Raw genomic sequence first — 57247 nt, 5'->3', positions numbered from 1 at the left:
CGAAGGCGTCCTGCCAGCTAACCCATTCCTCCCGAACGTACTCGGCCCAATTGTGGGAGCGAGCCTGCTCGCGAAGGCGCCCTGACAACCAACCCATCTCTCCCGGATGTATGCATTCCCCCGTAGGAGCTGCCGAAGGCTGCGATCTTTTGATCCTGCTTGGTTTTTCGCGGTTCTCCACTCGACATGGTCCGTTTGAGGGATGTCCGCTGCGCTGTGCATTGTTTGAATACCGCGGTGGAGGCGAGCACCGCTGGTGCTGCATCCGCCCCGCTGCACGCGCGCCCCGGCGGATGGGGTGACCAGAGGAGAACAATAAAAATGCTCAACCAAGACCTGATTCGCCAGCGTCTGAGCCAACGTGCCCGCGAGTTGGTGCCGATTCTGCGTGAACGTGCCCCGCATGCCGCGCAACTGGGCCAATTGTCTGAAGAGACCCTGCGCGATTTCCACGATGCCGGGTTCTTTCGCATCCTTCAGCCGTCGCGCTGGGAAGGCTATGAGCTGGAGCCCAAGGACTTTTTCGAGGTGCAGATGACCCTCGCCGAGGGCTGCATGTCTTCGGCCTGGGTGCTCGGTGTGGTCGCGATCCATAACTGGCAACTGGCGCTGTTCGATGACCGCGCGGCGCAGGATGTCTGGGGCACCGATTCCAGTGTGCTGATTTCTTCTTCCTATATGCCGGTGGGCAAGGTCGAGCGGGTCGAGGGCGGTTTCAAATTGAGTGGGCGCTGGGGGTTTTCTTCTGGCAGCAAGCATTGCGACTGGGTCTTCCTCGGCGCGCTGGTGCCGCCTGCGGAGGCGGGTGGGGCGCCGGATTACCGGACTTTCCTGCTGCCGCGCAGTGACTACCAGATCCTCGATAACTGGAATGTCATGGGCCTGGAAGCCACCGGTTCCCACGACATTCTGGTGGAAAACGCCTTCGTGCCGGAGTACCGCACGCACCGGGCCTTCGACGGTTTCATGCAGGACAGCCCAGGCAATGCGGTGAACACCGCGCCGCTGTTTCGACTGCCGTTCGGGCAGATTTTTGTGCGCGCGGTGTCGTCGTCGGCCATCGGCGCGCTGCAAGGTGCAGTCGATCAGTTTATCGAGCACAACCGTGCGCGGGTCGGGGTCAACGACGGTCGCAAAATGGTCCAGGACCCGGCCGCGCAATCGGCACTGGCCAACGCTATGGTCTGCGTTGATGAGTGCAAGACCGTGTTGCTGCGCAACTTCGCCCTGATGCTGCAGCGGGCGCAAAACGCCGAACCGTTAAGCATGCCGGAGCGGGTGAAGATGCGTTACGACTCGGCGCTGGTGGCCGACAAATGCGCCAAAGCGGTCGCCGAGCTGATGTTCAACAGCGGCGCCTCGACGATCTTTCGCGGGCATGCAATCAACCGGGCGTTTCGTGACATTCACACCGGTCGCGCCCACGTTGCCAACAACCCGGCCAAGTACGCCTGGAACCTCGGCGGCGTGAGCATGGGCTCGGACAGCAACGACTTTTTTCTCTGACCTTTTGCACCTGAATCAGCTAGTCCGTTTGCGTGATTCGAGCGCCGCTTTGATGGCCGAGCATGGGCCCAAGGCGTAGGTCTCAGGCGCCGACTGCGCATCTATATAGACACAAGGATCAACCATGAAATTTTCCCTGATTTACGAAGCCCAGACGGTGGATTCCAGCCGCGAAGGTGACCGCCGGATTTTCGAAGACACGGTCGAGCAAGCGGTGCTGGCCGACAAGCTTGGTTTCGACACGTTCTGGTGCGTGGAACACACGGCGCTGAGTAACTACTCGCACATGTCCGCGCCGGAAACCATGCTGGCGTTCGTCGCCGGCAAAACCGAGCGCATTGGCATTGGCCACGGCGTGGTCTGCCTGCCACCGGCAATGAACCACCCGGTGAAAGTGGCGGAACGCATTGCCACCCTCGACCTGCTGTCCAAGGGCCGTGTGCACTTTGGCGTTGGCAAGGGCGGCACTCAACAGGAGGCCGGCACCTTCGGTTACGACCTGGCGACGTTGCAACCGCAGATCGACGAGATGATGTACCTGATCCCGAAGATGTTCGTGCAGGACGAAATCGAGCATAACGGCGACTTCGTGCAAATCCCGAAACGACCGATCCATCCCAAGCCTTATCAAGACCCGCACCCGCCGATGTACCTGGCCTGCACTAACACCGAATCGCTGAAAAAGGCTGGTGGTCGCGCCATGGGCGCCTTGGTGCTGGGCTTCGGTGGCCCGGAAGAAATCGCCAAGAAGGTCGAGGTTTATCACGAAGCCTTTGATAGTCGCGATGAGAAGCAGCAGGTGGGTTTCCGTCCCAATCGCCACATCGCCGCGTTGTGCCCGGCGATTGTGCTGGAAGACAACGAAGAAGCGCGCCGTATTGGTATTCGTGGCCAGCGCTACTTCATGGAGTCGTTGGGTTACTGGTATGGCGGAGGCGAACGCCCGGACCCGGAGAAGTGGAAGGACGATACCTTCGTCGATGGCAACGGCCAGAGCGTGATCAAGTCGCGCTTTGCCTCGGAAGAAGTCAGCGTCGATTTCTCCGACCCGACCATGGCCATGATGAACCCCAACCACGCCTACGGCACGGTCGAGGATTGCATCGGTTACGTGCAGCGACTGATCGATGCCGGTGCCGACGAGATTCTGTTCATCTGCCAGATGGGCACCGTGCCGCAGTGGGCGCAGTTGGAGACCTTACGTAATATTGGCGAGAAAGTGATTCCACATTTTCGTAAGGCGTAAAGCTCGACACTCAAGCCATTGAACACCGCATCCCCTCCCTGTGGGAGCGAGCCTACTCGCGAAGGCGGCCTCACATTCAACATCGATGTTGACTGTCATGGCCTCTTCGCGAGCAGGCTCGCTCCCACAAGTTCACCAGCACCCACAATCCCCTGTAGGAGCTGCCGAAGGCTGCGATCTTTTGACCTTGATTCTGGGTGATCCCAAGTCGATCAAGATCAAAAGATCGCAGCCTTCGGCAGCTCCTGCAGGTATCCCTCACTGTCCGTTTTCTTATCCCTGAGCCATCCATTCCCGCTAGTCCCATTGGACGATGTTGGCGCTCCTCGAACCCGCTTGAATAGCCCTACATAAAGTCTCCCCCGGCCATCGCCGAAGGGCGGCTCGGCCTGACAAAAACGAGGAGTGCATCCATGGATATCCGTGGTCTGGGTTACGTCACCCTGTTATCCAGCGACCTGGCACAATGGCGTCAGTATGCAAGCCAGGTGCTGGGCATGATGGTTGTCGGCAACGATGACGATGAGCGCCTGTACCTGAAAATGGACGAGCGCCACTACCGCATCCTGGTGCAGAAAAGCGCCGACAACGGCTTCGGTACCTGCGGCTGGGAAGTGGCGGGCAAAGCGGCCCTCGAACAGGCAGTCGTCGACCTGCAACAGGCCGACGTGCAAGTCACTCGCGGCACCGTGGCCGAAGCCGAGCTGCGTAAAGTCCAGGAACTGGTGCACTTCAGCGACCCGGATGGCAATCGCCACGAACTGTTCTGGGGCCCGTTGCAGGACTTCGCACGCTTCGTTTCACCGGTCGGGGTCAAGGGCTTTGTCACCAGCGAGCTGGGCATGGGCCACGTGGTATTGCCGGCACCGAGCTTTGAGCGTTGCCGGGATTTCTACGAGCAGGTGCTCGGTTTCGGGCTGTCCGACTTGATGAAAGTGCGCTTCACCCCGGACCCGGCTGAGCCGCAAAAGCGCATTCACTTCCTGCACTGCAATAACGGTCGGCACCACTCGCTGGCGATTTTCGAGTGCCCGATGCCCCACGGTTGCGTGCACATGATGGTTGAGGTCAACGCGCTGGACGAAGTCGGTCGAGCGCTGGACCGGGTGCACGCCAACGGCGTGAAGCTGTCGGCCACTCTTGGCCAGCACACCAACGATCAGATGATCTCGTTCTACATCAAAACGCCGTCCGGGTTTGACCTGGAATACGGCTGCGATGGCCTGGTGGTCGACTGGGATCGCCACACCCCGTTTGAAAGCACCGTGGTCAGCCACTGGGGCCACGATTTCAGTGTCGGCCGCCAATGAGGAAGATGACGATGGACAAGCGAATGACCACGGCCGAGATGGTCGGCCAACTGCGTGACGGCATGACCATCGGTATCGGTGGTTGGGGCCCGCGACGTAAACCCATGGCGCTGGTGCGCGAAATTCTGCGCTCGGACCTCAAGGACCTCACCGTGGTCGCCTACGGCGGCGCCGACGTCGGCATGCTCTGTGCTGCCGGCAAGATCAAGAAACTGATCTTCGCCTTCGTCTCCCTGGATTTCATTCCACTGGAACCGTACTTCCGCAAGGCCCGCCAGGAAGCGGCGCTGCAGGTGATGGAAATCGACGAAGGCATGCTGCTGCTCGGCCTGCGAGCGGCGGCGATGAATGTGCCGTTTATTCCGACGTCGGTGGGCCTGGGCACCGATGTGTTGCGCCACAACCGCCAGATCAAGCTGATCGCCTCGCCGTATGCCGATGGCAAGGATTGGGTCGCCATGCCAGCGCTCAAGCTCGATGCGGCGCTGATTCATGTTGATCGCGCCGATGTCCGCGGGGTGTGCCAGATCAGCGGTCCCGATCACTACATGGACGACCTGTTCGTGCGGGCCGCGACCCACAGCTACGTCACCTGCGACGAACTGCTCGACAGCGAGGCTTTCCATGCCGACCCCGGGCACGCGCATCAAGTGTTCTGGGAACGCAACCTGACCACTGCGGTGGCCCACGTGCCGGGCGGGGCGCATCCGTCATCTTGCGCGCCGCTCTACGGTTTCGACGTGGCGCACTTCAAGGCCTACAACGCTTCGGCCCAAGCCGTCGATGGCTGGCAGAACTATGTCCGAGACTACGTCGACTGCACCCACGAACAGTACCTGGACAAGGTCGGCGGCCTGGCTGCGATTCATCAACTGCCGTTGCCGATTTTCTGAGGGAGCCTTGCGATGAGCACTACTACTTACAGCCTCGCCGAACTAATGATTTGCGCTGCCTCCGAGGCCTGGCGCGACGATGGCGAGGTGTTGGCCAGCGGCATCGGCGTGATCCCGCGCCTCGCCGCGTCACTGGCCATGCTCAGCAGCAATCCGCAGCTGCTGATGACCGACTCCGAAGCCTACATGGTCGCCGAACCGGTGCCCTTGGGCGCGCGCAACGGCTATCAGCCCAAGCGCGATAGCTGGATGGGATTCTCGCGGATTTTCGACAACGTCTGGGGTGGCAAGCGCCATGCGTTGGTCGGTCCGACCCAGATCGACCGTTTCGGCCAGGCCAATATTTCGTGCATCGGTGACTACGCCAAACCCAAGGCGCAGATGCTCGGGGTGCGCGGTTTTCCCGGTAACTCGATCAGCCACGCCAATTCCTTTTGCGTGCCCAGCCACAACCGTCGGGTGTTCGTCGAAGGCGAGGTCGATATGGTCGCTTCGGTCGGCTACAACCCGGCGCGTCTGGCGCGAGGCTGGTCGCTGGACGACATTGATATCCGCCTGATCATCACTGACCTCTGCGTGCTGGATTTCCAAGGTCCGCTACGGCAAATGCGCATTCGCTCGCTGCACCCCGGCGTCACCGTGGCTGAAGTCCAGGACAACACCGGATTCGAATTGCATGTGCCGCCAGACTGCCCGACCACGGCCGCACCGACTGCCGGGCAACTGCAACTGATCCAGCGTCTGGACCCGCACAACCTGCGCGCCACTCAGCTCAAAGACAACCCGCCAGGCCAACGCTGAGCGCCCCCGGTTTTGGAGAAAAGTGATGGCTGAACATAACGACAAGAACGAGGCCGAGGTGGTGCTCTACGAAGTGCGCGGTGCGGTGGCCCTGGTCACCATGAACCGCCCGGAGTACCACAACGCGCAGAACTCGCAGATGACCTACGCGCTGGACGCGGCGTTTCGCCGGGCCTGTGATGACGATGAGGTGAAAGTCATCGTGCTGCGTGGCGCTGGCAAGCATTTTTCCGCCGGGCACGACATCGGCACGCCGGGCCGCGATGTGCATCAGACGTTTGACCGCGCGAGCCTTTGGTACGACCACACCAACAAACCGGGTGGCGAATTTCTCTATGCCCGGGAGCAGGAAGTCTATCTGGGCATGTGCCGGCGCTGGCGCGAAATGCCCAAGCCGACCATCGCGATGGTTCAGGGCGCGTGCATCGCCGGCGGGTTGATGCTGGCCTGGGTCTGCGACCTGATCGTCGCCAGTGAGGATTCTTACTTCGCCGATCCAGTGGTGCGCATGGGCATTCCCGGCGTCGAGTATTTCGCCCATGTGCATGAGTTGAATCCGCGCATTGCCAAGGAATTTCTGTTCCTTGGTGAGCGTATGCCGGCGGCGCGCGCCTACCAGATGGGCATGCTCAATCGGGTGGTTGCCCGGGACGCACTGGAGCAGGAAACCCTCGATATCGCCGGGCGCATCGCACAGATGCCGCGCCTCGGTCTGCAACTGAGCAAACAAGCGGTCAACAACGCTGAAGACCTGATGGGCAAGCGCGCGACCATGGACATGGTGTTCGGTCTGCACCACTTCGCCCATGCCCACAATGAACTGGTGTCCGGGGACCGTCTCGGCGGTTATGACGCCAAGGCCATGGCCAGTTCGCAACGCCCATCGGGTGGGGCATGAACATGGCCATTTCGCTGAATACCCGTTTGACCGAGTTGCTCGGCTGCCGCTATCCGATTATCCAGACCGCCATGGGCTGGGTCGCCGACCCGAAACTGGTGGCGGCGACGGGCAATGCCGGTGGCTTCGGTTTTCTCGCCGGGGCGACCATCGAACCGCAACGAATGGAGGCGGCAATCCTCGAAACCCGGCGCCTGACCGACCAGCCGTTCGGGGTCAATTTTCATATGTACCAGGCCAACGCCGGCGACATCGTCGAGTTGGTCTTGCGCCACAAGGTGCGGGCGGTCAGTTACAGCCGTTCGCCCGGCAAGCAGATGATCAGCCGTTTGAAGGACGCAGGCGTGGTGTGCATTCCCACCGTCGGTGCGTTAAAGCACGCGCAGAAAGCGGTGGAAATGGGCGCCGACGCGGTGACCGTACAGGGCGGTGAGGGTGGCGGGCATACCGGCTCGGTGCCGACTTCATTGTTGCTCGATCAAGTGGTCAATGCGGTCTCGGTGCCGGTGGTGGCGGCGGGTGGTTTCAAGGATGGCAACGGTCTGGTGTCGGCCCTGGCCTACGGCGCCGAGGGCATTGCCATGGGCACGCGTTTTCTGATGTGCGCCGACAGCCCGGTGCCGCAGGCGACGTTGGCCCGATACCTGGCGGTCAATGACCCGGCGACGATCATCATCAGTCGCGCCATCGACGGCATGCCGCAACGGATGATCCGCAACGAATTGCTCAACCAGCTCGAAGCCAGTGGCGGTCTCAAACGTTGGTTGCTGGCGGTACAGAGTGGCCTCGCTTACCGCCGTCACAGCGGTATGAGCTTGATTCAACTGCTGGCCAGTGCACTGAAGATGCGTGGCAGCGGTGAGCTGACGGCCGCGCAAAGCCTGATGGCCGCCAACGCGCCGATGGTGATCCAGAAAGCCATGGTCGACGGTCAACCGGCGGTCGGCGTGCTGCCCGCCGGGCAGATCGCGGCCTCCATCGACAGCTTGCCCAGCTGCGCCCAATTGATTGAGCAGATCGTGCGCGACGCCGAAACGCGTCTGGGCGAACTGTGTCGCCGTGTGTCGTGAAGGGGAAAGGCATGAAACCATTTAGCGTCAGCATCGATAACGGCATTGCCGAGCTGGTGTTCAACCAGCCACCGGTCAACGCCTTCAACTGCCAGGGCTGGGCCGATATCGCCAGCGAGATCGAATGCCTCGGTCGCGACAGCACGGTGCGAGTCATCGTGATTCGTGCCGAAGGTCGCGGCTTTTGCGCCGGGGTTGACATCAAGGAACTGGCCGCCGATGGCAACCTGATTGTCGCGGTGAACAAGGGCAACTACGACAGTTTCAAGGCGATCCACCGCAACCCGAAACCGGTGATCGTTGCGGTGCACGGCTTCGTACTGGGCGGCGGTATCGGCATCTGTGGCGCTGCCGACATCCTGGTGGCGTCCGAGTGCGCCACCTTCGGCGTGCCCGAAGTGGATCGTGGTGCGATGGGCGGCGGCGCGCATTTGCAGCGGCTGTTCCCGGTGCAGAAGGTGCGGCACATGTACTTCACCGGCGAGATGATCGACGCCACCGAGGCCTGGCGCCTCGGAGCGGTGGAGCGCGTGGTCAAGCGCGAGGATTTGCGTGAGGCCGCGCTGCAGATCGCCCGCGCCATCGCCGCCAAGAGCCCGGCGATGATCAGCCTGGCCAAGGAAGCGCTGAACGGCATCGAAGACGGCCATCTGGAAGACAAATACCGCTGGGAGCAGGGCTTCACGCTTGAAGCCTATCGCTCACTGGACTCTCAGGAAGCACGCGACTCGTTCGTCGAGAAACGCGATGCCCGATTCAACGGCTAAGGGCACTCTCATGGACCTGACTTATACACCAGCCCAGCAGGCCTTTCGCGCCGAAGCGCGAACCTGGCTGGCGGCCAATGTACCGCGCGCTGCGCTGCAATCGTTCGACACCGAGCAAGGCTTTGCCGAGCACCGAGCCTGGGAAGCCCGGCTCAACGAGGGCCGCTGGGGCATGGTGACCTGGCCGACCGAACTCGGCGGGCGCGGTTGCGACCTGATCGAGTGGCTGATTTTCGAAGAGGAATACTACCGCTCCGGCGCCCCGGCACGGGTCAATCAGAACGGCATCTTCCTGCTCGGCCCGACGCTGATGGAATACGGCAGCGAGGCGCAGAAAGCGCGTTTTCTGCCGCGCATGGCCACGGGTGAAGACATTTGGGCCCAGGCCTGGTCCGAGCCGGGTGCCGGTTCCGACATGGCGGCGATTCGCTCGAAGGCCGAACGGGTGGGCGACCACTACGTGATCAACGGCCAGAAAACCTGGTCGACCCGGGCCGTTTGGGCCGATTGGGTGTTTGGCATTTTTCGCACCGACCCGCACTCGCAACGCCACCAAGGCCTGACCTTTATCCTGCTACCGCTCGACAGTCCGGGAATCACCGTACGGCCAATTCCACAACTCAATGGTTTGCCGGGTTTCGCCGAAATCTTTTTCGACGACGTCAAGGTCCCGGTGGAAAACGCCTTGGGCGGCGAGGGCATGGGTTGGCATGTGGCGATGTCCACCGCCGGTTTCGAACGTGGATTACTGCTGCGCTCACCGGCACGTTTTCAGGAAACCGCCCGGCGCCTGGTGCAGCTTTACCAGGCCAACCGCGAGCAGGCCGACCGCGATCCGGCGATTGGCGAAGCGGTGATGCGCGCCTGGCTGGACGCCGAGGCTTACACCTTGAGCACCTACATGACCGCCTCGCAATTGGTGCAGGGCGGCAAGATCGGCGCGGAATCCTCGACCAATAAAATCTTCTGGTCGGAGCTCGATCAGCGCATGCACGACACTGCCATGAGCATTCTCGGCCTGCGCAGCGAGCTGCTGCCCGAAGCGCCGGCCGCCGGCGATGTCGGCCATTGGCTGGAAGGTTTTCTGTTTGCCCAGGCCGGGCCGATCTACGCCGGCACCAACGAGATACAACGCAACATCATCGCCGAACGCATGCTCGGCATGCCGCGTGCCTGAGGAATCGACCATGGACTTTAGTTTCAGCCGCGACCAGTTGCTGTTTCAGGACAATGTCAGAAGTTTTCTGATCAACGAAGTCACCCCGGAACGCCTTCGCGAACTTTGGCTCAGCGACAGTGGGCGCAGCGATCAATTGTGGGCGCAATTGGTGGCGCTGGGCCTGACCGCGCTGACCGTGCCCGAGGCGCATGACGGGATGGGCATGAATGAGCTGGATTTCATTCTGCTGGCTCAGGAATGCGGTTATGCCGGTTTGCCCGAACCGCTGGTGGACACAATGCTGATCGGCGTGCCAATGCTCGCTGCCCTGGATGAAAGCCATGCGGCGCTCAAGCATCTGTGGCTGTCGCGTGTTGCCGAAGGTCGCGCCCGGTTGGCGGTTGCCGAGCCGGGCAACCCGCTGGTCAGCGATGCCCACGTCGCCGATCTGCTGTTGCTGGCTCATGGCGATGAGGTGCATGCGGTTGAGCGTGACGCCGTGCGACTGACCCGCAACGTGTCAGTCGATCCCAGTCGCCAGCTGTTTCAGGTCGACTGGACGCCGACGAGCGCCACCTGCGTGGCTACCGGTGAGCGGGGCCGGCGCTTGTGGGCCGCGGCCTTCAACCGTGGTGCATTGGGCACTGCTGCGCAATTGCTTGGGCTGGCCAAACGCATGGTCGACCTCGCGGTGGATTACACCTTTGAACGCAAGCAGTTCGGCAAACCGGTCGGTTCGTTTCAGGCGGTCAAGCATTTGATGGCCAACGTCGCGGTGCAGATCGAGTTCGCCAAAGGGCCGCTGTATCGCGCGGCGTATGCGCTGGCCGAGCAACAACCGGGGCAGGACGTGCTGGTGTCGCACGCCAAACTGGCGACGGCGGAAGCGGCCCTGCTCGCCGCGAAAAACACGATCCAGGCCCACGGCGCCATGGGTTACACCTGGGAGGTCGACCTGCATCTGTTCATGAAACGGGCCTGGGCGCTGGACAAGGTCTGGGGCGATCGCGGCCGGCACAAGGGGCGAATCCGAACGGCGCTGTTCGAGGCTGACCACGCCCTGGGTGCCGGCAACACTTTCTGATGGCAATGCGAGGCAGTCCAGCTGAAAAGACACTGTGGGAGCGAGCCTGCTCGCGAATGGGCCATCTGGTCAGATTTGATGATTACTGCCCCGTCGCTTTCGCGAGCTGGCTCGCTCCCACAGGGATTTCGGCACCGTTACTGACTGGCATTGGCCAATGTGCCTGACTTCAACTTACCCCGAGATAGACCATGCCTGAAGCCTATATTGTCGATGCCCTGCGCACGCCCACCGGCCGGCGCAAGGGTGGATTGAGTCAAATTCACGCCGCCGATCTGGGCGCCCATGTATTGCGCGCGCTGGTCGAGCGCAACGACATTCCCGATGACCATTACGACGATGTGATCTTTGGTTGTGTCGACACCATCGGCCCGCTGGCCGGGGACATCGCCCGCACCAGTTGGCTGGCCGCCGGGCTGTCGCAGTCGGTGCCCGGCACCACCATCGACCGCCAGTGTGGTTCGTCACAGCAAGCGGTGCACTTTGCTGCGCAAGCGGTGATGAGCGGCACCCAGGATGTGGTCGTTGCCGGTGGCGTGCAAACCATGACCCAGATTCCGATTTCCTCGGCGATGATCGCCGCTGAACCCCTGGGTTTCAGTGACCCGTTCAGCGGCTCCGAGGGGTGGGTCCGGCGCTACGGCGCGCAACCGCCGACGCAGTTCCGTTCGGCGCAGATGATTGCCGAGAAGTGGGGGTTGTCCCGCGCGCAACTGGAAGCTTATGCCCTGGAGTCCCATCAACGCGCCTTGCGGGCTATTGAAGAGGGGCGATTCAACCGTGAAATCGTGCCACTGGCCGGGGTCCTGCACGACGAAACGCCGCGCCAGACCAGCCTGGAAAAAATGGCCGAGCTGGAGTGCCTGTTTGGCTGTGACCGGGTGACGGCGGCGGTGTCCAGCCAGACCTGCGATGCGGCCAGCGCCATGCTGATCGTCTCGGAGAAAGCACTCAGGCGTTACGGGCTGACGCCGCGTGCGCGTATCCATCACCTGAGCGTGCGTGCCGAAGACCCGATCTGGATGCTCACCGCGCCGATCCCGGCGACCGCTTATGCGCTCAAACGCGCCGGCATGCAGTTGGACGACATCGATCGCGTGGAAATCAACGAAGCCTTCGCGTCGGTGGCCATGGCGTGGCTCAAGGAAACCGGCTATCCGCACGATCAGACCAACGTCAACGGCGGCGCGATTGCCCTCGGCCATCCGTTGGGCGCCACCGGCACCCGATTGATGTGCAGCCTGCTGCATGAACTGGAACGCAGCGGTGGACGCTTCGGTTTGCAGACCATGTGCGAAGGCGGCGGCCAGGCCAACGTGACGATTATCGAACGCTTGTAAGCGATGCAGTTGAGGGGAACAGCAACATGAAAATCTGTGAGAACCGCGTAGTGATCATCACCGGCGCTGGCGGTGGCTTGGGCCGGGCCTACGCACTGGCCTTCGCTGCCGAGGGCGCAAAAGTGGTGGTCAACGATATCAATCGTGAAGCGGCATTGGCCGTGGTCGGTGAAATTCTGGGGCAGGGCGGCAGTGCTGTGGCCAACAGTGATGACATCACCCGCTATGACGCTGCGGCGTTGATCGTGCGCCAGGCGATTGAAACCTTCGGTGGGCTGAACGTGGTGGTCAATAACGCCGGCATCTGCCGCGACCGCATGTTCGCCAGCCTCACCGAAGCCGATTGGGACGCCGTCGTCGCGGTGCACCTCAAGGGCCACTTCTGTATTGCCAGCCACGCGACGCGCTATTGGCGTGAACAGGCCAAGGGCGGCGCGGTCGTGAACGCGCGGATCATCAACACCAGTTCCGGCGCCGGTTTGCAGGGTTCCATCGGCCAGTCCAACTATGCGGCGGCCAAGGGCGGCATTGCTGCGTTGACCCTGGTTCAGGCAGCGGAGCTGGGGCGTTACGGGATCACCGTCAACGCCTTGGCCCCGGCCGCGCGCACTGGCATGACCGAGCAAGTGTTCGCCGAGACGATGAAAAAACCTCAAGAGGGTTTCGATTACTTCGCCCCGGAAAACGTTGCGCCGCTGGTGGTCTGGCTCGGGTCTGAAGCATCCGGGGACGTAACCGGGCAGATGTTTGAAGTCGAGGGCGGCAAGTTATCGATAGCCGACGGCTGGCGTCGCGGCCCGCAACTGGACCGCGAAGGCCGTTGGGCGGTCGGCGAGATGGCGCAAGCGGTTGCGCAACTGATGGCGCAAGCCGTTCCAGCCGCGAAGGTCTACGGCAGCTGAAAAAGACCCGTCGCAGGAGGGGCGCGCATGGCTATAATCGGCCGACGTTTCCCTCCTGTTACCACACGAGACTGCCATGACCATTTCCCTGTACGCCGCTTCCGTCCCGGTTTTTCAACAAATGCTCAACGCCCTGAGCGATGTGCTGAACAAGGCTGAAGCCCACGCCACCGCGAAAAACATCGACCCGAACGCGTTCCTGCAAGCCCGCCTGTACCCGGACATGTTCCCGCTGGTGCGTCAGGTGCAGATCGCCGTTGATTTCGCCAAGGGCGTTTCTTCGCGTCTGGCCGAGATCGAAGTGCCGAAGTACGACGACACCGAAACCACCTTCGCCGAGCTGCAAGCGCTGATCACCAAGGTTCTGGCCTACATCGGCGAAATCAAGCCTGAGCAGATCGACGGCAAGGAAGGCATCGAGATCATCACCCGTCCAGGCACGCCGAAAGAGAAGCGCTTCAGCGGCCAGGCTTACCTGCTGAGCTACGGCTTGCCGCAGTTCTTCTTCCACGTCACCACCACCTACGCTTTGCTGCGTCACAACGGTGTGGAAGTGGGCAAGCGCGATTACATGGGCGCGTTCTAAACCGTCCGGCAATAAAAAAGCCCCCGCAGCCTAAGGTTGCGGGGGCTTTTTCATGGGCAAGCATTTTTCAATTACACCGCAGATCCTGTGGGAGCGGGCTTGCTCGCGAAGGCGGCGGCACATTCAACATCAATGTGCCTGACACACGCCTTCGCGAGCAAGCCCGCTCCCACAGGGGGAGGCGTGTTATGCCAGGCTTTTCTGTTCTTCACCCATGCAAGCGGCAGCGGTGAACAACACATCCGTGGACGAATTCAACGCCGTCTCCGCCGAATCCTGCAACACACCAATAATGAAACCAACGGCCACCACCTGCATGGCGATTTCACTCGGAATGCCAAACAGGCTGCACGCCAGCGGAATCAACAGCAACGAACCGCCCGCCACACCGGAAGCGCCACACGCGCAAATCGCCGCCACGACGCTGAGCAAAATCGCCGTCGGAATGTCCACGGCAATCCCCAGCGTATGCACGGCGGCCAGGGTCAATACGGTGATGGTGATCGCCGCGCCCGCCATGTTGATGGTCGCGCCGAGCGGGATCGACACCGAATACGTATCTTCATGCAGGCCCAGGCGCTTGCTCAATTCCAGATTGACCGGAATGTTCGCCGCTGAACTGCGGGTGAAAAACGCGGTGATGCCGCTTTCACGCAGGCACATCAGCACCAGCGGATACGGGTTACGGCGCAGTTTCCAGAACACGATGACCGGGTTCATCACCAGCGCCACGAACAGCATGCAGCCCAGCAAAACCGCCAACAGATGCGCATAGCCGATCAACGCACCGAAGCCCGAGGTGGCGAGGGTTGAAGCCACCAGGCCGAAAATCCCCAGCGGCGCAAAACGGATCACCAGGCGCACGATCAAGGTCACGCCATTGGACAGGTCACCCAGCACTTCGCGGGTGGAATCGCCGGCATGGCGGATGGCAACACCCATGCCGATCGCCCACGCCAGAATGCCGATGAAATTGGCGTTCATCAGCGCGCTGACCGGGTTATCGACCACGCTCAGCAGCAGGCTTTGCAGCACTTCGCTGATCCCGCCCGGAGCGGTGATCGCGACATCGTGGGTTGATAACACCAGGCTCGACGGAAACAGCGTGCTGGCCACCACCGCGACCACGGCGGCGGCAAAGGTGCCCAGCAGATACAGAAAGAGGATCGGCCGAATGTGGGTTTCCTGACCGTGCTTATGGTTGGCAATCGAAGCCATGACCAGCACGAACACCAATATCGGCGCGACGGCTTTCAAGGCCGAGACAAAGACTTTGCCGATGAACGCGGTGGACTTCGCCACATCGGGCGCAAACAAGGCCAGGGCAATACCGGCGATCAGGCCGATAACGATTTGCGTGACCAGGCTGGTGCGTTTCAAGCGGTGCAATAGGGACGGGGATGAAGCGCTCATAACGGTATCTCTGATTTTTTTAGGTGCAAGGTTCCGCGAGTCACGCAGCAATAAGCAGGGCAGGCTGCCTGAAGGAACCGAGGGGGTATTGCGACATCAATGCCAAAAAAACGGCCGATGAACAGGGTGTACGAATCGCAGGGCGCGGACTTTATCACAGGGTCGGCTCGTTCCTTCAGACCTGTGACGATCTGCCACCCGGTTGTTCAACGGGATATGCAGGTTCGTGCAACCCGGTTTGGAAACACTCTGTTAAGCTTCGCCATCCTCATTTTCAAGTTCTGCCAGCGGGCCTCCGGGCTATCGCTGCTGTCGGCGTTTTCTGGAGTTCTGCATGCTGTTGTTGCCCATTCTTCTGTTGTCTGCCGCCGGCTTCACGGTGCTGACCACGGAGTTCATCATCGTCGGTCTGTTACCGGCGATTGCCCGAGACCTTGAGGTCACGATTCCCCAGGCCGGTCTGCTGGTAACGCTGTTCGCGTTTACCGTGGCCGCGTTCGGGCCGTTCTTGACCGCGTATTTCGCCCGGTTCGAGCGACGCAAGCTGTTCATCTCGGTGCTGATCATGTTTGGCGTGGCCAACACGGTCGCGGCGTTGGCGCCGAATATCTGGGTCATGGCCGCCGCACGGTTGATTCCGGCGTTAGGGTTGCCGGTGTTCTGGGCGCTGGCTAGTGAGACTGCGGTGGACATTGTCGGGCCGGACCACGCCGGTCGCGCGATTTCCAAGATCGGGTTCGGGATTGTGTGCGCGATGGTGTTCGGCATTCCGGTCGGCACGCTGATATCCGATGCGTTTGGCTGGCGCAGCGCCTTCGGCATTCTGGCGGTGATCGCCTTTGCCAAGGCGTTGCTGCTGTTTATCTACTTGCCGAAAACCATTCTGCACAAGCAGCAGGCGAGCTTTCGTTCACAGTTCAAAATCCTGCGCAGCCCATTGATGATCGGGCATGTGCTGCTGTCGATCCTGGTGTTTACCGGTATGTTCACCGCTTATACCTACCTGGCGGACATTCTTGAGCGCCTGGCCGGTTTCAACGGCACGTTGGTCGGTTGGTGCCTGATGGGTTTCGGCGCGGTGGGCTTGGTTGGCAACTGGTGGGGCGGCCGTGCGGTGGATCGTCATCCGCTGATCGCGTCGATGATGTTCTGCGCGTTCCTGATTGCCGGCCTGATTGCGCTGGTGCCGAACATTCAGTCGCCGCTGGGTCTGGCGGCGGCGATGGGCATCTGGGGGATCACTCAGGCTGCCTTATTCCTGGTCAGCCATGTGCGCTTGATGAAAGCTGCGCCTGAAGCGCCGGCCTTCGCCGCGTCGCTGAACATCGCCGGGGCCAACCTCGGGATCGGCCTGGGCGCAATGGTTGGCGATCGCGTGATCAATGCCTTTGGCCTCGGTGGCCTGGGTTTTGCGGCGGCTGCGTTTATCCTGGCCTCGATCCTTCTGGCCATGGCGCTGATGACCATGGCACCCCGTGAGCCGGTCATAGTTCAGTAAACAACTCGCGTCGGGCACCTTCGGTAATGGCGACAATGCCGGGGTGCTTGACCTTGCGTTCCACTGAAATGGCATAAAACGACTCGGTCACCGCGTCGGTCTGGCCGATCAACTCCACGCCGTATTGGCGTTTCACCTCGTCGGCAATCACGCTCGGGCCAATGAAAATCCCGCTGCCGGATTGGCCGAACGCCTGCATCAAAGCGCTGTCATCGAACTCCCCGACGATACGTGGCTGAATCTGCTGCTCGGCAAACCAGCGTTGCAAACGACTGCGTACCACGGTTTCCGGCCCGGGAATCAATAGCGGTGCGCCATGCAGGCTGCGCGGGAAATCCTGACCGTATTGCTCCGCCAATTCTTTTGTCGCAAAAAAACTGATCCCGCACTCGCCGAGCTTCTGGCTGTAGCCCTTGATGTCCAGGTGCGACGGCATCGGGCTGTCGGAAATCACCAGGTCCAGGCGCTGGATCGCCAGGTCAGCGAGCAAACGTTCCAGTTTGTCCTCGCGACAGGTGATGCGCAGCGGCTCGCTCAATTCCATGGTCGGGGCGATCAGGCGATAGACGATGGATTTGGGCACCACGTCCGCCACGCCGACCCGGAACAGAATCTGCTGTTCATTGGGCTGGGCGCGGAGCATCAACTCCAGTTCGCCACCGAGCTGGAACATCTGCTCGGCGTAGGGCAGGGTCTGACGCCCGGCCTCGGTGAGTTCCAGATTGCGCCCGACCCGGCGAAACAACTCGATGCCGTAGGTTTGTTCCAGCAAGGAAATCTGCCCGCTGATGGTTTGTGGCGTCAGGTTCAACTGCTCGCAGGCGCGCACGATACTGCCGGTTTTGGCCACGACCCAGAAGTAATGCAGCTGTCGATAGTTCAACAAATTGGAAACCCCTGTTCAAATCACCCGTAGGAGCTGACGAGTGAAACGAGGCTGCGATCTTTTGATCTGGCTCTTAAAAATCAAAAGATCGCAGCCTCGTTTCACTCGACAGCTCCTACAGGAGCGATGTGGTCGATATCGGCTTTTGGTCTGGATTCGTAATGGCCGAAGTATAGCCGCTAAAAATACGAATTTTCCTGAAGTGTTTGTCTCCCTAGAATGCCTCGCTATCGACGGGGTGCCTTTTCGCACCTGTCCGTTCTATCGAGGAAAGCATCATGAAACTTACCGCTACGGCGCTGTTGATCACGTCTTTACTGGTATTGGCCGGTTGCGACCAGGCCGAAAAGAGCGCGCAGCAACTGATGGGCAAGGCCGCCGAAACCGCCAAACAGGCGATCGACGACACCCATAAGGCCGCAGAACAGGCGATCAGCGATGCCACCGGCGGCCTGATCAGCAAGAAAGAACAACCGGCCGAAGATAAAGAGAAAACAGAATCTTCGTCCCAGGAAATCTAAAACCGTCTTAAGCGAGTCAGGACTGACCCATGGAATACCTTGTAGAACTAGCCGCCAGCCCCACCGCCTGGATCGCCCTGGCCACGTTGATCGTCATGGAAATCGTGCTCGGCATCGATAACCTGATCTTCATCTCGATCCTGACCAACAAACTGCCAGAGCAACATCGGCAGAAAGCACGCCGCATCGGGATTGGCATGGCGTTGATCCTGCGACTGGCGCTGTTGAGCACCATCGCGTTTATCGTCCAGTTGACCGAGCCGGTGATCGATATCCTTGGCCAGGCGTTCTCCTGGAAGGACATGATCCTGATCGCCGGTGGCCTGTTCCTGTTGTGGAAGGCCACCACCGAGATCCATCACAGCATGGACCCGGCACCGGAAGATCCAAAGTCGGCGACTTCGCGCGTTACCCTGGGCTTTGCCGCCGCAATCGGGCAGATCCTGATGCTGGACATGGTGTTCTCTATTGACAGCATCATTACCGCTGTCGGCATGACCGAGCATTTGCCGATCATGATCATCGCGGTAGTGGTGTCGGTATTGGTGATGTTGCTGGCCGCTGACCCGTTGGCCAAGTTCATCAACGACAACCCGACGGTGGTGATGCTGGCCCTGGGCTTCCTGATCATGATCGGCATGACGCTGATCGCCGAAGGCTTCGGCGCCCACGTACCGAAAGGCTACGTCTATGCCGCCATGGCGTTCTCGGCAACGATCGAGGGGTTGAACATGATGTCCCGGCGGGCCAAGCAGAAGCGAGTGGCTACTGAAGCGTAACCGGCGCTAAAACAAACGGCCGCCTGCACTCGAAAGAGTCCAGGCGGCCGTTTTCATTTGCGGGCCGAAAAGGGTCGATCAGTGGGCGGTGGCGGGACGGGTCACCGGATCGGCTTTTGCTTCGGGTGCCGATTGCATCGGGTGGTGATGGTGCCGGCGAGTGATACGCAGCACACCCCACAACATGGCGGCAGCTACGGCCAGCCAGCCGGAAATCAGCATTACGATTGTCATTAACAGGCTCATCGGCGCCTCCTCTTTGCCCTGCATCGGGCACACGCTCTCTGCAAATGACAGTCTAGTCGCTGCTGTGTTTCAGGCTATTGACCAAAGGTCGCCTGTCACCAACCCGTTCGCTCTATCGAATGCAAACAACTGCCGGTTTAGGCTATACCGCTGCCGCGCGGCATCCTATGATCAGTGGCCAAGCCGGGGGCACGATTGCCTGGCGTCTGAACAAGAGAGTGATGATGGTGCGGGTATTTTCTCGAATTCGTTCTGCGGTACTGGTGATGGGCTGCGTTGTGGGCCTGGCGGGTTGCGCTGGCAGTGTGGTGCCTGAGGTCAAGCGTCTGCCGGAGCGAGTTGAGCTCAGCGGTACGTTTTACCGTGGCGAGGCCAATCAAAGCGGTCCACAAGTGCTGGCCAGCATGCTCTCTCAGCAAGGCGTAGTGATTACACCGGGGCTGCTGGAAAAACCCCTGCATTTGCCGGGCGCCGCGGCGCAGTTGCAGCAGAACATGCAGAATCTGGCCCGTGAATACGGCATGGTGGTCTATCCGCTGGACAGCAATCTGCCTGCGTTGTTGACCCAGGTTGCGGCCGGTTATCCGGTGATGGTGCGTTTCACCGAAGGTTCGGCGTTTTGGGCCGAGCCGCGCTACGCCATCCTCGCCGGATACAATCGGCAGAAGCAAACGGTGCTGTTGCGCTCCGGAATGAACCGTCGGCTGCTGATGAGCTTCAGCTCGTTTGAGTCGTCCTTCAAGGATGCGGGCGGCTGGGCTGTGCTGATCCAGAAGCCAAACCAGATTCCGGCCAAGGTCGATGAACAGCGCTGGCTCAAGGCCGCGAGCGATCTGGGTCAGGCCGGCCAGGAGCAAGCAGCCGCGCGGGCAACCAAGGCGTTGAAGGCTCAGTAACAAGCTCCGTTCGTCATCTCCCGGGCACCGTCGTGTGCCCCTGGCCTCTTATGGGTAGGGCCCGGATTTCTCCGGGCCAGACCCAAGGAGGCGTCCATGGCACATTCCAAGACTTCAGACGGCCCGCATTCATCCGAGCATTCGTCCGGTGATGAGCTGGGCTTCGATCCCGATTCGCCTGACCTTGCCGACCCACAGGTCGATCCCATCGGACCCGCCAAGGCGCCCAGGGATATCAAGCCGGGTGATGACGACAAGAAGCCAGCGAAGCCTTACGACCCGCTGGCCGATCTCAAACCCTGATGCGCAATGAGGTGGCTTATGTCTACCGATTCGAGCTTTGACGACAAACGTCCGGACAGCGTCCCGACCACTCCCGAAGATGATGTGGACCCTGTAATGGATCCGGACAGTCCGTTAAGGGATCCGCTGGCGCGGCCGATGGTGGTGCCGACGGAGCACCCTCACGACTGGAAAGACCCGAGTGCCGGGGACGGCATTCCGGATGATGACCAAATGCCGCTGCCCAACGATTAACTCATGTATCCACGATAAAAAAAGCCCCGAATAATCGGGGCTCTGTCTGTGTGGTCGCAGGCCTATTTAGAGGCTTCAACTACACCGCTTTGACGATGTTTCAAGTTCTTCGCGGCTTTGTACTGCAAGGCAACCGACGGCGCGTTAGTGCTCTTGCCGGTTTCGACCCAACTGCGGATCCGGGTGGCATCGGCAAAGTGCGTGTACTTGCCGAATGCATCCAGGATTACCAATGCCACCGGGCGATTGCCCATGCTGGTCACCAGCACCAGGCAGTGACCTGCCTCATTGGTGAAACCAGTCTTGGTGATCTTGATGTCCCAATTGGCTTTGTTCACCAAATGATCGGTGTTGTGGAAACCCAAGGTGTAGTTGGGTTTACGGAACGCGACGGTGGTTTCCTTGGTGGTGGTCAGTTCGGTCAGCAACGGGTACTTGTGCGCGGCAATCAGCAGTTTGCTCAGGTCGCGCGCCGTGGAGACGTTACGCGGGGAAAGCCCGGTCGGTTCGACGAAGTGAGTGTTGCTCATGCCCAACGCCTTGGCCTTGGCGTTCATGGCCGCAATGAACGCGACATAACCGCCCGGGTAGTGGTGGGCGAGGGTGGCGGCGGCGCGGTTTTCCGAGGACATCAGTGCGATCAGCAGCATTTTCTTGCGTGGCAGTTCGCTGTTGAGCTTGACCCGGGAGAACACGCCTTTCATTTCCGGCGTGTGGCTGATGTCGACGTTGATGTATTCATCCATGTTCTGGTGCGCTTCAACCACCACCAGCCCGGTCATCAATTTGCTGACCGAAGCGATAGGCACGACCACGTCCGGGTTGTTGGCATAAATGACTTTGTTGGTCTGCAAATCCATCAACAAAGCGCTGCCGGAAGCGATCTTCAGTTGTGACGCGTCTCGCGGTGCCGCGGTGGTTTCCGCGGCATGGGTCATTGGCGTGATAACAGTCCCTGTAAATGCAAAAAATAGACTCAGGATGGAAAGACGGATTTTCACGCGGGCGAACTCATAAGGGTGGATATGCCGTTTTGTTACGGGCTGTTTCTTAAGGCGACGCATTTTAGGAGTATGAGCCACGAAAGCGCTAGGCGCCTGTATGACGAGCGCTTTATATGAAGAAAATTTAATGTTTTTTGCGCCGGATCGGCTCACCTTTATTCGCCGCGCTCGCGGTCGGGTTTGTGTTTGATCAGGGGCACGAGAATGGCGACATTCTGTTGATAGCGTTGGTATCGCTCACCGAACAGGTCGACCAGATCCTTCTCTTCAAAATGAGCCCCGATCAGGACGTAGACAGTGTTGAGCAGCGCAAACAAAAAATGTCCGGCCGTCATGTCGGGAGTCGCCCAGAACACGATCACAAACCCCAGGTACAAAGGGTGGCGGACCAGCTTATAGAGTAAAGGGGTTTTGAACGTGGGGTTGTCGGGTCTGGCAGAGCGCCAGGCGCTGAGTGCCTGGGTGATGCCGAGCAATTCGAAATGACTGATCAGAAATGTGGAAAGCACAACCACGCCGCAGCCCAGCCAGAACAATGCCATGAGCAATCCGTGGCCCCATGTGGACGTTACGCGCCAGAGGGGCGTCGTCATGGGTTGCCACAACCAGAAAAGCAATATGAGCACCAGGCACGTTGACAATACGTAGGTCGCGCGCTCAATGGGGGCTGGAATAAATGTGGTCCACCAGCGTTTGAACGGCTGTCGTGCCATGCCGCTGTGCTGGATGGCAAACAGCGTAATCAGAAAGGTGTCGACGATAACGGCCAACGGCCAATTGAGGCTGGAGCCCGAATTTATGTCTTTGGGGACGCCGAGACCGGAGAGAAAACCGATCAGGTACAGCGCGGTGAGCAGGAACAGCAGGTAACTGCAGAGGCTATACAGCAGGCCCGCCAGTTTCCCCGGGAAAGAACTCAAGCGATGTTCGGGTGTGGTGTCTGGCTTCATGGACGACTCCTGGCGACGTGCCATTGGTATCCGGTTGCCTTGCTGGCGTCTGTAGGACGTTTATTCTTCTGCCTGTATTTTATTCTGGTAGTTCGCGGGCTGTTTGTCCGGTGTTCAGAAACAAAAAAGCCCCGCAAATAGCGGGGCTCTGTTTGTGCGGCAGGCCAGTGAACTCAGCTGTGCAGGGTTTCCGCTGCGTACAGTGTGTTCTCTAGCAGGCAGGCACGGGTCATCGGGCCAACGCCACCCGGTACCGGGGTGATCCAGCCAGCGCGGGGCAGGGCGGTTTCGTAAATCACGTCACCGACCAGCTTGCCGTCTTCCTGACGGTTGATGCCGACGTCGATCACGATCGCGCCTTCCTTGATCCACTCACCTTTGACCAGGCCCGGCTTGCCGGCGGCTACTACCACCAGATCGGCGCGGCCGACGTGGCCCGCCAGATCCTTGGTGAAGCGGTGGGTGACCGTGACGGTGCAGCCGGCCAGCAACAGTTCCATTGCCATCGGGCGGCCAACAATGTTGGAGGCACCGACGATCACTGCGTCCATCCCGTAAAGATCAGCCCCGGTGCTTTCCAGCAGGGCCATGATGCCTTTGGGGGTGCAAGGGCGCAGCAGCGGAATGCGCTGAGCCAGGCGACCGACGTTATAAGGGTGGAAACCGTCGACGTCTTTATCCGGACGAATGCGCTCCAGCAATTTGGAGGCGTCCAGGTGGGCAGGCAAAGGAAGCTGAAGCAGAACACCGTCAATGGCCGGGTCGTCATTCAGGCGATCGATCAGATCGGTCAGCGCTTCTTGAGTGGTTTCAGAAGGCAGGTCGTAGGCTTGCGACAGGAAGCCGACCTCTTCACAGTCTTTACGCTTGTGCGAGACATAAACCTGAGAGGCAGGATCGCTGCCGACCAGGATCACCGCGAGGCCGGGCGTGCGCAGACCTTGCTGGCGACGTTCGGCAACTCGTTTGGCGATCTGCTGGCGCAGGCTGGCGGCGATTGACTTGCCGTCGATTAGTTGTGCAGTCATTGCGCGTGATTAACCATCGAGAGGGGAAAAAAAGAGGGCGCATTCTCGCATGTCAGGCGGCAGGGGCAAAGGCGCTTGGTCTGCAAATTCCTCTAAGCCCTTTAATTAAATGAATTTTTTTTAAAAAGGATTTGACGGCCTTCGGGGCGCTCTATACTATTCGTCGCACTTGTCGGGCACAGCCTAGCACTGGATGAGAAGGTCAAGCGGGATTACGGTTCTGCAAGACTGGAAGCACTTAGTTTGTAGTCCTCCAAGAGTACAGATTAATAAGGCGCCCGTAGCTCAGCTGGATAGAGCATCCGCCTTCTAAGCGGATGGTCGCAGGTTCGAGTCCTGCCGGGTGCGCCATTAGGCAGCTTTGGCACAAGTAGCGCAATATGGTGGGCGTAGCTCAGTTGGTAGAGCACGGGATTGTGACTCCCGTTGTCGAGGGTTCGATCCCCTTCGTCCACCCCATATTTCGAAAGGCGCCAGATTAACAGTCTGGCGCCTTTGCTTTAACAGCTTCAAACGCGGATGTGGTGGAATTGGTAGACACACTGGATTTAGGTTCCAGCGCCGCAAGGTGTAAGAGTTCGAGTCTCTTCATCCGCACCAAATAAAGCTTCACTCAGGCCGGTTGGCCTGATTGGGGCGTAGCAAGGAAGTTGTTTGGTTTCTTTGCAATGCAATATGGTGGGCGTAGCTCAGTTGGTAGAGCACGGGATTGTGACTCCCGTTGTCGAGGGTTCGATCCCCTTCGTCCACCCCATATTTCGAGAGGCGCCAGATTTAACAGTCTGGCGCCTTTTTTGTTTTAGCGGTTCGAGTGTTCAGCGGCTGCATGTCCTGGGTCGCAGGGGTGGGGTGTTTCGTCGTATTTTTGTTTCTCGATGATGCCGCACCACCCGCCGGCCTTGCTCGCAAGATCGGCTGTCAGGGAGATGATTGGCGACTTCTTCTATATATAGAAGGGTTGGTGCAAGGCCCTGGCTTGATTGGCTGTATTTGCTAACAGGGCGAGGCACAACCGTTTGTCCCTCGCCTATAAATTGCCTGCTGTTTTTTTACCCGTTTTCAGTAGGGTGACTTCTTGAGTATGACCCACTAGAATGCATGCCCTTGATTCTGGGGTCGGAAACGGCCGGCTAACGTCTGTGCAACGAGGAATATCCATGCAAGTTTCTGTTGAAAATACTTCTGCTCTTGAGCGCCGCATGAGCATCACCGTGCCGGCTGAGCGCATCGAGACTCAGGTCAACAAGCGTCTGCAGCAGACCGCCCAAAAGGCCAAGATTGCTGGCTTCCGTCCAGGCAAAGTGCCAATGAGTGAAATCAAGCGCCGTTTCGGTGCTGATGCACGCCAGGAAGCTGTTGGCGACGTGATCCAGTCCTCCTTCTACGAAGCTGTTGTTGAGCAGAAGCTGAACCCGGCTGGCGCTCCTTCGATCGAGCCTAAGTCGATCGAAGCTGGCAAAGACCTGGAATACGTCGCGATTTTCGAAGTGTTCCCGGAGTTCACTGTAGCGGGCTTCGAAGGCATCACTGTCGAGCGCCTGAGCGCTGACGTGGCTGACGCTGACCTGGACAAAATGCTCGACATCCTGCGTAAGCAGAACACTCGTTTCGAAGTAGCCGATCGCGCTGCCCAGAACGAAGACCAACTGAACATCGATTTCGTTGGCAAGGTTGACGGTGAAGTGTTCGCTGGCGGTTCCGCCAAAGGTACTCAGCTGGTTCTGGGTTCCGGCCGCATGATCCCTGGCTTTGAAGACGGTCTGGTTGGCGCTAAAGCCGGCGAAGAGCGTGTTCTGAACCTGACCTTCCCAGAGGACTACCAGAACCTCGACCTGGCGGGCAAAACCGCTGAGTTCACCGTTACTGTGAACACTGTTTCCGAGCCAAAACTGCCAGAACTGACCGAAGAATTCTTCGCTCAATTCGGCATCAAGGAAACCGGTCTGGAAGGCTTCCGCACCGAAGTTCGCAAGAACATGGAGCGCGAGCTGCGTCAGGCGATCAAATCCAAGGTCAAGAATCAGGTAATGGACGGTCTGCTGGCCACCAACCCGATCGAAGTGCCTAAGGCTCTGCTGTCCAACGAAGTTGACCGTCTGCGCGTGCAGGCTGTTCAGCAATTCGGTGGCAACATCAAGCCTGACCAACTGCCGGCCGAGCTGTTCGAAGAACAAGCCAAGCGCCGCGTTGTGCTGGGTCTGATCGTGGCTGAAGTGGTCAAGCAATTCGACCTCAAGCCTGACGAAGCCCGCGTTCGCGAAATGATTCAGGAAATGGCTTCGGCCTACCAAGAGCCTGAGCAGGTTGTGTCCTGGTACTACAAGAACGACCAGCAACTGAACGAAGTCCGTTCGGTTGTGCTGGAAGAACAAGTTGTGGATACTGTTCTGCAGAAAGCTAGCGTGACCGACAAGTCGGTCTCTTACGAAGAAGCAGTCAAGCCGGTAGAAGCTCCACAAGCCGACTGATCGTTTCTGTAGTAAGAAGTAATCACCATAAGCCAGCCTTCGTGCTGGCTTATGCGTATTCAAGACATAACTATTTGGGAGTGACTGCAGAGCATGTTCCGTAATTCGTATATTCAGCAGAACTCTGATATCCAGGCCGCAGGCGGCCTGGTCCCGATGGTTGTCGAGCAGTCCGCTCGTGGCGAGCGCGCCTACGACATCTATTCGCGCCTTCTCAAGGAGCGAGTGATCTTTCTGGTTGGCCCGGTAGAGGACTACATGGCCAACCTGATTTGTGCGCAACTGCTGTTCCTTGAAGCGGAAAACCCGGACAAGGACATCCATCTCTATATCAACTCCCCGGGCGGTTCGGTGACAGCAGGCATGTCGATCTACGACACCATGCAGTTCATCAAACCCAACGTGTCGACCACCTGTATCGGCCAGGCATGCAGCATGGGTGCATTCCTGCTGACGGCCGGTGCTGCCGGCAAGCGTTTCTGCCTGCCGAACTCGCGTGTGATGATTCACCAGCCATTGGGCGGTTTCCAGGGTCAGGCGTCGGATATCGAAATCCATGCCAAGGAAATTCTCTTCATTCGTGAGCGTCTCAACACGCTGATGGCCAAGCATAGCGGGCACACTCTTGAAGAAATCGAGCGCGACACCAACCGCGATAACTTCATGAGTGCAGAAGCCGCGCGTGATTACGGGTTGATCGATGAAGTGATCAGCCAGCGCCCCGCTTAAAATAAGCAGCTCAAAATAGGCTTGGTCGGCTGCTCCGATCACCAGCGGGCTTGAAAAAGCCCGCAATAGCCTTCATCTTGTGTTGCAAGCCTATCGGATTTGGATCGAACGAATGACTGACACCCGCAACGGCGAGGACAACGGCAAGCTGCTTTATTGCTCCTTCTGTGGCAAAAGCCAGCATGAAGTGCGCAAATTGATTGCCGGTCCCTCGGTCTTTATTTGCGACGAGTGCGTCGACCTGTGCAATGACATCATCCGTGAGGAGGTGCAGGAAGCCCAGGCCGAGAGCAGCGCGCATAAATTGCCATCGCCTAAAGAAATCAGCGGCATCCTTGATCAGTACGTGATTGGTCAGGAGCGTGCGAAAAAGGTTCTGGCCGTAGCGGTGTACAACCACTACAAGCGCCTGAATCAGCGTGACAAGAAGAATGACGACGTCGAACTCGGCAAAAGCAACATTTTGCTGATCGGCCCGACAGGCTCGGGTAAAACCCTGCTTGCCGAAACACTGGCTCGCTTGCTGAACGTTCCGTTCACCATCGCCGACGCAACCACCCTTACCGAGGCGGGTTACGTAGGTGAAGATGTCGAGAACATCATTCAGAAGCTGCTGCAGAAATGCGATTACGACGTGGAAAAAGCCCAGATGGGCATTGTCTACATCGATGAAATCGACAAGATTTCGCGCAAATCTGACAACCCGTCGATCACCCGGGACGTATCCGGTGAAGGCGTGCAGCAGGCCCTGCTCAAGTTGATCGAAGGCACGGTCGCTTCCGTTCCGCCGCAAGGTGGCCGCAAGCATCCGCAGCAGGAATTCCTTCAGGTCGACACCCGTAACATCCTGTTCATCTGCGGTGGTGCGTTCTCCGGCCTGGAAAAGGTTATTCAAAACCGTTCCACCAAGGGCGGCATTGGTTTCAACGCAGAAGTGCGCAGCAAGGAAGAAGGCAAGAAAGTCGGTGAATCCCTGCGTGAAGTCGAGCCTGACGATCTGGTCAAGTTCGGTCTGATCCCGGAATTCGTCGGTCGTCTGCCGGTCCTCGCTACGTTGGACGAGCTTGATGAAGCTGCTTTGATGCAGATCCTCACCGAGCCGAAAAATGCTCTGACCAAGCAGTACGCCAAGCTGTTCGAGATGGAAGGCGTGGACCTGGAATTCCGGGCCGACGCACTGAAATCGGTCGCCAAACGTGCCCTGGAACGCAAAACCGGTGCCCGTGGACTGCGTTCGATTCTCGAAGGTGTATTGCTCGACACTATGTATGAAATCCCCTCGCAGTCCGAGGTGAGCAAAGTAGTGATCGATGAAAGTGTTATCGAAGGCAAGTCCAAGCCACTGTATATCTACGAAAACAGTGAGCCGGCAGCCAAGGCCGCGCCAGACGCTTAAGCGTCACGCAGCTGGAATAAAGAAGGGGCCTTCGGGCCCCTTTTCTTTTAAAGCGTTTTTAACACCCTCTTTGCGCTTGTTTTTTTTGAAAGCAGCCCCCATCTTGGTTTCAAGCTTACTTCCATCTGTTTACGGCCTTATGGCCGCCGTAGAGGCGAAATCATGAAGACAACCATCGAATTGCCTCTCCTGCCATTGCGTGATGTCGTGGTTTATCCGCACATGGTTATCCCGCTGTTCGTGGGGCGCGAGAAATCCATCGAAGCCCTCGAGGCTGCGATGACGGGCGACAAGCATATCCTTCTGCTGGCTCAGAGAAACCCTGCTGACGACGATCCCGGTGAAGAAGCACTCTATCGCGTAGGTACCATTGCAACCGTTCTGCAACTGCTCAAGCTGCCTGACGGCACCGTCAAGGTTCTGGTCGAGGGTGAGCAGCGGGGCGCCGTGGAGCGCTTCAGCGAAGTGGACGGCCACCTTCGTGCCGAAGTCTCGCTGATCGACGAAGTCGACGCGCCTGAGCGCGAGTCGGAAGTGTTTGTTCGCAGCCTGCTGGCTCAGTTCGAACAATATGTGCAGTTGGGCAAGAAAGTCCCGGCTGAAGTCCTGTCGTCGCTCAACAGCATCGACGAGCCAGGGCGCCTGGTCGACACCATGGCCGCACACATGGCCCTGAAGATCGAGCAGAAGCAGGAAATCCTCGAAATCATCGATTTGTCAGCCCGGGTCGAGCACGTCCTGGCGTTGCTGGATGCCGAGATTGACCTGCTGCAAGTCGAAAAACGCATTCGCGGTCGCGTCAAAAAACAAATGGAGCGCAGTCAGCGCGAGTACTACCTGAATGAGCAGATGAAGGCCATTCAGAAAGAGCTCGGCGACAGCGAAGAAGGCCACAACGAAATCGAAGAGCTGAAAAAGCGCATCGATGCCGCCGGCCTGCCGAAAGATGCCTTGGCCAAGGCCCAGGGTGAACTGAACAAGCTCAAGCAAATGTCGCCAATGTCTGCGGAAGCGACGGTGGTGCGTTCGTACATCGACTGGCTGGTTCAGGTGCCGTGGAAAGCTCAGAGCAAGGTGCGTCTGGACCTCGCTCGTGCAGAAGACATTCTCGACGCCGACCACTATGGTCTGGACGAAGTCAAAGAACGCATCCTCGAATACCTCGCTGTGCAAAAGCGCGTGAAGAAGATTCGTGGTCCGGTGTTGTGCCTGGTCGGTCCTCCTGGGGTAGGTAAAACTTCCCTCGCGGAGTCGATTGCTCACGCCACCAACCGCAAATTCGTGCGTATGGCCCTCGGTGGCGTGCGTGATGAAGCGGAAATTCGTGGTCATCGCCGTACTTACATCGGTTCGATGCCAGGAAGATTGATTCAAAAGATGACAAAGGTGGGCGTTCGCAACCCGCTGTTCCTGCTCGATGAAATCGACAAAATGGGCAGCGATATGCGCGGTGACCCGGCGTCGGCGTTGCTGGAAGTGCTTGATCCCGAGCAGAACCACAACTTCAACGATCACTATCTGGAAGTCGACTACGACCTGTCCGATGTGATGTTCCTTTGCACCTCCAACTCCATGAACATTCCACCGGCGCTGCTGGACCGGATGGAAGTGATTCGTCTGCCGGGCTACACCGAAGACGAGAAAATCAACATCGCCGTCAAATACCTCTCGCCGAAGCAGATTACTGCCAATGGCTTGAAAAAAGGCGAGCTGGAATTCGAAGCCGAAGCGATCCGCGACATCATCCGCTATTACACCCGCGAAGCCGGTGTGCGGGGGCTTGAGCGCCAGATTGCCAAGGTTTGCCGCAAGACGGTCAAAGAGCACGCACTGGAAAAACGCTTCTCGGTGAAGGTCACCGCAGACATGCTGGAACACTTCCTGGGTGTGCGCAAATTCCGTTACGGCCTGGCTGAATCCCAGGATCAGATTGGTCAGGTGACGGGTCTGGCGTGGACTCAAGTGGGCGGCGAACTGCTGACCATCGAAGCCGCCGTCGTACCGGGTAAAGGCCAGTTGATCAAGACTGGCTCCCTGGGTGATGTGATGGTCGAATCGATCACTGCAGCGCTGACCGTTGTCCGCAGTCGTGCCAAGAGCCTGGGGATCCCCCTGGACTTCCACGAGAAGCGCGACACGCATATCCACATGCCGGAAGGGGCGACCCCGAAGGACGGCCCTAGCGCCGGTGTAGGCATGTGCACGGCCCTGGTGTCGGCATTAACCGGGATTCCTGTACGCGCAGACGTCGCCATGACTGGCGAAATCACCTTGCGTGGCCAGGTGCTCGCAATTGGCGGTTTGAAGGAAAAACTGCTGGCGGCTCACCGCGGCGGGATCAAGACTGTGATCATTCCTGAAGAGAACGTACGCGATCTGAAGGAAATTCCTGACAATATTAAGCAAGATCTGCAGATTAAACCGGTTAAATGGATTGACGAGGTCCTGCAAATTGCGCTGCAATACGCGCCGGAGCCCTTGCCTGATGTGGCTCCGGAGATAGTTGCAAAGGATGAAAAACGCGAGTCTGACTCTAAGGAAAGAATTAGCACGCATTAGTACGCATTTGCCTGGGGGGCTTCCTTGACAGCTTTTTAGAGCCCTTGTTATAAAGCGGCTCTTAAGTGTCTGTAGGCCATTCAGCACTCGTTTTTGCTTTCACCAAAAAACTTAGAATCATACTCAAATAGATATAAGGGGACTTAGAGTGAACAAGTCGGAACTGATTGATGCTATCGCTGCATCCGCTGATATCCCGAAAGCTGCTGCTGGCCGTGCGCTGGACGCTGTAATCGAATCCGTCACTGGCGCTCTCAAGGCTGGCGACTCCGTTGTTCTGGTTGGTTTCGGTACTTTCTCCGTAACTGATCGTCCTGCTCGCATTGGTCGTAACCCACAGACCGGTAAGACGCTGGAAATCGCTGCAGCCAAAAAACCAGGTTTCAAAGCCGGTAAAGCACTGAAAGAAGCTGTCAACTAAGTTCGATTCAGGTTTTTGCCTATCCGGGTCGGGGTCATGCCTGACCTGGCAGCGGAGCGGTAGTCCAGCCAACACATCGTTGATCTGAGACACCGAGGGTCGCAAGTTCGAACCCTCGGTCCGCTCCGCCAGTTACGAGAAGGCGCATCCCCGGATGCGCCTTTCTTCTATCCGGATTCTACCCACGCTCCACGGTTGCCTAATTTTGAAGTTCAACCGTTTCTGGGGGACGCATGCTGCAGAATATCAGGGACAATTCACAAGGCTGGATTGCCAAGACCATTATCGGAGTCATCGTTGCACTGATGGCTTTGACCGGTTTCGACGCTATTTTCAAGGCTACGACGCACAGCAATGATGCGGCCAAGGTCAACGGCGAAGAAATCAGCCAGAACGAGCTGAGCCAGGCCGTCGATATGCAACGCCGTCAGCTGATGCAACAGCTGGGCAAGGATTTCGATGCTTCCTTGCTCGACGAAAAAATGCTGCGCGAATCGGCCCTTAAAGGCCTGATCGATCGCAAACTGCTGCTGCAAGGCGCAGAAAAATCGAAATTCGCTTTCTCCGAAGCCGCTTTGGACCAGGTGATCCTGCAGACGCCTGAATTCCAGGTTGACGGCAAGTTCAGCTCTGAGCGTTTCGACCAGGTGATTCGTCAGTTGGGCTACAGCCGTATGCAATTCCGCCAGATGCTGGCTCAGGAAATGCTGATCGGTCAGCTGCGCGCAGGCCTGGCTGGCAGTGGTTTTGTCACCGATGCACAGGTTCTGGCCTTCGCCCGTCTGGAAAAACAGACCCGCGATTTCGCTGCCCTGAACATCAAGGTTGACCCGGCTGCTGTGAAGCTGACCGACGACGAGGTCAAGGCTTACTACGACGAACACGCCAAGGAATTCATGACACCGGATCAGGTGGTCATCGATTACCTGGAATTGAAGAAGTCTTCCTTCTTTGATCAGGTCGCCGTCAAGGACGAAGACCTGCAAGCGGCTTATCAGAAAGAAACCGCCAACCTGGCCGAACAACGCCGGGCTGCGCACATTCTGATTGAAGTGAACGACAAGGTGACCGAGGCGCAAGCCAAGGCCAAGATCGAAGAAGTTCAGGCGCGTCTGGCCAAAGGCGAGAAGTTCGAGGCGTTGGCCAAGGAATTCTCCCAGGACCCGGGTTCGGCGAACAACGGTGGTGACCTCGGCTACGCCGGTCCTGGCGTCTACGATCCAGCGTTTGAAAAAGCCCTGTATTCGTTGACCAAGGATCAAGTGTCGGAGCCAATCCGTACTGACTTCGGTTTCCACCTGATCAAGCTGTTGGGTGTTGAAGCGCCGGAAGTTCCGACGCTGGCCAGCCTCAAGGGCAAACTGACCCGCGAGCTGAAAACCCAGCAGGTCGAGCAGCGTTTCGTCGAGGCGACCAAGCAACTGGAAGACTCCTCGTTCGAAGCTTCTGATCTGGCCCAGCCGGCACAAGACTTGAAACTGACCGTTCACACTTCCGCGCCGTTCGGCCGTGAGGGTGGCGAAGGTGTTGCGGCCAACCGTGCCGTGGTCACTGCCGCGTTCAGTCCTGAAGTGCTGGATGAAGGTGCCAACAGCACCGCCATCGAGCTCGATCCGGAAACCGTGATCGTGTTGCGCGCCAAGGAGCACTTGAAGCCTTCGCAGTTGCCGCTCGAAAGCGTTGCCGCCAGTATCCGTACGCAATTGGCCAAGGAGCACGCCAGTGCTGCCGCCAAGACCAAGGCTGATCAGTTGATCGCCAGCCTGCGCGACGGCAAGACACCGCTGGACAAGGCGATTGACGGCCAGAACTGGAAAGTCACTGCAGCCGCCACTCGCGCGCAGGAAGGGGTTGACCCAACCGTGCTGCAAGCACTGTTCCGTATGCCCAAGCCTGCCGCCAAGGACAAGCCGACGTTCACCAGCGTGACCCTGGCCGATGGTAGCCTGGTGATCGTGCGTCTGAATGGCGTGAACGAAGCCGCTGCGCCGACTGATGAAGAGAAGGCTCAATACCGTCGCTTCCTCGCCTCACGCATTGGCCAGCAAGACTTTGCGGCCTACCGCAAGCAGTTGGAAGGCGAGGCTGACATCAAGCGTTATTGATGGCTGACTGAGCTTTGCGCTACACAAGAACCCCGGTCGAAAGGCCGGGGTTTTTTGTGGCTTCAAGAAAAAGATCGCAGCCTTCGCCAGCTCCTACGCGCCTGATGGGCGCTGGCGAAGGCTGCGATCGTTTGATTTATCCACCCCGGCCCATCGGGAATTCACGAACATGTGCGACTTTTCCTGCATATAACGGTCAACTCACCTGTAAGCGTTTTAAGACACTAATCGATGCGCACCTAAGCATCGTTCTGTTGCACAATACGCCCCGGACCGTTTTCTCTCAGGATGTTCAATGTTTAGATCAATTCCCATGCGTGTTGTAGGGCTGGCACTGGTGCTGGCCGTTGCTGCCGGTTGTTCGTCGAAAAAAGCCGCCATCTATGAGCATGAGAACTTCGACGATTCCGGGACGTTTTCGCGCAACTACCCGGTGACCGACGCGCAGACCTGCGAAGCCGCCCGTCGTGCCTTGCTCAGCCAGGGCTACATCATCACCAGCAGCGATCCAAAACTGGTCAGTGGGCACAAGAGCTTCCAGCAAACCGGCGAGACCCACATGGAGATCAGTTTCAGTGTGGTCTGTGCCGATGATGGCTCCGAAGGGCACCATGCGACCATGTTCGCCAACGCCTTGCAGGATCGCTATGCGCTGAAGAAGACCAACAACTCTGCCAGCCTGGGTGTCGGCGTGTTGGGTTCGGTATCGATGCCGATCGGTTCGTCCGATGATTCGATGGTCAAGGTCGCCAGCGAAACCGTGTCCTCGGCCAAGTTCTACGAGCGTTTCTTTACCTTGGTGGAGTTGTTCCTGCCGCCGGAAGCGAAGAAAGCTGCGCACATCGTCGAGAAGCCGAAAACCGACCTGGGCGTACCTGAAGCCAAGGCCGCACCGGCCGCACTCGCACCAGCACCCGCCGCAGAGCCTGTAGCGGCTCCGGCACCTGCTGAAGCGGCTCCGATCACCTCAGAGCCTGTTGCACCATCACCGGAAGCGGCACCGATTGCTCCCGCTGAATCGTCCGAACCGGCTCCAGCCACCGAGACCATCACGCCGCCGACGCATCCGGATAACATGCCGCCCCCAAGCGAACCCATCCCGGCCCAGTAAGCGATCCAGGCGTTACGGAGGCGTGTCGGACGACACGCATTCCGTAACGGCCATCAAGCTTGACTCACATCAAACCAGGCCGTTGTCCTACGGCCTGTATCGAAAAAAACCTGTGATAAATTCCTGACCACCTGCTACGTTTTATTCAGTAGCGGACGAGTGTCGCGCGAACGTCATTTTTCTTTCACGCGGGCACTTTATGCTCAAGGCGCTGGTCATTTGATCAGGCCATTTTCTATGAGTGACAGGGGGAGCATCACAATGGACGATTATCAAGAAGAGTTGCTCGAGTATTCGGCATTTGAACTGGATCCGGTGGAACCAGCCGAAGACGCCACTGAGCTGTAAGCCTTTACGCGGATTGGCGATGACTGCGGCGAAACTCGCCGGGTGTCTGGCCGTTCCAGCGTTTGAAGGCCCGTTGGAAAGCTTCGGCTGAGGCAAAGCCCAGCAGATAGGCGATTTCCCCGAACGCCAGTTCGGTATCGCGGATGTAGGTCATGGCCAGGTCGCGGCGAGTGTCGTTGAGAATTGCACGAAATTGCGTGCCTTCCTCAGCGAGTTTGCGACGCAAGGTCCAGGTCGGCAGCTTCAGGCGTGCCGCCACTTCTTCCAAGTCGGGTTCCCGGCCACCGTTCAGCAACGGCCCTAGCAACTGAGTGATACGTTCACGCAGGCTGCGGGTGCGTGTCAGCTGTTCCAGTTCCCGTTCACACAATTGCAACAGGTGCTTCCAGGTGCTCGGGCAGTGTTGCGGGTTGCGTTGGGCAAGGCTATCCAGGCTCAGGCGCAGTTGGTTATGTTCGGTGCCAAACTGAATCGGGCAGTCGCCCAAGACACCGTAGGCATCACGATAATCCGGCTCTTCGAATTCGATTTCGACGCGTTCGGCACGTAACGGGGCAGGGCTCACGCTGGACAATTGCTGCAACCAGCCGGCGATGATCGAGTCCACCACGAAGCGGTTGTAGGCGTTGTAAGGGCTGATGGAGTAGAACCGCAGCCATGCACCGCGTGCGTCTTCGTGAAAACTCGACTGGCCACGATAGTTGGAACCGTACAAGGCTTCGAAGCGGATCAGGCAACGCGCCGCTTCCCGTACCGTCGGGGCCTGAGCGGCAGTGACGCCGGCCAAACCGGCCTGGCTCAGGCGACTGAGTTGACCCATGCGCAAACCCAGCGCCGGGTCGCCGGTCAGTTGAATCGCCCCGTGGCCCAGGCGCATGTAGCGCGGGATCGAGAGCCGGGCGCCGGCTTCACCCAAACGGGCTGCGTCGAGGCCGTACTGGTCGAGCAATGGCTGAGGATCGGCGCCATGGCTGCGCACGGCATCGGCCAGGCTGTGAACAAAGCCCACCGACAGGTCCCCGAGGCGCATCGGCAACGGTTTCATTGTTTACAACCAGAGGTTCAGCAAGCGCGCGCCACGGGTATCTCCGTCGGCGGAGTGCTGGCCATTACTGCTGAGAAAACTTTGCCCGGCGCTGCCCTTGTCCCAGAACTGCCCGCGCAGGAACACGCTCATGCCGGCGATGGCCCGGCTGCTGGGGGGCTGGGCAATCAGGGTCAGGCGATGCCAGGCCTGACCTTCGCTGAGTTCGCCGGCCTTGAGGCTGACGGAACCAGGTGTCGACAGACCCTTGTAGCCGCGCCACGGCTTGTCCCACGTCCCGTGCCCGACCACAAATGCCGGTACCGCCACCAGTTGCGCACCCTGCTCGTCGAGTTTGCGATAGTTGTCGGGATACCAGCTGTCGCTGCCGATCAGGATGCCCAGGCGTCCGGCCGGGGTGTCGATCACATTGACCGTGTTATCGGTGTTGGCGGCGAGGGTGTCCTGCTCATCGAAGATCGGGTGCATCTGCCGTTGCGGTTGACCGATTGGCAAACCGTCGCGGCCGAACACCACGCTGCTGTTGTACAACGCACCATGGCCGATTTTCAGGGTGCCGTCGCGCACACTCGGCTCGGGCAACACAATGGAGCCGGCCACCAGGGTGACGTGAAATTCTTTCGCCAGCCCGCCGAATAGCGCCTGGTAATCCTTGGCCATGCTTTTGGCCTTCATGCGCAGGTGAGCGTCATCCAGGCGATTGGCGCCCTTGGCGCTGATCAGGGCGCGGACGAACTGTAACGGATTGCTCGCCGCCAGCCAGTTCATCGCTTCTTTAAGGGTACTGGCCTGATACAGCTCGTCTTTCTCGCCGCTGACCATCAGCCAGGTGCCGATATGTTCAGGCAACACGACGATGGTTTTTTCGTTCAGCAGGCCCTGGTCTTGAGCTTTTTGCAGGTAGGCCGCGAGTTTGCGGTGCAGGCGCTCGGGGCTCTGGTAGTCGGTGGGGAACAGCTCGGGCTGGATGCCCAGCAGATTACCGCGATCGGCCGGGGTGCCTTGATCAACCGTCAGATTGATCCGCAGGTCCGACAGGTAATGACCCACCGGACGGTCTGCGGCCCACATGGCGTAGGTCGTAAGAGCGGCGACTAGCGCCATGGAAAAGGTCAGGTACAGAAGTTTGCGCATGGGAAAGCAGTCGACAACCGTGTGCAGGATTCGCCGACTAGGGTAGGGCGCATACCCGCGCTTGCCAAGGGGCGCTGCGCATTTGGATCAATAAGTTGTCAGTTTGGGTCATTGAGTGACAACGATGCGACTCTTAGTCTGTGCCACATGACTGACGGGAGCCAAAGAGCTCCTGCACTTTTTCCGTGATCGCTCGATGTGGAGTTACCGATGGCCGCCGCTCATTACCCGCACCTGTTGGCCCCGCTGGACCTGGGTTTTACCACGCTGCGCAACCGCACCCTGATGGGCTCGATGCACACTGGTCTGGAGGAGAAACCCGGTGGTTTCGAGCGCATGGCGGCGTACTTTGCCGAACGTGCCCGTGGCGGCGTGGGCCTGATGGTCACCGGTGGCATTGGTCCGAACGATGAGGGTGGTGTGTATTCCGGCGCGGCCAAGCTGACCACCGAGGAAGAAGCGCTCAAGCACCAGATCGTCACCCGTGCGGTGCACGAGGCGGGCGGCAAGATCTGCATGCAGATTCTTCACGCCGGTCGTTATGCCTACAGCCCGAAGCAGGTGGCACCGAGCGCGATCCAGGCACCGATCAACCCGTTCAAGCCTAAAGAGCTGGACGAGGAAGGCATCGAGAAGCAGATCAGCGATTTCGTCACCTGTTCGGTCCTGGCGCAAACCGCTGAGTACGACGGCGTCGAGATCATGGGTTCCGAAGGTTATTTCATTAACCAGTTCCTCGCGGCTCACACCAACCACCGCACCGACCGCTGGGGCGGTAGCTACGAAAACCGCATGCGCCTGCCGGTGGAAATCGTCCGCCGTGTGCGCGAAGCAGTCGGTCCGAACTTCATCATTATTTTCCGTCTGTCGATGCTCGATCTGGTTGAAGGCGGCAGCAGTTGGGAAGAAATCGTCACCCTGGCCAAGGCCATCGAGCAGGCCGGTGCGACCATTATCAACACCGGTATCGGCTGGCACGAAGCGCGGATTCCGACCATCGCCACCAAAGTGCCACGTGCGGCGTTCAGTAAAGTGACGGCCAAACTGCGCGGTTCGGTGAGCATTCCGCTGATCACCACTAACCGAATCAACACCCCGGAAATCGCCGAGCAGATTCTGGCTGAAGGCGATGCCGACATGGTCTCGATGGCGCGGCCGTTCCTCGCCGACGCAGATTTCGTCAATAAGGCCGCCGCTGGCCGTGCCGATGAAATCAACACCTGCATCGGCTGTAACCAGGCCTGCCTCGACCACACCTTCGGCGGCAAGCTGACCAGTTGCCTGGTTAACCCGCGAGCCTGCCATGAAACCGAGCTCAACTATTTGCCGGTGCAACAGATCAAGAAGATCGCCGTGGTTGGTGCCGGGCCTGCGGGCCTGTCCGCTGCCACCGTGGCCGCCGAGCGCGGGCATTCGGTGACATTGTTCGATTCGGCCAGCGAAATCGGTGGCCAGTTCAACATCGCCAAGCGCGTGCCGGGCAAGGAAGAATTCTTCGAAACCCTGCGTTACTTCAACCGCAAGTTGCAGACCACTAACGTCGAGGTGTGCCTGAACACCCGCGTCGATGTGTCGCAACTGGTGGCCGGCGGTTACGACGAAATCATCCTTGCTACAGGCATCGCGCCGCGCACCCCGGCGATTCCGGGTGTCGAGAACGCCAAGGTGCTGAGCTACCTGGACGTGATCCTGGAGCGCAAGCCAGTGGGCAAGCGTGTTGCGGTGATCGGCGCTGGCGGTATCGGTTTCGACGTCTCTGAGTTCCTGGTTCATGAAGGCGTGGCCACCAGCCTGGACCGTGCCGCGTTCTGGAAAGAGTGGGGCATCGACACACACCTTGAGGCACGCGGCGGTGTGGCCGGGATCAAGGCTCAGGTCCATGCCCCGGCCCGCGAGGTGTTCCTGCTGCAACGCAAGAAGTCCAAAGTCGGTGATGGCTTGGGCAAGACCACTGGCTGGATTCACCGCACCGGTCTGAAGAACAAGCAGGTGCAGATGCTCAACAGCGTCGAGTACCTGAAGATCGACGACGAAGGCCTGCACATCCGCATCGGCGAAACCGGCGAACCGCAAGTGCTGGCAGTGGACAACATCGTCATCTGCGCCGGGCAGGACCCACTGCGTGAGTTGCAGGACGGTCTGGTAGCGGCCGGGCAGAACGTGCATTTGATCGGCGGTGCGGACGTGGCGGCAGAGCTGGATGCGAAGCGGGCGATCAACCAGGGTTCGCGCCTGGCGGCTGAGTTGTAACACCGTAACCCTTGTGGCGAGGGGGCTCGCCCCCGTTCGGCTGCGAAGCAGTCGTAGATCCATTCAACACGGTGTTTCTGATAAACCGAGTTATGTGATTTTGGGGCTGCTTCGCAGTCCAACGGGAGCAAGCGCCCTCGCCACAAAGCTACTGCTAAGATGCCGGCTCTATCCCCAGAGCCGGCCTCAATGCTTCTCCCTCCCAACGACTGGCTCCCCCAAGCCCCGCTGCAATCCCTGCACCTGGACTGGCTCACCTCCGCCGGCCTCCAGCTCGCGATCCTGCGCCTGGACCTGATCGACCCACTGATCAGCGGCAACAAGTGGTTCAAGCTCATCGAACACCTCAACGCTGCCGATCAGGCTGGTGCCGAGGGCATCATCAGTCTCGGTGGCGCTCATTCCAATCATCTGCACGCACTGGCGGCTGCGGGTAAACGCCTGGGCTTCAAGACCGTCGGATTACTGCGCGGTCATCCGCAAGTCACCCCGACCGTAACGGATTTGCAGGACTTGGGCATGCAACTGCACTGGCTGGGTTACGGCGGTTATCGCGCGCGGCATGAACCGGAATTCTGGCAACCCTGGCAAGCGCAATACCCGACGCTGCAACCAGTGCCGGAAGGGGGCGGTGGTTTACGTGGCGCACAGGGCTGCATGCAGCTCAAGGATCAGGTTCGTGAGCAACTGAACGGTTTGGGCTGGGACGACTATGACGGTTGGTGGCTGGCTTGCGGAACCGGCACCACGCTCGCCGGACTGGTGCTGGCTGAGGCGGGGGAGCGTCCGGTTTATGGGGCGTTGGCGGTGCCCGACGATCATGGCGTGGCGCAGCAGGTTGAAGCGATTGTGCGCAAGGGCAGGTTGTCGGGCCCGGTGTATGAACTGTTCGACGCCAGTCGGGGCGGGTTTGCCAAGGTCGATCCGCTGTTGCTTGAGTTTATCGAGCAGACCGAACAGGCCAGCGGCATTCCCCTGGAGCCGCTGTACACCGGCAAGGCGCTGATGGCGCTCAGGCAGCAGGTCGAAGCGGGAAGATTCCCCAAGGGTACGCGGCTGATCTTCATCCACACCGGCGGCTTGCAGGGCCGACGCGGCTTCAACTGACACCGCAAATTCCCCATGTGGGAGCGGGCTTGCTCGCGAAAGCGGTGTGTCAGTCAGCACAAGTATCGACTGACCCGACGCCTTCGCGAGCAAGCCCGCTCCCACAAGGGGTTTTGTGTTGGCTTCAGGTATTGCGACTGACCCGCTTCGGCATCATCCGCATCAACGTGTTATCCCCCACCACATAGTGGTGATACAGCCCGGCCACCGCATGCAGGCCGATCAGCCAATAACCGATCGTGCCGCCGAGTTCATGCCAGCCCTGGATTCGCTTGGCCAGCACCTTGTCTTCAGACACCAGCAACGGCAGGTCAAAGCCATAAAACATTACCTGATGCCCTTTGGCACTGGTCACCAGCCAGCCAAGGATCGGCATGGCGATCATGAACAGGTACAGCGCCCAGTGCATCAACTTGGCCAGGGTGGTCTGCCAATGCGGCGACGTCGGGAAAATTTGCGGTGCTGGGCCCAGGCTTCGGGCGAACAGCCGCAGCCAGACCAGCACAAACACCGTCAGGCCGAGCATGAAGTGCGATTCGGTGATCAGTGTCCGGCCACCACTGCCTTTGGGAAAGATCCCGCGAAATTCGATGCAGGCGTAAACCAGTATCAGCAGCACCAGCATCAGCCAGTGCAATGCAATCGACACCGTACTGTAGCGTGAGTCGGAGTTCTTCCAGGGCATACGGGGCTCTCCACAGGTCAATGCTCAAAGCGCCGTTCTTGTGCGGCACTGTGCCTTAACTGTAATCCTGTTTTGCCGGATTTGCCTGAGGCGATTTGCCCGTTCAATGCTCTGGTTCAGGTAATTGACAACAAAAAAGCGTGTATGCGCATGGCTTGCCCGCGAAGGCGTCCTACCAGCCGACATCCATGTTGAATGTTCAGCCGCCTTCGCGGGCAAGCCTCGCTCCTACAAGGGTGTTCGGGAATCAGCTGGCTTGCGGCATCTCGCCGTTGGCCAGGCGCTTGTTGATATCAGCGATTACTTGGGGCAAGTCGGTGATGGTGTCGATCATGTAGTGCGGCCGCGAACCTTCGAACATCCGGTGAATGCGCTTGCGCTCGCTGGCCAGTTCCTCGCTGCCGAGGGCCTGATAACCCGCGTAATCCAGGCCCAGCGCATTGCCGGAACAGATCAGCGCCACGGTCCACATGCCGGCGCGGCGACCTTCAAGAATGCCCGGCACGGTGTCGTCGATCTTCACGCAAGCCGCGACATCGTCGATGCCCAGGGCAATCACGTTGGCCAGGGCCTGGGCCGGCCATGGGCGGCCGTTGGGCACTTCGTCGGTGGCGACCACGTGGTCGGCGACGTAGCCATTGGTGGCGGCCAGTTCCACGACCTTGTCCATCACCTGTTTCGGGTAGCCGGAGCAGGAGCCGATCTTGATCCCTTGCGCGCGCAGGTTGGCGATGGTTTCCAGGGCGCCGGGGATCAGCGCCGAGTGCTCGGCGATTTTCTCGATTTGCAGCGGCATGAAGCGTTTGTAGATGGCGGTGACGTCATCGTCGGTCGGCGTGCGACCGAACGCCTTGCGATAACGCTCGGCAACCTGCGGCTGATCGCACAGGGTGCGGATGTGGTCCCACTTGCCCATGCCCATCGGCCCGCGGGCTTCTTCGATGGACACCTGGACGTCGAACTCGGCAAAGGCTTCGACAAAAATCTGGGTGGGCGCGAACGAGCCGAAATCGACCACGGTGCCGGCCCAGTCAAGGATGGCGGCCTGGAGTTTGGTTGGGTTTGTGTAGTTCATGGTGATTAAGTCCTGTGGCAACTGGCTAATGGGTTGGCTGCTCTGTGTGGGAGCGGGCTTGCTCGCGAAGGCGGTGTGTCAGTCGACATATTTTCTAAATGACACACTGCTTTCGCGAGCAAGCCCGCTCCCACAAGGGGAATTGCGGTGTGGTTCAGATGTCGAGGACTTCCATTTCGCGTAACACCTCGGCAATCGCCGCCACCGCCGCGTGCATCTCGGTGTGGTTGACGTGGCCGATGCAGCCGACGCGGAAGGTCTCGACCTGGGTCAATTTGCCGGGGTAGAGGATGAAACCCTTGGCCTTGACCCGTTCGTAGAATTCCTTGAACTGGTAGCGCGGATCTTTCGGCGCGTGGAAGGTGACGATGATCGGTGCCTGGATCGCGGCAGGCAGGAAGCTGCGCAGTCCCAATTTGGCCATGTCATCCAGCAGCACCCGGCAGTTATCGGCGTAGCGCTGATGCCGCGCCGGCAAGCCGCCTTCCTCGTTGTATTGCAGCAGGGCTTCGTGCAGCGCCGCGACTACGTGGGTCGGCGGGGTGAAGCGCCATTGGCCGGTCTTGGCCATGTAGGTGTGCTGGTCGAACAAGTCCATCGCCAGGGAATGCGAGTTGCCAGCGGCATTCGCCAGCGACTCTTTGCGAGCGAAGACAAAACCCATCCCCGGCACACCTTCCAGGCATTTGCCCGAGGCGGCGATCAGCGCATCGAACGGCACCTGTTGCGCGTCGATGGGCAGGGCGCCGAAGGAACTCATGGCATCGATGATCAGGCGTTTGCCGTGTTGCGCAATGACCTGGGCGATTTCCGGCAGCGGATTGAGGATGCCGGTGCTGGTTTCGCAGTGAATCAGCGCGATATGGGTGATGCCCGGATCGGCGCGCAGCAGGCGATCAACATCAGCGGCGGTGGTCGGTTCGTCTTCGGCGGTTTCGAAGGTGCTGAACGGGCGACCGAGCACTTCGCAAATCTTCGCCAGGCGCTTGCCGTAGGCGCCGTTGATCAGCACCAGGACTTTGCCATCGCGGGGCACCAGCGTACCGATGGCGGCTTCGACGGCGAAAGTGCCGCTGCCTTGCAGGGGCACGCAATGGTGGCTGTCGGCGCCGTTGATGATCGCCAGCAGTTGTTCGCAGAGGCTGGCGGTCAGTTGATTGAAGCGGTCATCCCATGAACCCCAGTCGACCATCATTGCCTGGCGGGTGCGGGCCGAAGTCGTCAACGGGCCGGGGGTGAGCAGGATGGGTTCGGCAGTACTCATTCTCGTGTCCTCGCAATCGATGGGATGAAGCTACGGGGCTTAAATTGCAATTTGCCGTCGCATCAATCAAATTGTTTGTTGTTATGCCAACCATCAGTGAGGGTTATTCATGAACCTGTTCCAGCTCCGAGCCTTCGATGCGGTGGCCCGAGAGGGCAGCTTTACCCGGGCCGCCGCGCGGCTGTTTATCAGCCAACCGGCGGTCACCGGGCACATCAAGGCGCTGGAGGAGCACTACCAGATCACCCTGTTGCGCCGCACCGCGCGACGGGTGGAACTGACGGAGGAGGGCACCAAACTGGCGGCGATTACCCGGGCGATGTTCGGCCTGGCGGAAGAGGCGCAAGTGATGCTTGAAGCCAATCGGCAATTGCTGACCGGGCGCCTGGAAGTGGCGGCGGACGGGCCGCACATGGTCATGCCGATGCTCGCCAGTTTGCGCGCGCGCTATCCGGGGATCACCGTGAACCTGCGTTTGGGTAACGCTCAGGAAACCCTGGCGGCGCTGTTGTCTGAGCATGCGGATGTGGCAGTGCTGACCGAAGTCGAGCCCCGCAAGGGCCTGCATCTGCAAGCGCTGAACGAATCACGGATTTGCGCGCTGGTGCCGGCCGGGCATCCGTGGGCGCAGCGGTCGAAGGATGTGCGGATTAAGGAACTGGATCAGGTGATCATGGTGTTGCGTGAGCCGAGTTCGATTACCCGGCGCACGTTTGATGAGGCGTGCAGCCAAGCCAAGGTCAGTCCGCGGGTGTTGCTGGAACTGGACAGCCGTGAGGCGGTGACCGAAGCCGTTGCCGCAGAACTGGGGGTTGGCGTGGTGTCGTCGGTGGAAGTCAGCCATGACCCGCGGGTGGTGGCGGTGCCGATTGTGGGTGAGGGGTTGGTCAATCGGCACATGATTGGGTGCATGGAGCGGCGGCGGGAATTGCGCTTGATTCAGGCGTTTTTTGATTTGGCGCCTGATAGATAGACCGAGGCGCGGCCTTCGCGAGCAAGCCCGCTCCCACAGGGGATTTGCGCCGGACACAGGATATGTGGCCAGCATCAATCCCCTGTGGGAGCGTGGCTTGCCCGCGAAGAGGCCAGACCTGCTTACGCCAGACTCTCGCGCACCATCTCCAGAAACGTCGCCACCACGCGCCGCGAACTCTGTTCGCGCAAGCACACCAGTGTCTCTGTCAGCCGTCGCTTGCAGTCGGTTATCGGCAATGCACAAACCCTGGAATCCGCCCCAAACTCAGCCGCCGAAACCACCCCAACACCGATCCCTACCACCACGGCTTCGCGCGCCGCTTCCCGGCCTTCAACCTGAATCGCCGGGCGAATCCGAAACCCGGCGCTGGCCATTTCTTCTTCCAGGGTCTGACGCGTCACCGAACCAATCTCCCGCAACACCAACGGCGTGTCGTCCAGGTCCGCCAGGCAAATGGACTCGCGATCCGCCCACGGATGATTGCGCGAGACGAACGCCACCATCGGATCATTGCGCAATGGCAACGAGATCAGTCGCTCGTCGCTGACCTCACGCCCCAGCAACGCCAAATCCGCCTGATAGTTGAACAGCCGAAATAGCGATTCATCGGTGTTGCCGGTTTCGATCTTCACGCTGATGCCGGGGTAGCGTTCGCAAAACCGCGCGATCTGCGGCAGCACGTGCACCGGCGCGTCCACGGCGAGGATCAGGCTGCCGGTTTGCAGTGCCCGGGAATCCTGCAACAGCTCCTGGGCTTCGGCCTCGATAACGAACAAGCGCTGGGTGATGCTGAGCAAGCGCTCGCCCAAATCCGTCAGGCGCACCGAGCGTTTGTTGCGGTGGAACAGCAACACACCGAAGCGCTCTTCGAGTTTGCGCACCTGGTCGGAAATCGCTGGTTGCGTGAGGAATAACCGCTCGGCGGCTTTGGTGAAGCTTCCGTGAACGGCTACGGCGTGGAAGGCTTTGAGCTGGGCGTGGGAGACCGACATCGAACCTCCAGTAACAAGCTGAACTTATATTGGAAATACGATAAATCGATTTCACTTATTAATCAGTAATTGTTTTTATCGACCTCAGCTCCGGTGACTGGTCAGTCGAACAGCAACGGGTGCCATGAGCCTGCGGGTGCAACAGCAGGACTCATCTGACCGGTATCGCCTCAGGGAAGCAGCGGTATCGCAGTGCTCAACAATAAAAAAACAGGCGAAATTTCTCAATTTCTGCCGGCACACTCACACCCTGAGGTCAGAACCACCATGAACAAGCACATCGGCACCATCAAGCGTTGGCGCGTGCAGATCTTCGCCATCACCTGGCTCGCTTACGCCGCTTTCTACTTCACCCGCAAAGCTTTTTCCGTGGCCAAACTGGGGATCGCCGAAGACCCCACCTTCATGCTCGACAAAATGGCCATGGCCAACCTCGACGCGATCTACCTGGCGGCCTACGCCATCGGCCAATTCACTTGGGGCATCCTCGCCGACCGCTTTGGCCCAAGGGTGGTGGTGCTCGGCGGTTTGCTGATTTCCGCAGCGGCGGCGCTGGTGATGGGCAATTTCGCCACGCTGCCGATCTTCGCCACCTGCATGCTGATTCAAGGCCTGGCCCAGTCCACCGGATGGTCGGGGTTGTGCAAGAACATCGGCAGTTTCTTTCCCGCCGAACAGCGTGGGCGGGTGCTGGGGTTGTGGAGTTCCTGTTATGCCTTTGGCGGTCTGGTGGCGTCGCCGTTCGCCGGTTGGTGGGCGTATACGCTGATCGGCACCTGGCACGCGGCATTCATTTCCAGTGCGGCGGTGGTTGGGCTGGTCGCCGTGCTGTTTTTTATTTTCCAGCGCAACAAGCCGGAAGACGTGGGCTTGCCCGCCGTGGAGCCTGAACCGGAGTTGAGCGCCGAAGAGGCTTACGCGCAAAGCAAGATCAGCGTGTGGGAGCCGCTAAAGGAAATCCTGCGCAACCGTACCGTGCTGGTTCTCGGGCTCTCGTACTTCCTGTTGAAACCGGCGCGCTACGCGATTCTGTTGTGGGGCCCGGTGATCGTCTTCGAGCAAATGCCCTCCGTGGGCAAGGTCGGCGCGGCGATCATTCCGACGTCTTTTGAACTGGCCGGGCTGCTCGGGCCGATCATGATTGGCCTGGCCTCGGACAAACTGTTCGGCGCCCGACGGATGCCGGCCTGTGTGATCAGCCTGTTGGCGCTGACGGTTTCCCTGGCGCTGTTCATGGGCGCCTTGCACACCGGCAGCGTGTTGCTGGTGGTGGCGCTGTTATTCGTCATGGGCCTGACCCTGTACGGCCCGGACTCGATGATCAGCGGTGCGGCGGCGATTGATTTCGGTACGGCCAAGGCCGGCGCCACGGCGGCGGGTTTCGTAAACGGCTGCGGTTCGGTCGGGGCGATTCTCGGTGGCTTGCTGCCCGGCTACTTCGACTCGGTCACCGTGTTCATCATCTTCGCCGGTTGCGCGATGTTCTCGGCCTTCGTGCTGATCCCGCACTGGAACAGCCGCCCGGCTGGCCTGAGTCTTGATTGCGCCTTCGTGCCCAACCAACCGATGACCATCAAACCCCTGCGTACCTGAGGAAACCCCCATGAGACCTTTCTGGCTGGACCAAGCGCTGGCGGCCGAGTCCTGCGCGCCGTGCGAGCCACTGGCGGGCGACACCCGCGCCGACGTGTGCATTGTTGGCGGCGGCTACACCGGACTGTGGACCGCGATCATGCTCAAGGAGCAAAACCCCGAACTCGATGTGTTGCTGATCGAGGCCGACATCTGCGGTGCCGGCGCCAGTGGTCGCAACGGCGGATGCGCGCTGTCGTGGTCGGCCAAGTATTTCACTCTGGAACGCTTGTTCGGCGTTGAAGAAGCGGTGCGCCTGGTCAAGGAGTCGGAGCGCAGCATTTACGCGATCGGCACCTTTTGCGAACAGTACGGCGTGGATGCCGATTACCGCCTCGACGGCACGCTCTACACCGCCACCAATCGCGCCCAATGCGGCTCGACCGACGCGGTGATCGCGGCGCTGGAGCGCAACGGCATTAACTCGTTCACGCAACGGCCGGTGGCGGATGTACAACGCATGGCCGGTTCCAGCAAACACCTGGAAGGCTGGTTCTCCCCGGCGGCGGCCAGTGTGCAACCGGGCAAACTGGTGCGTGGCTTGCGCCGGGTGGCGTTGCAACTCGGTGTGCGGATTCATGAAAACACTGCCATGACTGGACTGGAGGAGGGTAAACCGGCAGGGATTCAAACCCCGAACGGCACGGTTCGCGCGGATCGGGTGGTGCTGGCGATGAACGCCTGGATGGCCCGGGCGTTCCCGCAGTTCGAGCGCAGTGTGGCGATTGTTTCCAGCGACATGCTGATCACCGAGCCGCGCCCGGAACTGCTGAATGAAATTGGCTTGACCAGCGGCGTAACGGTCCTCGATTCGCGGATTTTCGTGCACTACTACCACAACACCCCGGACGGCCGGATCATGCTCGGCAAGGGCGGCAACACCTTTGCTTACGGCGGGCGGATGCTGCCGGTGTTCGATCAGCCGTCGCCCTATGCCGGTCTGTTGCGCAGCAGCCTGGCGGATTTCTTTCCGGCGTTTGCCGAGGTCAAGGTCGAGGCCACCTGGAACGGTCCTTCGGATCGCTCGGTCACCGGTTTGCCGTTCTTCGGCCAGATGAGCACCAGCGGCAACGTGTTTTATGGCTTCGGCTACTCCGGCAGCGGGGTCGGGCCGTGCCATATGGGCGGGCAGATTCTCGCCTCGATGGTGCAAGGCCTGGACAACTCCTGGACTCGCTCGCCGCTGGTCAACGGGCCGTTGGGGTACTTCCCACCGGAGCCGATTCGGTACCTCGGCTCGTTGATGGTGCGCAATGCGATTCGCCGCAAGGAGCGCGCCGAGGACCACGGGCGTCGGCCACGGCATCTGGACGTGCGCCTGGCGAAATTCGCGGCGGCGGCGGGGAAGGCTGATAAAGGCTGATCGTCGGGGCATATCCTGGTGTCAGGGTGACTAGATTGAGTGAGCGAAGAGCAACTGTGGCGAGGGAGCTTGCTCCCGCTTGAGTGCGCAGCACTCACAAAATCTGCATTGATTGCGAAGGTTTTGGGGCCGCTTCGCAGCCCAGCGGGAGCAAGCTGCCTCGCCACAGTGGTTTGGTGTTTGATCAATCGGGTCAGGGCGTATCAGGCCGATTGACCAGCCAATCAAACAACAACCGCGTATCGCCGCGCGGTGGCGGGGTAGGCGCAGGTCGTGGATTCTGAGCGTTTGAATCAGCACAGATGACCGGCCGATCCGGATCACTGTCGAGAAAACTGATGAACACGTCGCTGCCGGCCATGGGTAGTCCGGACGCGCCCACGGCCACCGGCACCCAGAGACCGTCAGCGTCTTGCGCATCGGATTCTGGCCACAGGCTGACCTGAATCCGGCCCTGTTCATCAACCATCGCCGCCGGCCCCGGCTGGCCCAGCACCCGGGCAGGTTGGAAACCGGGGATGTTCGGTCTGGGTTGTTTCAGAGCCGGCCGGAACACCGTTGACCAGGGAATCGCGCTGAACCGGTTGCCATAGCCGGGCGTTTCAAACGGCTCGTCCGCGAGGATCGAGGGTTGTTGCCCCTGATGCCGTATTTCGGTGAGCAACCATTGATCATTGAAGCCCGACACCGGGTGGTGCTCCACCTGCACGACCCGTCCGCTGAGCAAACCGGTCTGGTCGCTCTGGCCGTGGACCTGTCGGTGCTGGCAGCGCAACCGCTCCAACGACCGGCGGATGAGTTGATCGCGGTGCAACGGTTCGACCTCGAGGCGGGTGTTCATTGCCGGTTTGGCGGTCTGCGGATGATTGGCTGCACCAAAACTGGCAGTGGCAGTGCTTCGGTCTCGGGCCTGTGTTTGCGGGAGGATCAATGGCGAGTCATGGCGCTGATACAGTTCGCGGATCGTGGCAAACGCAGGTTCGTCGAGTGGATTTTCATGGAAGGGCGTCAGCACTGGTTCCTGGGGAAAACTCAAACTGTCATCGGCCAATACCAGCACATGCCCGTCGGGGTGATGTTCGAAGTGATAGTGAATGCCTTCTTCTTCGCAGAGCCGATGCAGCAGGGCCAGATCACTTTCTTCGTATTGAATGCAAAAGGGTCGGACCGGATAGAACCCGGTGCTCAGTTCAAAACGGTAACTATGCTTGGGCAGGGCATGCGCCTCTAATAGTTGCCGCAGAATGGCCGGTACGCTGAGGCGCTGAAACACCCGTCGAGTGCGCTGTTGTTCGAGATTTTGCAGATGCGGCACCAGCACCAGTCGGTAGGCAACCCGGTGCGGACCGCGATGCTCACGGCTGGCGTTATGCAAAATGCCGTGAAAGCCCTGGCCATTGCCCAGGCTCAGGAAGACTGACTGTTGCAGTAGTCGGTTGAGGTTCATGGCCGGGGCCAGGCCGATCACTTCGATATCGAATCGATAAGGCTGGTTGAGGCCTTCATGGCCACTGAACTGCAACACCTGCAAACTCAAATCATCCTCAACCAGGGTCAGGGTAAAGGGACTTTCCTTGTCGTTGTGCATCGAGTGCGCTTCTGCCATGGAATTCGGGGTGCAGAGGGTACGAAACCGCAGCCCTGAATAGTCACCGCAAATCGACTTTTCAGAATCGCCCTACAAGAGCTGTTGAAGAAGTCGACGGCATGTCGGTCAACAGGATGGAATTTTTGGTCGATTGCCAACTTTAGGCCGTATAAACTTGGCGCCATGCGTCGGCCAATAGATGTCTCGGCGCCACAGATCAAGAGAGTGAGTAATGGGCGCACAGTGGAAGGTTAAACACAAAGAAGCGGCATCCAACGCCAAGGGCAAGATCTTCGGCAAACTGGTGAAAGAAATCACCATTGCTGCGCGTAACGGCGCCGATACCGCCACCAACGCGCACCTGCGTCTGGTGGTCGAGCAAGCCAAGAAAGCCTCGATGCCCAAGGAAACCCTGGATCGCGCGATCAAGAAAGGCGCGGGCCTGTTGGGTGAAACCGTGCAATACCATCGCGTGACCTACGAAGGCTTCGCCCCGCACCAGGTGCCGTTGATCGTTGAATGCGTGACCGACAACATCAACCGCACCGTGGCGGAAATCCGCGTGGCATTCCGCAAGGGCCAATTGGGCGCTTCCGGTTCGGTGGCCTGGGACTTCAACCACGTCGGCATGATCGAGGCGTCCGCGGACAGCCCTGACGCCGACCCGGAAATGGCCGCCATCGAAGCCGGCGCCCAGGATTTCGAGCCAGGGGAAGAAGCGGGCACGACCCTGTTCCTGACCGAGCCTACGGACCTCGACGCGGTGCAGAAAGCCTTGCCAGAGCAAGGTTTTACAGTGTTGTCGGCCAAGTTGGGCTACCAGCCGAAAAACCCGGTCAGCGGGTTGAGCGATGAGCAAATGGCTGAAGTCGAAGCGTTCCTTGAAGGCCTCGATAACCATGATGACGTGCAGGACATGTTTGTCGGGTTGGCGGGTTAAGCGTTTGAAGCATTGACGGCTTTGTTGTTTGACAGGCCGTCTTCGCGAGCAAGCCCGCTCCCACAGGGGATTTGTGTCGTACACAATAGGTATGACCAACGAAAATCCCCTGTGGGAGCGGGCTTGCTCGCGAATGACCGCGAAGCGGTCACCGGTTATTCAGTTCCCGCACAATCTCGCTGAAACCGGGCCGCGCCAGCACATCAGCCTGACAGCAACGCCGCTGCAGATCCTCCAGCGCCACCCGATCTGCATCGCTCAACCCCGAATCAATCCGCTCCAGCAATTCCCCTAACAACACTCCGAACGCCCGCACTTCAATCCGTTGCAGCGCACGGGTTTCAACAGTGTCGGTAGTGGCATGAAACGACGCGCCACCAAAGTCCCCCAGCAAACAATCCCCGTGCTCGTTCCACAAAATATTGTGGGCATAGAGGTCGCCGTGGGTGATGCCTTGTTGATGCAAGTGTTCGGCCGCCGACGCCACACCACGGGCCATGCGCAAGGCCACGGCGGCAGTGAAACGGGTGTCCTCGGCGTACACGTCACGGCTGCAGGAATCCAGGCTCGGCAATCCCGCGAGGTTGCGATAACTCGGGTCGATCAGTTGCATCACCAGCCCGGCCTGGGCTTGCGGATGATCGACGATGCGCCCTTCGACGCGGATCAGATTGGGGTGCAGGCCCGCAGTGATGCAGGCGTTCATTTCATGCAGCGGTGAGCCATCGCTGGTCATCTCGCCTTTGTAGAGCTTCACCGCGACCTGCGTGGCCGGCTGCTGCGCACGTTCCCACGTGGCACGGTGAATCACGCCGGAAGCGCCTTCGCCGAGTTTTTGCTTAAGGTGCAACTCAGTCCACGGGATGCTCGGCGTGGCATCCAGGGCTGCGGCATCGGCTTCGGTTTCCAGCGGATTACCGGCGTAGGCCAGCCAGGTCAGGGCCGGCAGGGTCAGCAGCCACTCCGGCAGTTCGGTAAAACGGTTGGCTGAGATACGCAGCAGTTCCAGACGATGGAGCTGCACCAGACTCTGGGGTAAGTGCTGCAAGTGATTGCCGGACAGCATCAGTTTTTGCATCAGCGGGCGCTGGCCCAGCTCGGTCGGCAGTTCGCTGATGCAATTGTCAGTCAGGATCAGCCAGCGCAACAGCGGCGGCAGGGCGGCGCCTGGCACCCGCTCGATGCGGTTGGCCCGAAAGCCGATCATGCTCAGCGCAGCGCATTGGCCCAGGCAGGCGGGTAGCTCGGTGAACTGGTTGTCCGAGCAGAACAGAATGCGCAAACGGGTCAAGCGGTGCAGATCGTCCGGTAGGCTGCTCAGGGCATTGCCGCTGAGGTTGAGAATCTCCAGCGAATCCGCCAGGTCGAAGATTTCCCGGGGGAACTCCGTGAGGCCGCAGGCCAGGTCCAGTCGAGTGATGCCTGCCAGCTCGCCGGCCCGTAATTGTGCAAGGGTATTCATGAACGGGTTCGCTATTGATCGGGACGAAGGACGCGGGGTCCTGAGAATGGGCAGCATGATAGCGGGAAGTTGTGGTGTCGGTCAGGGCCTCTTCGCGAGCAGGCTCGCTCCCACAGGGGGAACACAATCCAAATGTGGGAGCGGGCTTGCTCGCGAAGAGGCCAGTAGCCGCCCCGAAAGCCTATCGGTCAAACCGGCTCCCGAACCTCCACCAACTGCCCCAACCGACTCCGCGTGCGCGCCAGGTCAATGGCATCCCCGCACAGGCTTTCGCGCAACGAATGCTGCCCCAGCAACACCAGATGCTTGTCCTGATCGTACAAAACGTCGATCAGGTTGATAAACCGCTGCTGCGCGGCAATCGAACAACCAGCCAGGCTGGGCAGTTCATCAATGATCCAGTGATCGAACCGCCGGCACAGTTCCAGATAGTCCATGACCGCAGTGGGGTGGTCGCACAAATCGCTGAAGGTAAAACCGACGGTACGCCCTTCGCAGTGTCGCGCTGGCAAATGCCGTGTCCCGACGGGCAGCGCGAGGGGGGCGACGCTTTCCGGCAGGTTCAATACCTGACGCTGGCGTTGCGTCGCCGGCCAGACGTATTGCCCTTGGGTAAACACCTGATGGAGATGAGTTCGCGCCTGGCTTCTGTAGTCGTGCGGGCCACCGACTTCCATGACCTGCATGCGCGTGTTGATCAGGTCGATCACCGGTTTGAAACGCGCATGGTAGAGCGGGTTGGGCAGCAGCCCTTCGGGCGGGTAATTGGAGGTCACCAGCAGCAGGATGCCCCGACGGAACAGAGCCTTGAACAGCCGGGTAATCAGCATCGCATCGCCGATGTCGTGGACGTGAAACTCGTCGAAACACAGCACCTGGCAATCCTGCAGCAGCTCGTCCAGCGTCGTTGCCAACGCATCGGGTTGCTCGCGATGGCTGAACATGCCCTGATGCAGTTGCGCGAAAAACTCATGAAAGTGCAGGCGTTGTTTTTGCGCAATGGGGATGGCCTGGAAAAAGCCGTCCAGCAGCCAGCTCTTGCCGCGCCCGACAGCACCGTGCAGGTACAGGCCCGGCAGGGTTTTTGCCGATTTGCCCAGCAACGTCGTTGCGTGGTGGGCCATGCAGTCGATCACCCGTTGCTGGCTGTGGCTGAGGGTATAGCCCTGAGCAAGTGCCTTGTGGTGGAAGTAGTCGTGGATGACCCGATGGCTGGCGGTGGCCGGCGCAGCAGCCTTGCCAAGTAAACGGCGCAGTGCGGGCCAGCGCGGTGTGAATCGCGAACGGATTGGCGGTCGAATGGCCACGATACTGTCCCCCCGGGTTCTTCAGGCCGGCTCACTGAGCTGCGGCGGCGTAGTTTAACCGGATGCGCAATGGCCCTACCATTTGTGCTGACATACGTGTGACAGGTGACCGGCAAAACCCCGCGGCGTATCTGGACAGTGTGGTGCTCGACGCAGGTTTCTGACCTTGCGCAAACACCTGTAGGAGCTGCCGAAGGCTGCGATCTTTTGATCTTGATCTTCAGTGCGACGGGGCTTGTTGAAGATCAAAGTCAAAGGATCGCAGCCTTCGGCAGCTCCTACAGGGTGGGTGCGAAGCCATGGGTGTGTGGGTATTGCCTGCTAGCGCTCAATACTCCGATTCCACCGCGCATTCCACGCCGGGCGCTGTTCATTGACCTGGTCCCAGTCAATCGCAATCGCCGTCTCCAGGTATTGCTTCATCGCCTCGACCTGGCCCCGGGTCTTGTCGGTAGTCGGTGTGTTGGGGTTGGACGGAATCTGGTCGCCGTCTTCAAGCGCAGCGGCTTGCGCGTCCGGGGTCAGCAGGAATGCCGCGAGTTTTTGCGCCAGTTCCGGCTGGGTGTTGTTGGCGATCGCACATTCGGCGACGTTGAGCACTACGGCGCCTTCTTTCGGCTGCGCATATTCCACCGGCATGCCCTTGAGTTTCAGCGCGGTGACCTGGGTCGGGGTCAGCGGGAACAGCGCGGCTTCGTCGGTTTGCAGCATTTCGGAAATCTTCGCCGAGCTCGGGATGTACTCCAGCACGTTGCGCCCCACGGTGTTCGGCCAGGCTTTGAAACCCGGTTCGACGTCGGTTTCGCTGCCGCCCTGAATCCGGTTGAACATCAGGAAGCCATGCAGGCCGAAGGTCGAGGAGGCCATCGACTGGAACACCACTTTTTCCTTGAAGCGCGGGTCGGCGAGGTCCATCCACGAGGTCGGCGCAGCCCAGCCTTTTTCCTTGAACAGACGCGTGTTGTACGCCAGCCCGGTGACGCCGAGGCTGACGGCCACGGCCTCATCCTTGATCCGGCCCTTGGCCGGAATCTGCGCCAGGGTCGGGCTGTCTGCGAGTTTGTCGCACAGGCCCATGGAGATGGCGCGGTACATGATGCCGTCGTCGAGGAACATCACGTGCAGTTGCGGGTTGCCCTTGCTGGCCTGGACCTTGGCCAGGATGTCGGCGGAGGTCCCCGGCACGATCACGACTTTGACGTTGTTGGCTTTCTCGAACACCGGCAGCACCTTGTCGGCGTAGAGCCGCTCCATGGTCCCGCCGTTCATGCCCAGGTAAAGCGTCGGTTCGGCCTGGGCCTGGGTGACGTTGAGCAGGGCGCCCATGCAGGACAATCCGAGCAGTGCAGTACGTTTGAGGTTATTCATTGGCGCGACCTTCCTCTATCAAGCAACGGAGATGGAGTGAAACCGGGTGATGGAAAACGCATCCAGCGACGTTTTTGATGTGCCGCTGCAGATGATTTCGGTGAGCGCCAGGCCCACCGCCGGGCCGATCTGGAAACCGGCGCCGGCAAAGCCAAACCCGTGCAACAGGCCGGGTTGGGTGCCGCTGTGCCCGATCACCGGTTGGCGGTCGGGCAGATAACCTTCGGTGCCGCTCCAGGTGCGAATCGCCTGGGCGCCTTCAAGAAACGGGTAGAGCTCGACCGCTTGACGGAGGATTTCCAGCACCGCGTTTTGACCGGGCCGCGCGCGGGCGTCGTCGAGGGCGAAACCCTGGCCGCCGCCCAGCACGCAGTTGCCGCGAGCGACCTGGCGGGCATAGATGCCACCGCCTTCGACCCCGGTGCTGGCGTTCATCACCAGCGGCAACGGTTCGGTGACCAGCATCGCCGGGTGCCCAGCGTGCATTGGCACTGCTTCGCCAAACTGTTCGGCCAATTTGCCGGCCCAGGCCCCGGCGCAATTCAGCAGCCACGGCGCGCGCAATTCGAGGCCGCTCGCGGTGCTGACGTGAAAGCGCTGGCCGTCGTGTTCGACCTGGGTGACTGCACATTGCTCATGAATTTGCGCGCCATGTCGTCGCGCTGTTTGGGCGAAGGCCGGGGACACCAGTCGCGGATTGGCGTGGCCATCATCGGGGCAGAACGACGCACCAGCGGCCACATCTCCGACCCATGGGAACCGCGCGCGCAACTCGTCACGTTCGAGGATCTGCAAGTCGAGGCCGAAACCCTGGCTGCTGGCGGCGTAATCCTGCAAGGCGCGCAGGTCGTTGAGGCTGCGAGCCAGTTTCAGGTGTCCGCTGCGCTGGTATTCGCCGTCGATGCCGATCAACTGCGGCAGTTGGCCCCAGAGCTCGTGCGCCTGTTGCGACAATGGCAATTGCGACAACGGTCGGCCCTGACGCCGCACGCCGCCGTAGTTCACGCCGCTGGAGTGGGAGCCGCAAAAGTCTCGCTCCAGCAACGCCACGCGGCGGCCAGCCTTGCTGAGAAACAGCGCAGCCGAGGCGCCGACAATCCCGCCGCCAATGATGATTGCATCGATTTCGATCATGGCTCGACCTCCAGGCCAAACGGCAGGGGTTTGATCGGCGACTGGGCGCGTAGCCGACCGATCTCCGACACCGGGCGCTGGCTTTCGCAGGCGATGATTTCTGCGGCGGCGGCGCCACACATCCGGCCTTGGCAGCGACCCATGCCGACCCGGCAGTGGGCCTTGACCCGATTGATCTCCCAGTGACCTTCGCGCACGACTTGGCGGATCTCGCCGGCCTGCACTTCCTCGCAGCGGCAGACGATCAGGTTGTCGGCGGTGTTGGCGGCCCAGTCCTCGGGGAAGACGAAGGCTTGCTCCAGGGCTTTGCGGAACGTGCCGATCCGCGCCAATGAGTGTTCAAGGGCGGCGGGGCGTTCGGTCGGGATAAGGTAACCGCTGTCTTCGAGCAGGGCCAACGCGGCGCGCTCGCCGGCCATTTCGGCGGCGTCGGCACCCATGATTCCGGCGCCGTCACCGGCCAGGTAGACCTCGGCGACACTGCTGCGGCCAGGTAGACCTCGGCGACACTGCTGCGACCAGCGCTGTCACGTTGCGGCAGCCAGGCGCGGTTGAGTGGGCTCCAGGCGAATTCACAGCCGAGCAGGTCGGCGAGTTGGGTTTCGCTGCGCAAACCGTGGGCGAAGGCGACGGCGTCGCAGTCGATTTGCTGTTGGCCTTTTGCGTTGCGCCAGTTCAGCGATTGCACCCGTTGTTCACCGTTGACCTGCACCAGGCTGGCGCCCTGATGCACCGGGATACCGTGGGCTGTCAGCCAACTGCGGTAATAGAGGCCTTTGGCAAGGGTTGCCGGTTGCGAGAGTAGGCCGGGCAGGGCGCGGGCCTGAGCGCTGAAGGGCGAGCTGTCGAGCACCGCCACAACCTTCGCGCCGGCCTTGGCGTATTGATAGGCGACGAGGTACAGCAACGGTCCGCTGCCGGCGAACACCATCCGTTCACCGATGGCGCAGCCCTGGAACTTCAACGCAATCTGCGCTGCGCCGAGGCTGTAGACCCCCGGCAATGTCCAGCCCGACACCGGCAGAATCCGGTCGGTGGCGCCGGTGGCGACGATCACCCGAGAGAATTCGAGCCGCGTGGCGCGGCCGTCATGCAAGGTATCCAGCGCGCCGGCCTCGGCGTTCCACACCAGGGTGTCGGGGCGATAGTCGAGCTGCTCGCGCAGGTCGTCGATTGTTTGATGAATCGCACTGGCCTTACGGGCTTCGAAGCCATACAGCTTGACCGCCGAGCGCTTGAAATTCGCCGGCTGCCGCCGATAAATCTGCCCTCCACCGCGCGCGGCTTCGTCCAGCAAAATCGGACGAACACCATGCGCCACGAGCGTTTGCGCGGCACGAATCCCGGCCGGGCCAGCCCCGACGATAATCACAGGACTCATACACAACCCCCTGTGGGAGCGGGCTTGCTCGCGAAGGGGGCGGCACATTCGATAGAGGTGGCGACTGACACGACGCCTTCGCGAGCA

49 protein-coding genes, 4 tRNA genes and 1 pseudogene are annotated in these 57247 nt (G+C 59.9%); 36 read left to right on the top strand and 18 right to left on the bottom strand.

What is annotated here, in order from left to right; all coding sequences use genetic code 11:
* The first annotated feature begins 321 nt into the window (after positions 1 to 321).
* The 13 genes from ACWIKB_RS30470 (at position 322) to ACWIKB_RS30410 (ending at position 13562) form a co-directional block, all read left to right on the top strand.
* The gene (locus tag ACWIKB_RS30470; RefSeq protein ID WP_475271215.1) at positions 322 to 1506 is read left to right on the top strand and encodes an acyl-CoA dehydrogenase family protein; all 1185 of its coding nucleotides are present in this window, start codon (positions 322 to 324) and stop codon (positions 1504 to 1506) included.
* 124 nt (positions 1507 to 1630) lie between these two features.
* A complete protein-coding gene (locus tag ACWIKB_RS30465) occupies positions 1631 to 2752 on the top strand; it encodes an LLM class flavin-dependent oxidoreductase (protein ID WP_401325163.1) in 1122 nt (373 codons plus the stop codon).
* 413 nt (positions 2753 to 3165) lie between these two features.
* The gene (locus ACWIKB_RS30460; RefSeq protein WP_475271214.1) at positions 3166 to 4062 is read left to right on the top strand and encodes a VOC family protein; all 897 of its coding nucleotides are present in this window, start codon (positions 3166 to 3168) and stop codon (positions 4060 to 4062) included.
* A gap of 11 nt (positions 4063 to 4073) precedes the next feature.
* The gene (locus ACWIKB_RS30455) at positions 4074 to 4955 is read left to right on the top strand and encodes a CoA transferase subunit A (protein WP_475271213.1); all 882 of its coding nucleotides are present in this window, start codon (positions 4074 to 4076) and stop codon (positions 4953 to 4955) included.
* Between the two features lie 12 nt (positions 4956 to 4967).
* Positions 4968 to 5756 (top strand): CoA-transferase subunit beta, encoded by a 789-nt coding sequence (locus tag ACWIKB_RS30450; protein WP_475271212.1) that lies wholly within the window; start codon positions 4968 to 4970, stop codon positions 5754 to 5756.
* Positions 5757 to 5781: 25 nt separating this feature from the next.
* Positions 5782 to 6654 (top strand): enoyl-CoA hydratase, encoded by an 873-nt coding sequence (locus tag ACWIKB_RS30445; RefSeq protein WP_401325175.1) that lies wholly within the window; start codon positions 5782 to 5784, stop codon positions 6652 to 6654.
* A 2-nt stretch (positions 6655 to 6656) separates the two neighbouring features.
* A complete protein-coding gene (locus tag ACWIKB_RS30440; RefSeq protein ID WP_475271229.1) occupies positions 6657 to 7724 on the top strand; it encodes an NAD(P)H-dependent flavin oxidoreductase in 1068 nt (355 codons plus the stop codon).
* An 11-nt stretch (positions 7725 to 7735) separates the two neighbouring features.
* A complete protein-coding gene (locus ACWIKB_RS30435; RefSeq protein WP_475271211.1) occupies positions 7736 to 8491 on the top strand; it encodes an enoyl-CoA hydratase family protein in 756 nt (251 codons plus the stop codon).
* 10 nt (positions 8492 to 8501) lie between these two features.
* On the top strand, positions 8502 to 9668 hold the full coding sequence (locus ACWIKB_RS30430; protein WP_475271210.1) for an acyl-CoA dehydrogenase family protein: 1167 nt from the start codon (positions 8502 to 8504) through the stop codon (positions 9666 to 9668).
* Between the two features lie 10 nt (positions 9669 to 9678).
* The gene (locus tag ACWIKB_RS30425; protein WP_475271209.1) at positions 9679 to 10734 is read left to right on the top strand and encodes an acyl-CoA dehydrogenase family protein; all 1056 of its coding nucleotides are present in this window, start codon (positions 9679 to 9681) and stop codon (positions 10732 to 10734) included.
* Between the two features lie 191 nt (positions 10735 to 10925).
* Positions 10926 to 12074 (top strand): acetyl-CoA C-acetyltransferase, encoded by a 1149-nt coding sequence (locus ACWIKB_RS30420; RefSeq protein ID WP_475271208.1) that lies wholly within the window; start codon positions 10926 to 10928, stop codon positions 12072 to 12074.
* A gap of 26 nt (positions 12075 to 12100) precedes the next feature.
* A complete protein-coding gene (locus ACWIKB_RS30415) occupies positions 12101 to 12976 on the top strand; it encodes an SDR family oxidoreductase (RefSeq protein ID WP_475271207.1) in 876 nt (291 codons plus the stop codon).
* Between the two features lie 76 nt (positions 12977 to 13052).
* A complete protein-coding gene (locus tag ACWIKB_RS30410) occupies positions 13053 to 13562 on the top strand; it encodes a DUF1993 domain-containing protein (protein WP_123513633.1) in 510 nt (169 codons plus the stop codon).
* A 186-nt stretch (positions 13563 to 13748) separates the two neighbouring features.
* Here the strand turns inward: ACWIKB_RS30410 and sstT are convergent, their stop codons facing one another.
* Positions 13749 to 14975: a serine/threonine transporter SstT gene (gene sstT, locus ACWIKB_RS30405; RefSeq protein ID WP_475271206.1), complete on the bottom strand. Its 1227-nt coding sequence runs from the start codon at positions 14973 to 14975 to the stop codon at positions 13749 to 13751.
* Between the two features lie 337 nt (positions 14976 to 15312).
* On the opposite strand from sstT, the gene ACWIKB_RS30400 reads away from it, so the two are divergent.
* Positions 15313 to 16473: an MFS transporter gene (locus ACWIKB_RS30400; protein ID WP_475271228.1), complete on the top strand. Its 1161-nt coding sequence runs from the start codon at positions 15313 to 15315 to the stop codon at positions 16471 to 16473.
* On the opposite strand, the gene nhaR is transcribed toward ACWIKB_RS30400, so the two are convergent.
* Positions 16460 to 17359: a transcriptional activator NhaR gene (nhaR, locus tag ACWIKB_RS30395; RefSeq protein WP_475271205.1), complete on the bottom strand. Its 900-nt coding sequence runs from the start codon at positions 17357 to 17359 to the stop codon at positions 16460 to 16462. The two genes, ACWIKB_RS30400 and nhaR, sit on opposite strands and share 14 nt — an antisense overlap.
* Before the next feature lie 278 nt (positions 17360 to 17637).
* On the opposite strand from nhaR, the gene ACWIKB_RS30390 reads away from it, so the two are divergent.
* Together ACWIKB_RS30390 and ACWIKB_RS30385 are read left to right on the top strand one after the other, a co-directional pair.
* Positions 17638 to 17880, top strand: coding sequence for a hypothetical protein (locus ACWIKB_RS30390; protein ID WP_475271204.1), 243 nt, complete (start codon positions 17638 to 17640; stop codon positions 17878 to 17880).
* Between the two features lie 29 nt (positions 17881 to 17909).
* Positions 17910 to 18659, top strand: coding sequence for a TerC family protein (locus ACWIKB_RS30385; protein ID WP_475271203.1), 750 nt, complete (start codon positions 17910 to 17912; stop codon positions 18657 to 18659).
* 78 nt (positions 18660 to 18737) lie between these two features.
* Here ACWIKB_RS30385 and ACWIKB_RS30380 read toward each other — a convergent pair whose 3' ends face one another.
* On the bottom strand, positions 18738 to 18905 hold the full coding sequence (locus ACWIKB_RS30380) for a hypothetical protein (RefSeq protein ID WP_475271202.1): 168 nt from the start codon (positions 18903 to 18905) through the stop codon (positions 18738 to 18740).
* Positions 18906 to 19072: 167 nt separating this feature from the next.
* On the opposite strand from ACWIKB_RS30380, the gene ACWIKB_RS30375 reads away from it, so the two are divergent.
* From ACWIKB_RS30375 to ACWIKB_RS30365, 3 genes are all read left to right on the top strand, one after another.
* Positions 19073 to 19801, top strand: coding sequence for a peptidase C39 family protein (locus ACWIKB_RS30375; protein ID WP_475271201.1), 729 nt, complete (start codon positions 19073 to 19075; stop codon positions 19799 to 19801).
* A gap of 96 nt (positions 19802 to 19897) precedes the next feature.
* Positions 19898 to 20104, top strand: coding sequence for a DUF6021 family protein (locus ACWIKB_RS30370; RefSeq protein WP_475271200.1), 207 nt, complete (start codon positions 19898 to 19900; stop codon positions 20102 to 20104).
* A gap of 18 nt (positions 20105 to 20122) precedes the next feature.
* Positions 20123 to 20338, top strand: a complete 216-nt coding sequence (locus tag ACWIKB_RS30365; protein WP_475271199.1) for a hypothetical protein — start codon at positions 20123 to 20125, stop codon at positions 20336 to 20338.
* Positions 20339 to 20400: 62 nt separating this feature from the next.
* On the opposite strand, the gene pbpG is transcribed toward ACWIKB_RS30365, so the two are convergent.
* From pbpG to folD, 3 genes are all read right to left on the bottom strand, one after another.
* Entirely contained in the window at positions 20401 to 21339 is a 939-nt protein-coding gene (gene pbpG / locus ACWIKB_RS30360; RefSeq protein WP_475271198.1) for a D-alanyl-D-alanine endopeptidase, read from the bottom strand.
* Between the two features lie 158 nt (positions 21340 to 21497).
* A complete protein-coding gene (mddA, locus tag ACWIKB_RS30355) occupies positions 21498 to 22292 on the bottom strand; it encodes a methanethiol S-methyltransferase (protein ID WP_475271197.1) in 795 nt (264 codons plus the stop codon).
* A 173-nt stretch (positions 22293 to 22465) separates the two neighbouring features.
* On the bottom strand, positions 22466 to 23320 hold the full coding sequence (gene folD, locus ACWIKB_RS30350) for a bifunctional methylenetetrahydrofolate dehydrogenase/methenyltetrahydrofolate cyclohydrolase FolD (protein ID WP_475271196.1): 855 nt from the start codon (positions 23318 to 23320) through the stop codon (positions 22466 to 22468).
* A 274-nt stretch (positions 23321 to 23594) separates the two neighbouring features.
* Here folD and ACWIKB_RS30345 point away from each other — a divergent pair.
* From ACWIKB_RS30345 to ACWIKB_RS30295, 11 genes are all read left to right on the top strand, one after another.
* A tRNA-Arg gene (locus tag ACWIKB_RS30345) sits at positions 23595 to 23671 on the top strand.
* Positions 23672 to 23703: 32 nt separating this feature from the next.
* A tRNA-His gene (locus ACWIKB_RS30340) sits at positions 23704 to 23779 on the top strand.
* Positions 23780 to 23835: 56 nt separating this feature from the next.
* Positions 23836 to 23920 (top strand) — tRNA-Leu (locus ACWIKB_RS30335).
* Between the two features lie 78 nt (positions 23921 to 23998).
* A tRNA-His gene (locus tag ACWIKB_RS30330) sits at positions 23999 to 24074 on the top strand.
* A 403-nt stretch (positions 24075 to 24477) separates the two neighbouring features.
* Entirely contained in the window at positions 24478 to 25788 is a 1311-nt protein-coding gene (gene tig / locus ACWIKB_RS30325; RefSeq protein WP_475271195.1) for a trigger factor, read from the top strand.
* A gap of 93 nt (positions 25789 to 25881) precedes the next feature.
* Complete coding sequence (gene clpP / locus ACWIKB_RS30320) at positions 25882 to 26517, top strand: ATP-dependent Clp endopeptidase proteolytic subunit ClpP (protein WP_475271194.1); 636 nt, start codon at positions 25882 to 25884, stop codon at positions 26515 to 26517.
* Positions 26518 to 26629: 112 nt separating this feature from the next.
* A complete protein-coding gene (gene clpX / locus ACWIKB_RS30315) occupies positions 26630 to 27913 on the top strand; it encodes an ATP-dependent Clp protease ATP-binding subunit ClpX (RefSeq protein WP_007946893.1) in 1284 nt (427 codons plus the stop codon).
* 162 nt (positions 27914 to 28075) lie between these two features.
* Positions 28076 to 30472 (top strand): endopeptidase La, encoded by a 2397-nt coding sequence (gene lon, locus ACWIKB_RS30310; protein WP_475271193.1) that lies wholly within the window; start codon positions 28076 to 28078, stop codon positions 30470 to 30472.
* Between the two features lie 148 nt (positions 30473 to 30620).
* On the top strand, positions 30621 to 30893 hold the full coding sequence (locus ACWIKB_RS30305) for an HU family DNA-binding protein (protein WP_002552737.1): 273 nt from the start codon (positions 30621 to 30623) through the stop codon (positions 30891 to 30893).
* 233 nt (positions 30894 to 31126) lie between these two features.
* Complete coding sequence (locus ACWIKB_RS30300; RefSeq protein ID WP_475271192.1) at positions 31127 to 32998, top strand: SurA N-terminal domain-containing protein; 1872 nt, start codon at positions 31127 to 31129, stop codon at positions 32996 to 32998.
* A gap of 295 nt (positions 32999 to 33293) precedes the next feature.
* Complete coding sequence (locus ACWIKB_RS30295) at positions 33294 to 34109, top strand: DUF2242 domain-containing protein (RefSeq protein ID WP_475271191.1); 816 nt, start codon at positions 33294 to 33296, stop codon at positions 34107 to 34109.
* A 352-nt stretch (positions 34110 to 34461) separates the two neighbouring features.
* On the opposite strand, the gene ACWIKB_RS30290 is transcribed toward ACWIKB_RS30295, so the two are convergent.
* Together ACWIKB_RS30290 and ACWIKB_RS30285 are read right to left on the bottom strand one after the other, a co-directional pair.
* Positions 34462 to 35502 (bottom strand): AraC family transcriptional regulator, encoded by a 1041-nt coding sequence (locus ACWIKB_RS30290; RefSeq protein WP_475271190.1) that lies wholly within the window; start codon positions 35500 to 35502, stop codon positions 34462 to 34464.
* A gap of 3 nt (positions 35503 to 35505) precedes the next feature.
* The gene (locus ACWIKB_RS30285) at positions 35506 to 36636 is read right to left on the bottom strand and encodes a nitrilase-related carbon-nitrogen hydrolase (RefSeq protein WP_475271189.1); all 1131 of its coding nucleotides are present in this window, start codon (positions 36634 to 36636) and stop codon (positions 35506 to 35508) included.
* 210 nt (positions 36637 to 36846) lie between these two features.
* Here ACWIKB_RS30285 and ACWIKB_RS30280 point away from each other — a divergent pair, with 210 nt between their 5' ends.
* Positions 36847 to 38886: an oxidoreductase gene (locus ACWIKB_RS30280; RefSeq protein WP_475271188.1), complete on the top strand. Its 2040-nt coding sequence runs from the start codon at positions 36847 to 36849 to the stop codon at positions 38884 to 38886.
* A 189-nt stretch (positions 38887 to 39075) separates the two neighbouring features.
* On the top strand, positions 39076 to 39993 hold the full coding sequence (locus tag ACWIKB_RS30275; RefSeq protein WP_475271187.1) for a 1-aminocyclopropane-1-carboxylate deaminase/D-cysteine desulfhydrase: 918 nt from the start codon (positions 39076 to 39078) through the stop codon (positions 39991 to 39993).
* 124 nt (positions 39994 to 40117) lie between these two features.
* On the opposite strand, the gene ACWIKB_RS30270 is transcribed toward ACWIKB_RS30275, so the two are convergent.
* The 3 genes from ACWIKB_RS30270 to ACWIKB_RS30260 all read right to left on the bottom strand — a co-directional run bounded on the left by ACWIKB_RS30270 (position 40118) and on the right by ACWIKB_RS30260 (position 43017).
* Complete coding sequence (locus ACWIKB_RS30270; protein ID WP_475271186.1) at positions 40118 to 40678, bottom strand: cytochrome b; 561 nt, start codon at positions 40676 to 40678, stop codon at positions 40118 to 40120.
* Between the two features lie 247 nt (positions 40679 to 40925).
* Positions 40926 to 41753, bottom strand: coding sequence for a phosphonoacetaldehyde hydrolase (gene phnX / locus ACWIKB_RS30265; RefSeq protein ID WP_475271185.1), 828 nt, complete (start codon positions 41751 to 41753; stop codon positions 40926 to 40928).
* A gap of 154 nt (positions 41754 to 41907) precedes the next feature.
* The gene (locus ACWIKB_RS30260) at positions 41908 to 43017 is read right to left on the bottom strand and encodes a 2-aminoethylphosphonate--pyruvate transaminase (RefSeq protein WP_475271184.1); all 1110 of its coding nucleotides are present in this window, start codon (positions 43015 to 43017) and stop codon (positions 41908 to 41910) included.
* A gap of 109 nt (positions 43018 to 43126) precedes the next feature.
* On the opposite strand from ACWIKB_RS30260, the gene ACWIKB_RS30255 reads away from it, so the two are divergent.
* The gene (locus ACWIKB_RS30255; protein ID WP_475271183.1) at positions 43127 to 43990 is read left to right on the top strand and encodes a LysR substrate-binding domain-containing protein; all 864 of its coding nucleotides are present in this window, start codon (positions 43127 to 43129) and stop codon (positions 43988 to 43990) included.
* 122 nt (positions 43991 to 44112) lie between these two features.
* Here the strand turns inward: ACWIKB_RS30255 and ACWIKB_RS30250 are convergent, their stop codons facing one another.
* Positions 44113 to 44985: a LysR family transcriptional regulator gene (locus ACWIKB_RS30250; RefSeq protein WP_475271182.1), complete on the bottom strand. Its 873-nt coding sequence runs from the start codon at positions 44983 to 44985 to the stop codon at positions 44113 to 44115.
* 267 nt (positions 44986 to 45252) lie between these two features.
* Here ACWIKB_RS30250 and ACWIKB_RS30245 point away from each other — a divergent pair, with 267 nt between their 5' ends.
* The gene (locus tag ACWIKB_RS30245; protein WP_475271181.1) at positions 45253 to 46578 is read left to right on the top strand and encodes an MFS transporter; all 1326 of its coding nucleotides are present in this window, start codon (positions 45253 to 45255) and stop codon (positions 46576 to 46578) included.
* A 10-nt stretch (positions 46579 to 46588) separates the two neighbouring features.
* Positions 46589 to 47980 (top strand): FAD-dependent oxidoreductase, encoded by a 1392-nt coding sequence (locus ACWIKB_RS30240; protein ID WP_475271180.1) that lies wholly within the window; start codon positions 46589 to 46591, stop codon positions 47978 to 47980.
* A 193-nt stretch (positions 47981 to 48173) separates the two neighbouring features.
* Here ACWIKB_RS30240 and ACWIKB_RS30235 read toward each other — a convergent pair whose 3' ends face one another.
* A complete protein-coding gene (locus ACWIKB_RS30235; RefSeq protein ID WP_475271179.1) occupies positions 48174 to 49568 on the bottom strand; it encodes a type VI secretion system Vgr family protein in 1395 nt (464 codons plus the stop codon).
* A 232-nt stretch (positions 49569 to 49800) separates the two neighbouring features.
* Between ACWIKB_RS30235 and ACWIKB_RS30230 the strand changes: the two genes are divergently transcribed.
* Positions 49801 to 50508 (top strand): YebC/PmpR family DNA-binding transcriptional regulator, encoded by a 708-nt coding sequence (locus ACWIKB_RS30230; protein WP_475271178.1) that lies wholly within the window; start codon positions 49801 to 49803, stop codon positions 50506 to 50508.
* Positions 50509 to 50656: 148 nt separating this feature from the next.
* On the opposite strand, the gene ACWIKB_RS30225 is transcribed toward ACWIKB_RS30230, so the two are convergent.
* The 5 genes and pseudogenes from ACWIKB_RS30225 to ACWIKB_RS30205 all read right to left on the bottom strand — a co-directional run bounded on the left by ACWIKB_RS30225 (position 50657) and on the right by ACWIKB_RS30205 (position 57160).
* Positions 50657 to 51970 (bottom strand): leucine-rich repeat-containing protein kinase family protein, encoded by a 1314-nt coding sequence (locus ACWIKB_RS30225; protein WP_475271177.1) that lies wholly within the window; start codon positions 51968 to 51970, stop codon positions 50657 to 50659.
* 188 nt (positions 51971 to 52158) lie between these two features.
* Complete coding sequence (gene zapE, locus ACWIKB_RS30220; RefSeq protein WP_475271176.1) at positions 52159 to 53277, bottom strand: cell division protein ZapE; 1119 nt, start codon at positions 53275 to 53277, stop codon at positions 52159 to 52161.
* A 321-nt stretch (positions 53278 to 53598) separates the two neighbouring features.
* Positions 53599 to 54645 (bottom strand): ABC transporter substrate-binding protein, encoded by a 1047-nt coding sequence (locus ACWIKB_RS30215; RefSeq protein ID WP_475271175.1) that lies wholly within the window; start codon positions 54643 to 54645, stop codon positions 53599 to 53601.
* Positions 54646 to 54663: 18 nt separating this feature from the next.
* Positions 54664 to 55779: an NAD(P)/FAD-dependent oxidoreductase gene (locus ACWIKB_RS30210; protein WP_475271174.1), complete on the bottom strand. Its 1116-nt coding sequence runs from the start codon at positions 55777 to 55779 to the stop codon at positions 54664 to 54666.
* Positions 55776 to 57160: pseudogene (locus ACWIKB_RS30205) on the bottom strand (FAD/NAD(P)-dependent oxidoreductase). The gene ACWIKB_RS30210 and the pseudogene ACWIKB_RS30205 overlap by 4 nt, the downstream one beginning before the upstream one ends.
* Positions 57161 to 57247: the final 87 nt, after the last annotated feature.

Source organism: Pseudomonas sp. 5Vm1k (assembly GCF_056161485.1).
The sequence above is the reverse complement of the archived record's forward strand: the minus strand, read 5'-3'. Positions and strand labels throughout refer to the sequence as shown.

Bases quoted from the DNA above. Each gene is read 5' to 3' on its own strand.
- ACWIKB_RS30470 (WP_475271215.1), top strand. From the start codon at position 322: ATGCTCAACCAAGACCTGATTCGCCAGCGTCTGAGCCAACGTGCCCGC.
- ACWIKB_RS30465 (WP_401325163.1), top strand. From the start codon at position 1,631: ATGAAATTTTCCCTGATTTACGAAGCCCAGACGGTGGATTCCAGCCGC.
- ACWIKB_RS30460 (WP_475271214.1), top strand. From the start codon at position 3,166: ATGGATATCCGTGGTCTGGGTTACGTCACCCTGTTATCCAGCGACCTG.
- ACWIKB_RS30455 (WP_475271213.1), top strand. From the start codon at position 4,074: ATGGACAAGCGAATGACCACGGCCGAGATGGTCGGCCAACTGCGTGAC.
- ACWIKB_RS30450 (WP_475271212.1), top strand. From the start codon at position 4,968: ATGAGCACTACTACTTACAGCCTCGCCGAACTAATGATTTGCGCTGCC.
- ACWIKB_RS30445 (WP_401325175.1), top strand. From the start codon at position 5,782: ATGGCTGAACATAACGACAAGAACGAGGCCGAGGTGGTGCTCTACGAA.
- ACWIKB_RS30440 (WP_475271229.1), top strand. From the start codon at position 6,657: ATGGCCATTTCGCTGAATACCCGTTTGACCGAGTTGCTCGGCTGCCGC.
- ACWIKB_RS30435 (WP_475271211.1), top strand. From the start codon at position 7,736: ATGAAACCATTTAGCGTCAGCATCGATAACGGCATTGCCGAGCTGGTG.
- ACWIKB_RS30430 (WP_475271210.1), top strand. From the start codon at position 8,502: ATGGACCTGACTTATACACCAGCCCAGCAGGCCTTTCGCGCCGAAGCG.
- ACWIKB_RS30425 (WP_475271209.1), top strand. From the start codon at position 9,679: ATGGACTTTAGTTTCAGCCGCGACCAGTTGCTGTTTCAGGACAATGTC.
- ACWIKB_RS30420 (WP_475271208.1), top strand. From the start codon at position 10,926: ATGCCTGAAGCCTATATTGTCGATGCCCTGCGCACGCCCACCGGCCGG.
- ACWIKB_RS30415 (WP_475271207.1), top strand. From the start codon at position 12,101: ATGAAAATCTGTGAGAACCGCGTAGTGATCATCACCGGCGCTGGCGGT.
- ACWIKB_RS30410 (WP_123513633.1), top strand. From the start codon at position 13,053: ATGACCATTTCCCTGTACGCCGCTTCCGTCCCGGTTTTTCAACAAATG.
- sstT (WP_475271206.1), bottom strand. From the start codon at position 14,975: ATGAGCGCTTCATCCCCGTCCCTATTGCACCGCTTGAAACGCACCAGC.
- ACWIKB_RS30390 (WP_475271204.1), top strand. From the start codon at position 17,638: ATGAAACTTACCGCTACGGCGCTGTTGATCACGTCTTTACTGGTATTG.
- ACWIKB_RS30385 (WP_475271203.1), top strand. From the start codon at position 17,910: ATGGAATACCTTGTAGAACTAGCCGCCAGCCCCACCGCCTGGATCGCC.
- ACWIKB_RS30380 (WP_475271202.1), bottom strand. From the start codon at position 18,905: ATGAGCCTGTTAATGACAATCGTAATGCTGATTTCCGGCTGGCTGGCC.
- ACWIKB_RS30375 (WP_475271201.1), top strand. From the start codon at position 19,073: ATGATCAGTGGCCAAGCCGGGGGCACGATTGCCTGGCGTCTGAACAAG.
- ACWIKB_RS30370 (WP_475271200.1), top strand. From the start codon at position 19,898: ATGGCACATTCCAAGACTTCAGACGGCCCGCATTCATCCGAGCATTCG.
- ACWIKB_RS30365 (WP_475271199.1), top strand. From the start codon at position 20,123: ATGTCTACCGATTCGAGCTTTGACGACAAACGTCCGGACAGCGTCCCG.
- mddA (WP_475271197.1), bottom strand. From the start codon at position 22,292: ATGAAGCCAGACACCACACCCGAACATCGCTTGAGTTCTTTCCCGGGG.
- folD (WP_475271196.1), bottom strand. From the start codon at position 23,320: ATGACTGCACAACTAATCGACGGCAAGTCAATCGCCGCCAGCCTGCGC.
- tig (WP_475271195.1), top strand. From the start codon at position 24,478: ATGCAAGTTTCTGTTGAAAATACTTCTGCTCTTGAGCGCCGCATGAGC.
- clpP (WP_475271194.1), top strand. From the start codon at position 25,882: ATGTTCCGTAATTCGTATATTCAGCAGAACTCTGATATCCAGGCCGCA.
- clpX (WP_007946893.1), top strand. From the start codon at position 26,630: ATGACTGACACCCGCAACGGCGAGGACAACGGCAAGCTGCTTTATTGC.
- lon (WP_475271193.1), top strand. From the start codon at position 28,076: ATGAAGACAACCATCGAATTGCCTCTCCTGCCATTGCGTGATGTCGTG.
- ACWIKB_RS30300 (WP_475271192.1), top strand. From the start codon at position 31,127: ATGCTGCAGAATATCAGGGACAATTCACAAGGCTGGATTGCCAAGACC.
- ACWIKB_RS30295 (WP_475271191.1), top strand. From the start codon at position 33,294: ATGTTTAGATCAATTCCCATGCGTGTTGTAGGGCTGGCACTGGTGCTG.
- ACWIKB_RS30290 (WP_475271190.1), bottom strand. From the start codon at position 35,502: ATGAAACCGTTGCCGATGCGCCTCGGGGACCTGTCGGTGGGCTTTGTT.
- ACWIKB_RS30285 (WP_475271189.1), bottom strand. From the start codon at position 36,636: ATGCGCAAACTTCTGTACCTGACCTTTTCCATGGCGCTAGTCGCCGCT.
- ACWIKB_RS30280 (WP_475271188.1), top strand. From the start codon at position 36,847: ATGGCCGCCGCTCATTACCCGCACCTGTTGGCCCCGCTGGACCTGGGT.
- ACWIKB_RS30275 (WP_475271187.1), top strand. From the start codon at position 39,076: ATGCTTCTCCCTCCCAACGACTGGCTCCCCCAAGCCCCGCTGCAATCC.
- ACWIKB_RS30270 (WP_475271186.1), bottom strand. From the start codon at position 40,678: ATGCCCTGGAAGAACTCCGACTCACGCTACAGTACGGTGTCGATTGCA.
- phnX (WP_475271185.1), bottom strand. From the start codon at position 41,753: ATGAACTACACAAACCCAACCAAACTCCAGGCCGCCATCCTTGACTGG.
- ACWIKB_RS30260 (WP_475271184.1), bottom strand. From the start codon at position 43,017: ATGAGTACTGCCGAACCCATCCTGCTCACCCCCGGCCCGTTGACGACT.
- ACWIKB_RS30255 (WP_475271183.1), top strand. From the start codon at position 43,127: ATGAACCTGTTCCAGCTCCGAGCCTTCGATGCGGTGGCCCGAGAGGGC.
- ACWIKB_RS30250 (WP_475271182.1), bottom strand. From the start codon at position 44,985: ATGTCGGTCTCCCACGCCCAGCTCAAAGCCTTCCACGCCGTAGCCGTT.
- ACWIKB_RS30245 (WP_475271181.1), top strand. From the start codon at position 45,253: ATGAACAAGCACATCGGCACCATCAAGCGTTGGCGCGTGCAGATCTTC.
- ACWIKB_RS30240 (WP_475271180.1), top strand. From the start codon at position 46,589: ATGAGACCTTTCTGGCTGGACCAAGCGCTGGCGGCCGAGTCCTGCGCG.
- ACWIKB_RS30235 (WP_475271179.1), bottom strand. From the start codon at position 49,568: ATGCACAACGACAAGGAAAGTCCCTTTACCCTGACCCTGGTTGAGGAT.
- ACWIKB_RS30230 (WP_475271178.1), top strand. From the start codon at position 49,801: ATGGGCGCACAGTGGAAGGTTAAACACAAAGAAGCGGCATCCAACGCC.
- ACWIKB_RS30225 (WP_475271177.1), bottom strand. From the start codon at position 51,970: ATGAATACCCTTGCACAATTACGGGCCGGCGAGCTGGCAGGCATCACT.
- ACWIKB_RS30215 (WP_475271175.1), bottom strand. From the start codon at position 54,645: ATGAATAACCTCAAACGTACTGCACTGCTCGGATTGTCCTGCATGGGC.
- ACWIKB_RS30210 (WP_475271174.1), bottom strand. From the start codon at position 55,779: ATGATCGAAATCGATGCAATCATCATTGGCGGCGGGATTGTCGGCGCC.